The 57,532-nt window shown below is 61.0% G+C and carries 51 protein-coding genes and 1 pseudogene (2 of these 52 cut by a window edge); 24 read left to right on the top strand and 28 right to left on the bottom strand.

The genetic code is table 11. The annotated features are described in order from the left end of the window. Window positions 1-393, top strand: partial view of a DMT family transporter gene (locus AB7M25_RS09965; protein ID WP_454237233.1) — the 3' portion only. Its footprint begins 519 nt before the window's first position; 393 of the gene's 912 nt are visible here — the last part of the coding sequence; its start codon lies beyond the left edge, outside the window; it ends in the stop codon at window positions 391-393. 114 nt (window positions 394-507) lie between these two features. Here the strand turns inward: AB7M25_RS09965 and AB7M25_RS09960 are convergent, their stop codons facing one another. Then, complete coding sequence (locus AB7M25_RS09960) at window positions 508-1,218, bottom strand: FadR/GntR family transcriptional regulator (protein WP_454237232.1); 711 nt, start codon at window positions 1,216-1,218, stop codon at window positions 508-510. Between the two features lie 280 nt (window positions 1,219-1,498). Here AB7M25_RS09960 and AB7M25_RS09955 point away from each other — a divergent pair, with 280 nt between their 5' ends. From AB7M25_RS09955 to ampC, 3 genes are all read left to right on the top strand, one after another. Further along, a complete protein-coding gene (locus AB7M25_RS09955; RefSeq protein ID WP_429389961.1) occupies window positions 1,499-2,845 on the top strand; it encodes an MFS transporter in 1,347 nt (448 codons plus the stop codon). Between the two features lie 25 nt (window positions 2,846-2,870). Next, window positions 2,871-4,214 (top strand): glucarate dehydratase, encoded by a 1,344-nt coding sequence (gene gudD, locus AB7M25_RS09950; RefSeq protein ID WP_454237231.1) that lies wholly within the window; start codon window positions 2,871-2,873, stop codon window positions 4,212-4,214. A 159-nt stretch (window positions 4,215-4,373) separates the two neighbouring features. Further along, the gene (ampC, locus tag AB7M25_RS09945; RefSeq protein ID WP_454238342.1) at window positions 4,374-5,483 is read left to right on the top strand and encodes a class C beta-lactamase; all 1,110 of its coding nucleotides are present in this window, start codon (window positions 4,374-4,376) and stop codon (window positions 5,481-5,483) included. A 194-nt stretch (window positions 5,484-5,677) separates the two neighbouring features. On the opposite strand, the gene AB7M25_RS09940 is transcribed toward ampC, so the two are convergent. The 3 genes from AB7M25_RS09940 to AB7M25_RS09930 form a co-directional block, all read right to left on the bottom strand. Continuing rightward, window positions 5,678-6,229 (bottom strand): DUF4174 domain-containing protein, encoded by a 552-nt coding sequence (locus AB7M25_RS09940; RefSeq protein WP_429519446.1) that lies wholly within the window; start codon window positions 6,227-6,229, stop codon window positions 5,678-5,680. Between the two features lie 247 nt (window positions 6,230-6,476). Continuing rightward, window positions 6,477-7,262 (bottom strand): sulfite exporter TauE/SafE family protein, encoded by a 786-nt coding sequence (locus tag AB7M25_RS09935; RefSeq protein WP_218479234.1) that lies wholly within the window; start codon window positions 7,260-7,262, stop codon window positions 6,477-6,479. Between the two features lie 217 nt (window positions 7,263-7,479). Next, the gene (locus AB7M25_RS09930) at window positions 7,480-8,229 is read right to left on the bottom strand and encodes a hypothetical protein (RefSeq protein ID WP_429389955.1); all 750 of its coding nucleotides are present in this window, start codon (window positions 8,227-8,229) and stop codon (window positions 7,480-7,482) included. 219 nt (window positions 8,230-8,448) lie between these two features. Here AB7M25_RS09930 and AB7M25_RS09925 point away from each other — a divergent pair, with 219 nt between their 5' ends. Next, window positions 8,449-9,270 carry an aldo/keto reductase gene (locus tag AB7M25_RS09925; protein ID WP_429389953.1) on the top strand — a complete coding sequence of 274 codons (822 nt, stop codon included), beginning with the start codon at window positions 8,449-8,451 and terminating at the stop codon, window positions 9,268-9,270. A gap of 25 nt (window positions 9,271-9,295) precedes the next feature. Next, window positions 9,296-9,766, top strand: a complete 471-nt coding sequence (locus AB7M25_RS09920; RefSeq protein ID WP_429392889.1) for a DUF1810 domain-containing protein — start codon at window positions 9,296-9,298, stop codon at window positions 9,764-9,766. Here AB7M25_RS09920 and AB7M25_RS09915 read toward each other — a convergent pair. Beyond that, the gene (locus tag AB7M25_RS09915) at window positions 9,731-12,091 is read right to left on the bottom strand and encodes a DNA polymerase II (protein ID WP_429389949.1); all 2,361 of its coding nucleotides are present in this window, start codon (window positions 12,089-12,091) and stop codon (window positions 9,731-9,733) included. The two genes, AB7M25_RS09920 and AB7M25_RS09915, sit on opposite strands and share 36 nt — an antisense overlap. A gap of 331 nt (window positions 12,092-12,422) precedes the next feature. On the opposite strand from AB7M25_RS09915, the gene AB7M25_RS09910 reads away from it, so the two are divergent. Further along, window positions 12,423-12,863, top strand: coding sequence for a CBS domain-containing protein (locus AB7M25_RS09910; protein ID WP_007976812.1), 441 nt, complete (start codon window positions 12,423-12,425; stop codon window positions 12,861-12,863). 125 nt (window positions 12,864-12,988) lie between these two features. Here AB7M25_RS09910 and AB7M25_RS09905 read toward each other — a convergent pair whose 3' ends face one another. Next, on the bottom strand, window positions 12,989-13,612 hold the full coding sequence (locus AB7M25_RS09905) for a glutathione S-transferase family protein (protein ID WP_429389947.1): 624 nt from the start codon (window positions 13,610-13,612) through the stop codon (window positions 12,989-12,991). 261 nt (window positions 13,613-13,873) lie between these two features. On the opposite strand from AB7M25_RS09905, the gene AB7M25_RS09900 reads away from it, so the two are divergent. Next, complete coding sequence (locus tag AB7M25_RS09900; RefSeq protein WP_007996958.1) at window positions 13,874-14,275, top strand: hypothetical protein; 402 nt, start codon at window positions 13,874-13,876, stop codon at window positions 14,273-14,275. 978 nt (window positions 14,276-15,253) lie between these two features. On the opposite strand, the gene AB7M25_RS09895 is transcribed toward AB7M25_RS09900, so the two are convergent. After that, entirely contained in the window at window positions 15,254-16,348 is a 1,095-nt protein-coding gene (locus tag AB7M25_RS09895; RefSeq protein WP_429383362.1) for a DUF1615 domain-containing protein, read from the bottom strand. Window positions 16,349-16,629: 281 nt separating this feature from the next. Here AB7M25_RS09895 and AB7M25_RS09890 point away from each other — a divergent pair, with 281 nt between their 5' ends. From AB7M25_RS09890 to AB7M25_RS09875, 4 genes are all read left to right on the top strand, one after another. Continuing rightward, window positions 16,630-18,840 carry a TonB-dependent receptor gene (locus AB7M25_RS09890; RefSeq protein WP_454237230.1) on the top strand — a complete coding sequence of 737 codons (2,211 nt, stop codon included), beginning with the start codon at window positions 16,630-16,632 and terminating at the stop codon, window positions 18,838-18,840. Between the two features lie 556 nt (window positions 18,841-19,396). Continuing rightward, window positions 19,397-19,705, top strand: a complete 309-nt coding sequence (locus AB7M25_RS09885; RefSeq protein WP_007981026.1) for a transposase — start codon at window positions 19,397-19,399, stop codon at window positions 19,703-19,705. Further along, a complete protein-coding gene (locus tag AB7M25_RS09880; RefSeq protein WP_429561740.1) occupies window positions 19,702-20,544 on the top strand; it encodes an IS3 family transposase in 843 nt (280 codons plus the stop codon). Before AB7M25_RS09885 ends, AB7M25_RS09880 begins: the two co-directional genes overlap by 4 nt. A gap of 226 nt (window positions 20,545-20,770) precedes the next feature. Next, window positions 20,771-22,306, top strand: coding sequence for an FAD-dependent oxidoreductase (locus AB7M25_RS09875; protein ID WP_429383366.1), 1,536 nt, complete (start codon window positions 20,771-20,773; stop codon window positions 22,304-22,306). A gap of 125 nt (window positions 22,307-22,431) precedes the next feature. Here the strand turns inward: AB7M25_RS09875 and hemB are convergent, their stop codons facing one another. Both hemB and AB7M25_RS09865 read right to left on the bottom strand, forming a co-directional pair. Continuing rightward, entirely contained in the window at window positions 22,432-23,406 is a 975-nt protein-coding gene (gene hemB / locus AB7M25_RS09870; RefSeq protein ID WP_454237229.1) for a porphobilinogen synthase, read from the bottom strand. 127 nt (window positions 23,407-23,533) lie between these two features. Further along, entirely contained in the window at window positions 23,534-24,244 is a 711-nt protein-coding gene (locus AB7M25_RS09865) for a glutathione S-transferase family protein (protein ID WP_429383368.1), read from the bottom strand. 368 nt (window positions 24,245-24,612) lie between these two features. Here AB7M25_RS09865 and AB7M25_RS09860 point away from each other — a divergent pair, with 368 nt between their 5' ends. Further along, window positions 24,613-25,284, top strand: coding sequence for a histidine phosphatase family protein (locus AB7M25_RS09860; RefSeq protein WP_429383370.1), 672 nt, complete (start codon window positions 24,613-24,615; stop codon window positions 25,282-25,284). A gap of 138 nt (window positions 25,285-25,422) precedes the next feature. Here AB7M25_RS09860 and mnmH read toward each other — a convergent pair whose 3' ends face one another. The 5 genes from mnmH to AB7M25_RS09835 form a co-directional block, all read right to left on the bottom strand. After that, window positions 25,423-26,526 (bottom strand): tRNA 2-selenouridine(34) synthase MnmH, encoded by a 1,104-nt coding sequence (gene mnmH / locus AB7M25_RS09855; protein ID WP_454237228.1) that lies wholly within the window; start codon window positions 26,524-26,526, stop codon window positions 25,423-25,425. After that, window positions 26,526-27,560, bottom strand: a complete 1,035-nt coding sequence (gene selD / locus AB7M25_RS09850; RefSeq protein WP_007979269.1) for a selenide, water dikinase SelD — start codon at window positions 27,558-27,560, stop codon at window positions 26,526-26,528. The genes mnmH and selD overlap by 1 nt, the downstream gene beginning before the upstream one ends. 188 nt (window positions 27,561-27,748) lie before the next feature. Further along, the gene (locus tag AB7M25_RS09845; protein WP_429383381.1) at window positions 27,749-28,705 is read right to left on the bottom strand and encodes a quinone oxidoreductase family protein; all 957 of its coding nucleotides are present in this window, start codon (window positions 28,703-28,705) and stop codon (window positions 27,749-27,751) included. 27 nt (window positions 28,706-28,732) lie between these two features. After that, the gene (locus AB7M25_RS09840) at window positions 28,733-28,906 is read right to left on the bottom strand and encodes a DUF1427 family protein (RefSeq protein WP_429383385.1); all 174 of its coding nucleotides are present in this window, start codon (window positions 28,904-28,906) and stop codon (window positions 28,733-28,735) included. 105 nt (window positions 28,907-29,011) lie between these two features. Continuing rightward, a complete protein-coding gene (locus AB7M25_RS09835) occupies window positions 29,012-29,791 on the bottom strand; it encodes an AraC family transcriptional regulator (RefSeq protein ID WP_429383389.1) in 780 nt (259 codons plus the stop codon). 146 nt (window positions 29,792-29,937) lie between these two features. On the opposite strand from AB7M25_RS09835, the gene AB7M25_RS09830 reads away from it, so the two are divergent. Both AB7M25_RS09830 and AB7M25_RS09825 read left to right on the top strand, forming a co-directional pair. Beyond that, on the top strand, window positions 29,938-30,165 hold the full coding sequence (locus AB7M25_RS09830; RefSeq protein WP_007971981.1) for a DUF6555 family protein: 228 nt from the start codon (window positions 29,938-29,940) through the stop codon (window positions 30,163-30,165). A 33-nt stretch (window positions 30,166-30,198) separates the two neighbouring features. Continuing rightward, a complete protein-coding gene (locus AB7M25_RS09825) occupies window positions 30,199-30,477 on the top strand; it encodes a hypothetical protein (RefSeq protein ID WP_429519042.1) in 279 nt (92 codons plus the stop codon). 32 nt (window positions 30,478-30,509) lie between these two features. Here AB7M25_RS09825 and AB7M25_RS09820 read toward each other — a convergent pair whose 3' ends face one another. From AB7M25_RS09820 to AB7M25_RS09805, 4 genes are all read right to left on the bottom strand, one after another. Next, window positions 30,510-30,674 (bottom strand): metallothionein, encoded by a 165-nt coding sequence (locus AB7M25_RS09820; RefSeq protein WP_015094211.1) that lies wholly within the window; start codon window positions 30,672-30,674, stop codon window positions 30,510-30,512. 188 nt (window positions 30,675-30,862) lie between these two features. Next, complete coding sequence (locus AB7M25_RS09815) at window positions 30,863-31,609, bottom strand: C1 family peptidase (RefSeq protein WP_429561408.1); 747 nt, start codon at window positions 31,607-31,609, stop codon at window positions 30,863-30,865. Window positions 31,610-31,970: 361 nt separating this feature from the next. Beyond that, a complete protein-coding gene (locus tag AB7M25_RS09810; RefSeq protein ID WP_429519046.1) occupies window positions 31,971-33,287 on the bottom strand; it encodes a Na+/H+ antiporter family protein in 1,317 nt (438 codons plus the stop codon). Continuing rightward, window positions 33,284-33,469, bottom strand: coding sequence for a hypothetical protein (locus tag AB7M25_RS09805; RefSeq protein ID WP_429383410.1), 186 nt, complete (start codon window positions 33,467-33,469; stop codon window positions 33,284-33,286). Before AB7M25_RS09805 ends, AB7M25_RS09810 begins: the two co-directional genes overlap by 4 nt. 128 nt (window positions 33,470-33,597) lie before the next feature. Here AB7M25_RS09805 and AB7M25_RS09800 point away from each other — a divergent pair. From AB7M25_RS09800 to AB7M25_RS09790, 3 genes and pseudogenes are all read left to right on the top strand, one after another. Beyond that, window positions 33,598-34,887: pseudogene (locus AB7M25_RS09800) on the top strand (HAMP domain-containing protein); the annotation flags it as partial. 102 nt (window positions 34,888-34,989) lie between these two features. After that, a complete protein-coding gene (locus AB7M25_RS09795; protein WP_454238341.1) occupies window positions 34,990-35,745 on the top strand; it encodes a methyl-accepting chemotaxis protein in 756 nt (251 codons plus the stop codon). A 321-nt stretch (window positions 35,746-36,066) separates the two neighbouring features. Then, entirely contained in the window at window positions 36,067-37,743 is a 1,677-nt protein-coding gene (locus AB7M25_RS09790) for an MFS transporter (RefSeq protein WP_429383414.1), read from the top strand. A gap of 134 nt (window positions 37,744-37,877) precedes the next feature. Here the strand turns inward: AB7M25_RS09790 and AB7M25_RS09785 are convergent, their stop codons facing one another. The 3 genes from AB7M25_RS09785 to AB7M25_RS09775 are packed head-to-tail and all read right to left on the bottom strand — an operon-like array spanning window position 37,878 to window position 40,183. Next, the gene (locus tag AB7M25_RS09785; protein ID WP_429383418.1) at window positions 37,878-39,194 is read right to left on the bottom strand and encodes a sensor histidine kinase; all 1,317 of its coding nucleotides are present in this window, start codon (window positions 39,192-39,194) and stop codon (window positions 37,878-37,880) included. Next, window positions 39,191-39,859, bottom strand: coding sequence for a response regulator transcription factor (locus tag AB7M25_RS09780; RefSeq protein ID WP_429383423.1), 669 nt, complete (start codon window positions 39,857-39,859; stop codon window positions 39,191-39,193). Before AB7M25_RS09780 ends, AB7M25_RS09785 begins: the two co-directional genes overlap by 4 nt. A gap of 3 nt (window positions 39,860-39,862) precedes the next feature. Then, window positions 39,863-40,183 (bottom strand): PepSY domain-containing protein, encoded by a 321-nt coding sequence (locus AB7M25_RS09775; RefSeq protein WP_429383427.1) that lies wholly within the window; start codon window positions 40,181-40,183, stop codon window positions 39,863-39,865. 371 nt (window positions 40,184-40,554) lie between these two features. Between AB7M25_RS09775 and AB7M25_RS09770 the strand changes: the two genes are divergently transcribed. The 4 genes from AB7M25_RS09770 to codA all read left to right on the top strand — a co-directional run bounded on the left by AB7M25_RS09770 (window position 40,555) and on the right by codA (window position 44,539). Next, the gene (locus AB7M25_RS09770; protein ID WP_454237227.1) at window positions 40,555-41,634 is read left to right on the top strand and encodes a patatin-like phospholipase family protein; all 1,080 of its coding nucleotides are present in this window, start codon (window positions 40,555-40,557) and stop codon (window positions 41,632-41,634) included. 75 nt (window positions 41,635-41,709) lie between these two features. Beyond that, on the top strand, window positions 41,710-42,066 hold the full coding sequence (gene queD / locus AB7M25_RS09765; RefSeq protein WP_003223505.1) for a 6-carboxytetrahydropterin synthase QueD: 357 nt from the start codon (window positions 41,710-41,712) through the stop codon (window positions 42,064-42,066). A 214-nt stretch (window positions 42,067-42,280) separates the two neighbouring features. Beyond that, the gene (locus tag AB7M25_RS09760; protein ID WP_454237226.1) at window positions 42,281-43,111 is read left to right on the top strand and encodes an alpha/beta fold hydrolase; all 831 of its coding nucleotides are present in this window, start codon (window positions 42,281-42,283) and stop codon (window positions 43,109-43,111) included. Window positions 43,112-43,294: 183 nt separating this feature from the next. Next, the gene (gene codA / locus AB7M25_RS09755) at window positions 43,295-44,539 is read left to right on the top strand and encodes a cytosine deaminase (RefSeq protein WP_454237225.1); all 1,245 of its coding nucleotides are present in this window, start codon (window positions 43,295-43,297) and stop codon (window positions 44,537-44,539) included. 108 nt (window positions 44,540-44,647) lie between these two features. Here codA and AB7M25_RS09750 read toward each other — a convergent pair whose 3' ends face one another. Further along, complete coding sequence (locus tag AB7M25_RS09750; protein WP_429383441.1) at window positions 44,648-45,640, bottom strand: diaminopimelate epimerase; 993 nt, start codon at window positions 45,638-45,640, stop codon at window positions 44,648-44,650. A 165-nt stretch (window positions 45,641-45,805) separates the two neighbouring features. Between AB7M25_RS09750 and AB7M25_RS09745 the strand changes: the two genes are divergently transcribed. Further along, window positions 45,806-46,957 carry an MFS transporter gene (locus AB7M25_RS09745; RefSeq protein ID WP_454237224.1) on the top strand — a complete coding sequence of 384 codons (1,152 nt, stop codon included), beginning with the start codon at window positions 45,806-45,808 and terminating at the stop codon, window positions 46,955-46,957. 113 nt (window positions 46,958-47,070) lie between these two features. Here AB7M25_RS09745 and AB7M25_RS09740 read toward each other — a convergent pair whose 3' ends face one another. The 4 genes from AB7M25_RS09740 to AB7M25_RS09725 form a co-directional block, all read right to left on the bottom strand. Next, window positions 47,071-49,494 (bottom strand): TonB-dependent siderophore receptor, encoded by a 2,424-nt coding sequence (locus AB7M25_RS09740; RefSeq protein WP_429561418.1) that lies wholly within the window; start codon window positions 49,492-49,494, stop codon window positions 47,071-47,073. Window positions 49,495-49,592: 98 nt separating this feature from the next. Next, on the bottom strand, window positions 49,593-50,576 hold the full coding sequence (locus tag AB7M25_RS09735; protein WP_454237223.1) for a FecR family protein: 984 nt from the start codon (window positions 50,574-50,576) through the stop codon (window positions 49,593-49,595). A gap of 40 nt (window positions 50,577-50,616) precedes the next feature. Continuing rightward, window positions 50,617-51,117 carry a sigma-70 family RNA polymerase sigma factor gene (locus tag AB7M25_RS09730; protein WP_413423013.1) on the bottom strand — a complete coding sequence of 167 codons (501 nt, stop codon included), beginning with the start codon at window positions 51,115-51,117 and terminating at the stop codon, window positions 50,617-50,619. A 179-nt stretch (window positions 51,118-51,296) separates the two neighbouring features. After that, window positions 51,297-52,691: an MFS transporter gene (locus AB7M25_RS09725; protein WP_429392322.1), complete on the bottom strand. Its 1,395-nt coding sequence runs from the start codon at window positions 52,689-52,691 to the stop codon at window positions 51,297-51,299. Between the two features lie 719 nt (window positions 52,692-53,410). Between AB7M25_RS09725 and tynA the strand changes: the two genes are divergently transcribed. Further along, a complete protein-coding gene (gene tynA, locus AB7M25_RS09720) occupies window positions 53,411-55,699 on the top strand; it encodes a primary-amine oxidase (protein ID WP_454237222.1) in 2,289 nt (762 codons plus the stop codon). 167 nt (window positions 55,700-55,866) lie between these two features. Here the strand turns inward: tynA and AB7M25_RS09715 are convergent, their stop codons facing one another. Together AB7M25_RS09715 and feaR are read right to left on the bottom strand one after the other, a co-directional pair. Further along, window positions 55,867-56,178, bottom strand: coding sequence for a DUF6124 family protein (locus AB7M25_RS09715; protein WP_454237221.1), 312 nt, complete (start codon window positions 56,176-56,178; stop codon window positions 55,867-55,869). A gap of 522 nt (window positions 56,179-56,700) precedes the next feature. Continuing rightward, window positions 56,701-57,532, bottom strand: the 3' portion of a protein-coding gene (gene feaR / locus AB7M25_RS09710) for a transcriptional regulator FeaR (protein WP_429519057.1). The gene runs 83 nt beyond the window's last position; the window shows 832 of its 915 coding nt (coding positions 84-915); the start codon falls outside the window, past its right edge; its stop codon occupies window positions 56,701-56,703.

The raw sequence follows: 57,532 nt of genomic DNA, 5'->3' as shown, positions 1-57,532 counted from the left end.
CTGCAAAAACATCACACCGGGCGTTACGACGGGCTGACGCTGGTGTGCTACACGGTGTGGTCCGGTACGGTGCTGCTGTTGATTTTTCTGCCCGGCCTTGTGGATCAAGTCGTCCAGGCGCCGATGCGCGTGCAGTGGGCGGTGATTGCCTTGGGGATATTCCCCAGTGCCCTGGCGTACCTGGCCTGGGCCTATGTGCTGGCGCATGTCGATTTGAGCCGGGCGACCATGACGCTGTATTTGACGCCGCCGACGGCGATGGTGATGGCTTCCTATGCGCTCGGCGAACGGCCGACGTTGATGATCGTGGTCGGCGGGCTGGTGGTGTTGGCGAGTGTGCTGGCGTTGAATCTGGAGCGGCGAGCTGTGGTTGTTCAGGTTGCTCGGGTCTGATCCATGCTTTTTGCTGTCTTGACTGGCGCCTTCGCGAGCAAGCCCGCTCCCACAGGGCAAAACCTGTGGGAGCGGGCTTGCTCGCGAAGAACGATGACGCGGTGTCACTGACTATCAGCTAGCCGAAAACCGGTCACGACTGTTGGTCAGGTGCAACCACATCGCCGCCCGCGCCGCGTCCGGGTCCTGGCGCTTGATGGCATTGAGGATCGCCTCGTGCTCAAGATTGGCCAGCTCGCCGAGCTTGCTCAAGTCCACCGCCCCCCGCTCGGCGGCATTGACCCGGGTGCGCGGGATCATGGCGCTGCCCAGGTGCTGCATGATTTCGGTGAAGCAGAGGTTGCCGGTGGCTTCGGCGATCAGCAGATGAAAACGCCGGTCCGCTTCGACACAGCTGTCGTTGTTGGCCAGCAGGTTTTGATAGTCGTCCAGCGCTTCACGCATCTTCACCAGTTGCAGATCGGTGCGGCGAGTTGCCGCCAGCGCCGCCGCCTGGGTTTCCAGGCCCATGCGCAACTCCAGAATGCTGCGCACCCCCAACGCCGTGTCGACATTCAGCCGCAGCCCCTGCTCCGGCGCGCGCTCGATCACGAACGTGCCAATGCCATGCCGGGTCTCCACCAGCCCCGAGGCCTGCAACTTCGAGATCGCCTCGCGCACCACCGTGCGACTGACCCCGTGCTCCTGAACGATGGTGTTTTCCGACGGCAGCTTGTCGCCGGGCAACATCTGGCCGAGCAGGATGCGCTGGGTCAGTTTCTCCACCAGGTCATGGGCCAGGTTGTGGCTGCGCTTGCGGGCGGGTGCTTCGAGGTCTTCTTGCATGAAGGTGTCCGGAAATCAGGGCTATCGAATCGTAGCACCGCGACGGGCGGGAATCCTGAAAAATCTCGATCAACTTGTATGACAACACTCAACAACCCACTCATATTGATTCGTTTTGAAGCCCACCCGTCACCACCAATAGAATAAAAAATCTTCTGAACTGCACCATTTCATTGGGAAAAGGCGGTTGCAAGATCAAAAAACCTAGTTGTATGATGTCTATCAACAACGCAGCACCCAGCTTCACCCCGCATAAAAATAACGAGTGGGAGAAAACGCAGTGAATACATCCATCTCCGGGATGCACGACGACGCCAATTCAGCGCTGAAGTCCGCCATCGCCAAAGTCAAACGTCACGTCTTGCCGCTGTTCGTCATCATGTTCATCGTCAATTACATTGATCGAGTGAACATCGGCTTCGTCCGCGCCCACATGGAACACGACCTGGGCATTGGCGCGGCCGCCTACGGCCTCGGCGCCGGTCTGTTCTTCATCGGTTATGCGCTGTTCGAAGTGCCCTCCAACATCCTTCTGCAAAAAGTCGGCGCCCGCATCTGGCTGACTCGCATCATGCTGACCTGGGGCCTGGTCGCCGCGGGCATGGCGTTCATCCAGAACGAAACCCACTTCTACATCCTGCGTTTTCTGCTGGGCGTGGCCGAAGCCGGGTTCTTCCCCGGGGTGATCTACTACTTCACCCGCTGGTTGCCTGGCGTTGAGCGTGGCAAGGCGATTGCGATTTTCCTCAGCGGCTCGGCGATCGCCTCGCTGATCTCCGGTCCACTGTCCGGTTTGCTGCTGCAAATCAGTGGATTCGGGATGCATGGCTGGCAATGGATGTACTTCATCGAAGGCATGTTCTCGGTAGGGCTGTGTGTTTTTGTCTGGTTCTGGCTCGATTCCAAACCCCACGACGCCAAATGGCTGAGCCGCGACGAGCAGGACGCGCTGGTCAAGGCCATCGACGACGAACAACTGGCCCGCGAAGCCGCCACACCGATCAAGCCGTCACTGGGCAAGCTGCTCAAGGACCGACAGATCATCCTGTTCTGCGTGATCTACTTCTTTATCCAACTGACCATCTACGCTGCGACCTTCTGGCTGCCGAGCATCATCAAGAAGATGGGCGACCTCAGCGACTTCCAGGTCGGGATGTTCAACTCGATTCCGTGGCTGCTGTCGATTGTCGGCATGTATGCCTTCGCCTCGTTGTCGGCCAAGTGGAAGCATCAGCAAGCCTGGGTCGCCGCGGCCCTGCTGATCGCCGCTGCCGGGATGTTCATGTCCACCACCGGCGGGCCGGTCTTCGCCTTTGTTGCGATCTGCTTTGCGGCGCTGGGTTTCAAATCGGCCTCGTCGCTGTTCTGGCCGATTCCCCAGGCTTATCTGGACGCACGCATCGCCGCCGGTGTCATCGCGCTGATCAACTCGGTGGGCAACCTCGGCGGTTTCGTCGCGCCGACCACCTTCGGTCTGCTGGAGGAACGCACCGGCTCCATCCAGGGCGGACTCTACGGCTTGGCCGCGACCTCGATCATCGCCGCGATCATCGTCTTTGCCGCACGCAACAAACCCAAGGTCGCCCCCGTCACCGCAGCGGGCAAACCAGCGCCCCACCACGCCTGAATCATTGGTTTAAAAGGATAACAACATGACCGCACACGACATCGCCAAAGCCCCGATCATCACCAGCATGCAGGTTGTTCCGGTGGCCGGCCACGACGGCATGCTGCTCAACCTCAGCGGCGCCCACGGCCCGTTTTTCACCCGTAATATCGTGATCCTCAAGGACAACGCCGGCCACACCGGCGTCGGCGAAGTGCCGGGTGGCGAGCGCATTCGCCAGACCCTGGAAGACGCACGCAGCCTGGTGGTCGGAAGCCCGATCGGCACTTACCAGAAGATTCTCAACCAGGTACGCCAGACCTTCGCCGACCGCGATGCTGGCGGTCGCGGATTGCAGACCTTCGACCTGCGCATCACCATCCACGCCGTCACTGGCCTCGAAGCCGCGCTGCTCGATCTGCTCGGCCAGCACCTGGACGTGCCGGTCGCCGCCCTGCTTGGCGAAGGCCAGCAGCGCGATGAAGTGAAGATGCTTGGCTATCTGTTTTATGTCGGTGATCGCAACGAAACAGACCTCGCCTACCGCAGCGAGCCAGACGCCGACAACGACTGGTTCCGCGTACGTCACGAAAAAGCCATGACCGCCGATGCGGTGGTCCGCCTGGCCGAGGCGGCGCACGCGCGTTATGGCTTCAAGGACTTCAAGCTCAAGGGCGGCGTGCTCAGCGGCGACGCCGAAATCGAAGCGGTCACGGCCCTCGCCGAACGTTTCCCCGATGCGCGCATCACCCTTGACCCGAATGGTGCCTGGTCACTGAAAGAAGCCATCCGCCTGTGCCGCGATCAGCACCGCGTGCTCGCCTACGCCGAAGACCCGTGCGGGGCAGAAAACGGTTACTCGGGACGCGAAGTCATGGCTGAATTCCGCCGGGCCACGGGGCTGAAAACCGCAACCAACATGATCGCCACCGACTGGCGGGAGATGGGCCACGCGATCCAGTTGCAGTCGGTCGACATTCCCCTGGCCGATCCGCACTTCTGGACCATGCAGGGCTCGGTGCGCGTGGCGCAGATGTGCAACGAATGGGGCCTGACCTGGGGTTCGCACTCCAACAACCACTTCGACATTTCCCTGGCGATGTTCACCCATGTCGCAGCAGCCGCGCCGGGCGAGATCACCGCCATCGACACCCACTGGATCTGGCAGGACGGCCAGCGCCTGACCAAGGCCCCGCTGCAAATCGTCGACGGCTGCGTGCAGGTGCCGCAGAAACCTGGGCTGGGGGTCGAGCTCGATATGGATCAGGTCGCCAAAGCTCATGAACTGTACAAAGGCATGGGCCTGGGTGCGCGGGATGACAGTGTGGCCATGCAGTTTTTGATCCCGGGCTGGACGTTCGATAACAAGCGGCCGTGCCTGGTGCGTTGAAACGCCAAGTGAGTTGAATCAAGGGTTGCGCGTGGTCGCCTGTTGGCGGCCGGTTTAAAAAGCGCTCGGAGCCTGGCGCTTAACCCCCTAAAATGGCGCGCAACTGAATCAACGACGGATGAATCCAACATGGACAGGCTGAAAACCATCGCCGCCGGCATGGCGATATTTGCCGCAGGCCAGTGCGTGGCACAGGATCAAATCGAGACGCTGGTGAACGCCGCTGTACAACCGGTGATGCAGGCCGAGGGCATTCAGGGCATGGCCGTGGCGGTCACCGTCAACGGCCAAGCGCACTACTTCAACTATGGCGTCGCCTCGCAAGAAACCGGCAGCCCCGTCACAAAGGACACCCTGTTCGAAATCGGCTCGGTCAGCAAAACCTTCACCGCCACCCTCGCCGCCTACGCCCAGGCCACCGGCAAACTGTCACTGTCGGACAAGGCCAGCCAGGTCCTGCCGGCCTTGCGCGGCAGCGCTTTCGACCACATCAGCGTGCTGCAACTGGGCACCTACAGCGCCGGCGGCCTGCCGCTGCAATTTCCTGCCGAATCTGATTCGGCCGACAAAATGCTCGGCTACTACAAACAATGGAAACCGCTCTACGCCCCCGGCAGCCACCGACTGTATTCGAACCCCAGCCTCGGCCTGTTCGGCTACCTCGCCGCCCACAGCATGGGCCAGCCTTTTGATGACCTGATGGAGAACACCCTGCTGCCGAAACTGGGCCTCAAGCACACCTATGTGCATGTGCCGCAGGACCAGATGGCGCTGTACGCCCAGGGCTACAACAAGGACGACAAGCCGGTGCGGGTCACTCCGGGCGCGCTGGATTCCGAGGCGTACGGGGTGAAAACCAGCGCCTCTGACTTGCTGGCCTACGTCAATGCAAACATGAAGCCGGCGTCTCTGGACAAGCCGTTGCAGCAAGCCATCGCCTTGACTCATAGCGCGTACTACAGCGTTGGCGACATGACCCAGGGCCTGGGCTGGGAGATGTATCGCTACCCGATCACTCTGGATCGCTTGCTGGACGGCAACTCCACGCCGATGGCCATGCAGGCGCACAAAGTCCAGTGGCTGCACCCGCCGCAAGCGCAGCCGCAGAACGTGTTGATCAACAAGACAGGTTCAACCGGTGGCTTTGGCGCTTACGTGGTGTACGTGCCATCGAAGGAGATCGGCATTGTGATGCTGGCCAACAAAAACTTCCCGAATGCGCAGCGGGTCAGGATTGCGCATCAGATTCTCAGCGCCCTTGCCCGGTAAGCCTGGTTTGCGCTCCCAGAGAAAAAGACGACCTCTGGAGGTTAATACTGATCAGTTAACACACGAAACCTGTGGGAGCGAGCTTGCTCGCGATGGCGTCGCAACAGTCAATATAAATGTTGAATGTCAGGTCCCCATCGCGAGCAAGCTCGCTCCCACAGGTTAATTGCTTACCAACAGAATTCAGAGCCGGATCAATCATCCGGCATTTCTGGCGGCTTGGCGGGCTTGGCCGGTTTGCTGTTTTTCCCGGGCTTTGCGCCTTTGGCAGCCGGCTCGGCTTCAACGACGGGAACGGCCACTGTCGGGGTAAATTCTTTCTCGGCCGCCGGCAACTGATCGACTGCGCTGAAAATCTCGTCCAGCTTGATGGCCTCCGTTTGTTCAAGTTTCTTTTCGCCATCCTTGCCGACCAGAATCACCTTGGTCTTGGCGCCAGCACCCAGCTTGAGCGAGCGGATCAGCGCCGCTGTGTCCTGGGGCCCGAGGTCTTTACCGTCGCGCTGGCCCATCAGGTTGAGCACGGTGTAGAGCACCATGTTGCGGTCGGTGAACCCCTTGCGGTTGGCCGGTTCATCCAGCGACTTTTTCAGGCTGACCCAGGTTGGATCCACAGTGCTTGGAGCGATGACAATCAGTGGCCGGGCCCTGCCCTTGTCCATGTCCAGCGGTGAGCCGTCATCAGCGGCGAACGAGGTGCCGGCAATCGCCAGCAAGATAGCCATGGTCAGTGACCTGATGAGCATGCGCATCTCCTTTTTGATATCCACGCTCTAATGATTGCGCATCGCGGCGATCGTTCCGGGTGACGTACCGCAATTTTTTCGCCTTGTCCCAAGCTTAGGTCAGGGCGGTCATTGCGCAACAGCTCGGGGTCATCTCAGGACTTACAAAGTTCAAGGCAGATCAAGGATCAAGCGGGTCCCAAGGGGTGCCCGGACAGGCACCGACTGGGCATGCACCCGCGAAGGAGGCTGGCGTAAACCAATTGAATCAGAACGCCAGCTTGTAGCCGATCAGCAACAGCATGGTCGCCAGGCAAGGGCGCAGCAGTTCGTCGGAGATGCGCCCGGTCAGGTGGCTGCCCAGGTAAATCCCCGGCAACGAACCCACCAGCAAGTAACCCAGGACGTGCCAGTCCATGTTGCCCATGCTGGCATGGCCGAGACCGGCGACCAGGGTCAGCGGCACGGCGTGGGCGATTTCAGTGCCGACCAGGCGGCGGGTCGGCAGCATCGGATAGAGAATGAACAGGGCCACGGTGCCCAGTGCACCGGCGCCGATGGACGTCAGCGCGACCATGGTGCCGAGGACCAGGCCAGTGATGACCGTCAGGACATTGAGGCGCGACCCGCTGGGGTTGTAGTGGCCGCCAGCACGTTTGTGGGCAAAATCCAGCAGACGCTTCTTGAACAGGATCGCCAGCGCCGTGGCGAACAACACAAAGCCGAGGGCCTGCTTGATGATCGCGTTCATCGCATCGGGGCTGGAGTGCAAAGTGCTCAGGAACCACAACGTCAGTGCCACCGCCGGCACGCTGCCAAGGGTCAGCCAACCGGTAATCGCCCAGTCGATGTTGTTGTTCTTTCGGTGAACCAGTACACCGCTGGACTTGGTGATCGCCGCATAGAGCAGATCGGTACCGACCGCCGTTGCCGGGTTGATACCGAACCACAGCAGGATCGGAGTCATGAGCGACCCGCCACCGACGCCAGTCATGCCGACAATGAAGCCAACCACCAACCCGGCCACGACCAACCCGATGTTCACTAAATCCATTGATACGTCCACAAAGATCGCAGGGGAAATCTGGCCCGCAGCATAGCGATATTTCTTATAACCAGTTATATCGATGCGATCTATCTTTATATCCTGAACTCAATTCCCCCTGTGGGAGCGGGCTTGCTCGCGAAGGCGTAGTGTCAGGCAGCATTAATATTGACTGACCCACCGCCTTCGCGAGCAAGCCCGCTCCCACAAGGAATATGTGTTGTGCTCACTGCACCGGCAGGAAATTCAGGAACAACAGGCTCTGGGCATAGTTCAGGCCGATGCGCCGGTAGCGCTCGTCGAGCATCTGGGTCAGCAGGTCCAGGCGGGCGACGATCTTGCCGAACTCGACGGCAAAGCTCAGGTTGCTGCCCTCCTCCGAGATCTCGTTGGAAAACAGCAGGGGTTGGCCTTCCTTGTCTTGTCGCTGGCTGAGGATCCAGGTGGCAATCTCGATGTTGCGTGCGGCATTGCTGACGAACACCGGGTTGATCGTATCGGTCATGTAGAACTCGGTGCGATTGCCATGGGCGGTCACCAGCATGCTGCCGATGGCATAGATGAACGCTCCGACCCGATCGCCGAGAAATTCCGGGCTCATGGCAAAACGCAGGGCCGCCAGGTCCTTTTTGCCGCCCAGGGTCGGTAATGGCTGCTGCTGTTCAATGGCCATGCGCACTTGCTTGCCAGCCGTACGGGCATCGAGGAAACCGGACTTTTTCAGCTCATCGGGGTTGCGCAGGTAGAGCTTGCCCATGAGCAGGTAAAGGCTGTCGAGGTTGTCGCGCATGGTCAGGGTGGCCATGCGGTCGACACTGGTCTGCAGGAACTCCTGGGGTTGGCCTTCGCGCATCTGGGTGAAGATGTCGCCGCCCTGCTGCTGGCTGCAACCGGTGACGAAGAACATCGACAGACCTGCCAGCAGCAGGCAATGACGGCGGATTTTTGTACTGATCGCGGGTGAAACTCGAGCCATGGGTTGTTGAACTTGGGCATGGGCCGACGGTGGGGATCGCCGCAGGCTGCCATGGATAGAGCCGGACATTTCGAAAAAGTGCAGTATCGGAGCGCACCAATCGATCACCGGCGCGGTACAGCTCAATAGATCGCAGCCTGCGGCAACCCCGGCGAGGGAACCGATGGACTATTCTGGTGCCCACTGAAATAACCATCGGCATTCATAAAGGAGGTTTGCATGCGCACGCTTCAATTGGCTGGCGCCCAGGTGCCCGTCATTGGCCAGGGCACCTGGCAGATGGGCGAGGACCACTCACGGCACAGGGAAGAAGTCGCGGCACTGCGCCTGGGCATCGAACTGGGCATGACCCTGATCGACACCGCTGAAATGTACGCCGAAGGCGGCGCCGAGGAAGTGGTCCGCGATGCCATCGCCGGCCAGCGCGACAGCGTCTTTGTGGTCAGCAAGGTGTACCCGCACAACGCCAGCCGCCATGGCATTCCCCAGGCATGCGAGCGCAGCCTGCGCAGGCTCGGTACCGATTACATTGACCTGTATCTGTTGCACTGGCGCGGCCAGTATCCGCTGGAGGAAACCGTCGACGCTTTCGAGCGCCTGCGCGAAGCCGGCAAGATCGGTCGTTGGGGCGTGTCCAATTTCGATCTCGACGACTTGCAGGAACTGGAGGCCCCGGTCTGCGCCACCAATCAGGTGCTCTATAATCTGGAGCAGCGCGGCATAGAATTTGACTTGTTACCCTGGAGCCAACAGCAGCGGCTGCCGGTCATGGCTTACTGCCCGATCGGCCAGGGTGGAAAAATGCTCGCCAATGCCACGCTCAAGCAGGTGGCCGCCCGGCACGGCGTGACGCCAGCACAGGTGGCGCTGGCATGGATAATGCGCCAGGACGGCGTGATCGCCATCCCCAAAGCGGTCCGGCCCGAGCACGTGCGACTCAATGCCCAGGCCGCCACGCTGCAACTTGAACCCGGGGATCTGGAGGCGCTGGACCACGCGTTTCATGCGCCACAACGCAAACAGCGACTGGCCATGGTCTGAGCCAACGCAGTCAGAGAGCTTCGCCATGAGAAGCACCGACCACCTGGACCCGTTCAATCTGCAACGCTTTCTCCAGGCTCAGGACCCGGTATTCGACCGGGTTCAAAACGAGCTGAACAACGGACACAAGCGCAGTCACTGGATGTGGTTCATTTTTCCGCAGTTTGCCGGGCTCGGCGACAGCGAGATGTCGCGCCGCTTTGCCATCCGTTCGCGAGAGGAGGCCCTGGCCTACCTTGAGCATCCGTTGCTCGGCGCCCGCCTGCGCACCTGCACCCAGGAAGTGCTGAACATCCGGGAGCGCTCGGTGGCCGGAATTTTCGGTCATCCCGACGACCTGAAGTTTCATTCCTCGATGACCCTGTTCGCCCAGGTCGATGCCGCCGACAGCCTTTTCCAGCAAGCCTTGAACCAGTACTTCCACGGCATCCTGGATGACTGGACCTTGTCGCTGATGGATTCAAAACAGGCCCAGTTGCCCCCCAATCAGGGTTGAGAAGTCGTCGTCGACGAACGGCAGTATCGCGTCCGCCACCGGTTGCAGTTGCCGGGTGATGTAGTGGTCGTAGTCAATGGGCGCGCTGCGCACTTCCAGCGGTTCGGGGCCGGCAACGGTGATCACGTAGCTGATCCAGCCGCCGTTCTGGTATTGCCGTGGGCGACCCTGGCTGTCGTTGTACTCATCGGCCAGGCGCGCCGCACGTACGTGGGGCGGGACGTTACGCTGGTAGTCATCGAGGGTGCGGCGCAGGCGTTTGCGATAAACCAGGCGGTCATCGAACTCACCGGCCAGGGTCTTGCGCACGTAGTCACGCACGTAATCCTGATAGGGCTTGCGCAGGAAGATCCGCGAATACAGCTCTTGCTGGAATTGCCGGGCCAGCGGCGACCAGTCGGTGCGCACGGTTTCCAGGCCTTTGTAGACCATTTCGTCGCTGCCATCGGCGCGGGTCACCAGTCCGGCGTAGCGCTTTTTGCTGCCTTCTTCGGCACCGCGAATGGTCGGCATCAGGAAGCGCTTGTAGTGGGTTTCGAACTGCAGTTCGAGAACGCTTTGCAAGCCGTACTCCTGCTGCACATGCTCGCGCCACCACTGATTGACGTGCGCCACCAGCGCCTGGCCGATCTGTGCCGCCTCCTGCTGGCCGTGGGCGCGACGCAGCCAGACGAACGTCGAGTCGGTGTCGCCGTAGATCACCGCATGCCCCTGGGCCTCGATCAACTGGCGGGTGCGCAGCATGATCTCGTGCCCGCGCAGGGTGATGGACGACGCCAGGCGCGTGTCGAAGAAGCGACAACCGCTGGAGCCGAGCACCCCATAGAACGCGTTCATGATGATTTTCAGCGCCTGGGACAGCGGTGCGTTGTGTTCGCGCTTGGCGGTTTCCCGGCCTTCGGCGACCCGGGCGACGATGGAGGGCAGGCAATGCCGGGTGCGGGAAAAGCGTGCGCCGCGAAAGCCCGGCACCGACTCGCTGTCGTCCGGGTGCCTGAGCCCTTCAATCAGTCCCACGGGGTCGATCAGGAAGGTGCGGATGATCGACGGATAGAGGCTCTTGTAGTCGAGCACCAGCACCGATTCGTACAGTCCCGGTTGCGAATCCATGACGAAACCGCCCGGGCTGGCTTCAGGTGGCTTGCCACCGAGGTTCGGCGCGACGAAACCCTGACGGTGCATCAGCGGCATGTACAGGTGGGTGAACGCCGCCACCGAACCGCCCATGCGATCGGCCGGCAGTCCCGTGACGCTGGCCCGCTCCAGCAGGAAGGTGAGCAACTCGGTCTTGGCGAAAATCCGCGTGACCAGTTCGCAATCCTTGAGGTTGTATGTGGCCAGCGCCGGTTTGTCCTCGGCGAACATGCGATTGATTTCGTCCATGCGCTGGTACGGGTTGTCGATGGCCTTGCCCTCGCCGAGCAGGGTTTGCGCGACGTTTTCCAGGCTGAACGAGGGAAAGCTCCAGGTCGCCGAACGCAGGGCCTCGATACCGTCGATGATCAGGCGGCCGGCGGCTGAAGCGAAGTAATGGTTGCCGTTGCCATGTTCGCGCCACTGCATTTCCTCGCCGCCACGCCCCAGTTTCAACGGCACCGCCAGACGCCGGGCGTGTTCGTGAAGCACCCGCAAGTCGAACTGCACGACGTTCCAGCCAATGATCGCGTCGGGGTCGAACCGGGCAAACCAGTCGTTGAGTTTTTTCAGCAGCAGGGTCCGCGACTCGCAGTACTCGAGCTGGAAATCCACCAGGCTATCGTCGCCATTGGGCGCGCCGAGCATGTACACCTGACGCTCGCCGCAGCCTTCCAGGGCAATCGAGTACAACTCGCCCTGGGCCGTGGTCTCGATGTCCAGAGACACCAGCTTCAAGCTCGGCCGATAGTCGGGATCGGGCTTCATCTGAGCGTCGAGCAGCAGGCCCTCGGCATTCGGCGTGCCACTGAAGCGCACCGGCGCGGTGATGAAGCGTTCCATCATGTAGCGTTCCGGCGGGCGCACGTCGGCTTCGAACACTTCGACGCCGGCCCGGCGCAACGCGGTTTCCAGGCGCATCAACTGGCCATGTTGCTGGCAGTAGAGCCCGAGGACCGGGCGGTGGTCGAAATCCTGCAGGGCCAGGGGCCTGAGTTCGACGTTCTTCTCGTCATGCAAAACGCTTTCGGCCTGCAGACGCTGCGCAGCAGGGATGAACGCCACCGAGGGCTGGCAAGGCAGGCGGATGCGCCGGGGACCGCTGTCGGTCGCCAGCCAGAACTCGACTTCCGTACCGGCCGGGGTGTCGCGCCAATGCCGGGTCAGGACGAAGCCCTGCTGTAGATCCACCACTGCAAACCTCGAAACTGATTCAGAGGGTGATTCTACCCGGCATCGGCAGGGATAGCGCGTTTGCCGCAGGCCTATCAGGCAGACACCGATCCTGTGGGAGCGGGCTTGCTCGCGAAGGGGCCAGCACAGTCAACATCTTTGCTGGCTGACAGTCCGCTTTCGCGAGCAAGCCCGCTCCCACAGGTGGTTCGTTGGCCTGAAATAAGGGGTTTACCGAAGAAAAACCGCCGAATGACGTTTTTTGCGTGTTATCTGCCGCTTTCGCCCTTGCCCTGAGCGCTTGCGTCTACGATTCTTCAAGGACAACGACAACACCCGAGTAACCACCATGAAAACCGTCGCCCAACTGCTCAAGCTCAAAGATCAGAAGAATCAGGAAGTGCACCAGATCAAACCCGATCACATGGTGCTCGAAGCGCTGATGAAGATGGCCGAGAAAAACGTCGGCGCCTTGCTGGTGGTGGAGAACGATGAAGTGCTGGGCATCATCAGCGAACGGGACTATGCGCGCAAACTGGTGCTGCACGGCCGCTCCTCGGTGGGCACGCCCGTGCGCGACATCATGGTGTCACCGGTGATTACCGTCGACACCCATCAAACCGTGGATACCTGCCTGGGCATCATGTCCGATAGACGCCTGCGTCACTTGCCGGTGGTCGAAGGCGGCAAATTGATCGGCCTGCTGTCGATCGGTGACCTGGTCAAGGAAGCGATTGCCGAACAGGCGGAGCTGATTCGCCAGCTGGAGCAGTACATTCGCGGGGAGTGAGCCGACACACCAAAGCCCCTTGTGGGAGCGGGCTTGCTCGCGAAAGCGGTGGGTCAGTCAACATTAATGCTGCCTGACACTACGCCTTCGCGAGCAATCCCGCTCCCACATTTGGTATTCGGTGTTCAGGCTGGCCAATGCCGGGCGAACACCGGTGCCAGTGCCGGGTGGCGGTCGATTCGTTCCAGCCAGGCGAAAAACCCGGGCCGCGCAGTGCGCAAATGCTCCCGACTTCCCGCCCATCGCGAGATCACCGCCGTCAGCACATCCAGGGCCCCTGGCTTCTCGCTGCCCAGATACAGCTCGCCCGAAAACTGGTCGGCAAACACCTCCCAACTCCAGTGCAGGCGCCGGCGGGTTCCCTCCATGAGGTTCTGCCTGGACGACTCATCCACCTCGGCCAGCCAGCGTTCGGGGTAATCGATCATGCCGATGGCCGCATAGCAATTGCTGACGATGTACGCCATGGCGCGAATGGCCTGGTCCCGCTCGGCCGGGTCCCGGGGCAACAACCCCGACGCGGGAAAGCTCAGCCCGAGGTGAATCAGGATCGCCACGCTCTCGGTCAGGACACTGCCATCGGGGAGTTGCAGGGTCGGAATCTGTTTGAGCGGATTGAGTTTTTCCAGCGCATGGGCCGCCTCCGCGGACGCCTCGACATCGATGAAGCGATAAGGAACATCACAGAGTTCAAGGGCGGCTTCGATGGCCGCGGCCCCGGAGTTCTGATGGCCGTAGAGCTGGTACATAATCGTCTCCTTGCACCCCGCGATGTCTGCAGTGCCTCATCAAGCGTCCCGGCAGAGGAACACGCCAGCTATCCAGTGTAGAAGCCGCCACCTGCCACACAGCGACCATCCGACGATCGCACCATCAAGCTCACAAGAGGTAAGGCGCAGGTCCTATCACTGCCATCGATGTTCATCATCACCTCAATGAAGTTCTCTTAAAAAATCCGCGGCGTAACATCTGCTCCATACCCACCCATCAGCACCCCGGAGCACATCCTCATGAAACGCCAAACCCTCCTCAGCATCGCTTTCTCGGTTTTCGCCGTTAACGCTTTCGCCGCAACTTCTGCTCAACCTGTGGTCGCTGAAGGCGGCTCGGATCGTCTGATTGAAAGCCGTGTGGCCGAAGGTGGTTCCGATCGCCTGATCGAGAATCGTGTGGCCGAAGGTGGTTCGGATCGCCTGCTGGAAAAACGTGTGGCCGAAGGTGGTTCCGACAAACTGCTGCAAAACCGCGTCGCTGAAGGCGGTTCCGACAAGCTGCTGCAGAACCGCGTCGCTGAAGGCGGTTCCGACAAGCTGCTGCAAAACCGCGTTGCCGAAGGCGGTTCCGACAAGCTGCTACAGAACCGCGTCGCTGAAGGCGGTTCGGATCGTCTGATCGAAAGCCGCGCTGTTTGAATGCAGGGCTTTACCGCAGGACTCGACGAAAACCCGGCCTCTCCCGCCGGGTTTTTTATGCTTGGAGCTTTCACTGTTTTGGAGGTCGCTTCATTTCCAGCGTGGGCATGGCCCCTTGTAGGAGCTGGCTTGCCAGCGATGGTCGTCAACGATTACGCGTGTGAACCGGATGAACGCGGCGAACTGGAGTCCATCGCCAGCAGGCTGGCTCCTACAGTTTCAGCGTGGGCACGTTCCTTGTGGGAGCTGGCTTGCCAGCGATGGTCGTTAACGATAACGCGTGTGATCTGGATAAACGCGGCGCACTTGAGTCCATCGCCAGCAAGCTGGCTCCTACAGTTTCAGCGTGGGCACACCCCTTGTAGGAGCTGGCTTGCCAGCGATGGTCGTTAACGATAACGCGTGCGAACTGGATAACGCGGCGCACTGGAGTCCATCGCCAGCAGGCTGGCTCCTACAGTTTCAGCGTGGGCATGGCCCCTTGTAGGAGCTGGCTTGCCAGCGATGGTCGCTAACGATAACGCGTACGAACTGGATGAACGCGGCGCACTGGAGTCCATCGCCAGCAAGCTGGCTCCTACAGTTTCAGCCTGGGCATGGCCCCTTGTAGGAGCTGGCTTGCCAGCGATGGTCGCTAACGATAACGCGTACGAACTGGATGAACGCGGCGTACTGGAGTCCATCGCCAGCAAGCTGGCTCCTACAGTTTCAGCCTGGGCATGGCCCCTTGTAGGAGCTGGCTTGCCAGCGATGGTCGTTAACGATTACGCGTGTGAACTGGATGACCGCGGCGCACTGGAGTCCATCGCCAGCAGGCTGGCTCCTACAGTTTCAGTGTGGGCATGGCCCCTTGTAGGAGCTGGCTTGCCAGCGATGGTCGTTAACGATTACGCGTGTGAACTGGATGACCGCGGCGCACTGGAGTCCATCGCCAGCAAGCTGGCTCCTACAGTTGCCCGGGATTGCGTGAAGAACCGATTACTTCCCTGCCCGCGCCATGCAGCGCTGGTAACGTTCATCGACCCGTTTGGCGAACCACGCGGTGGTCAGTTTGCGCGTGATTTTCGGGCTTTGCAGCACGATCCCCGGCAACACTTCACGGGGTAACGGCCGGCCCTCGGCCCGTTCGGCCAGTTCGAAAACCCGTCGATAGAGTTTGCTGTCTTCGAACGCCAGGGTATTGCCCTCTTCCAGTTGCTCGCGGATCGTCGGATTGCGCATATCCAGTTGCTTGCCGAGGGTGCGCACGGCCAGTTCCGTGGTGCCGGGCATGATCGAACCGTAACGCACCAGATCGCCATCCAGCGCCAACGGGATACCGGAAGCACGGCTCACCGCGTTCTGAAACGCGGCATTACGGCTGGCGTACCAACCCGCGTTGAAGTCCGCAAAGCGGTACAGCGGCTGTGGGTAGCTCGCCGGATACCCCAGCAGGTGCGCGATGCCGAAATACATGCCGCCGCGCCGGGTGAACACTTCGTGGCGGATCGAGCCCTGCACCGGGTACGGGTAGCCCTTGGCCTGCTGCTCGGCAAAATCGATGCTGACCTGCATCGGTCCGCCGGTATGCACCGGGTTGAAACCACCGAACAGGGTTTTACCCATCGGTACCATGCCGATGAAGTCGTCGAAAATGCCACTCAGCTCCTTTTCACTGCGCGCGGCATTCAGGCGGGCGCTGTAACTTTTGCCGTTGGGCGAGTCGAGCTTCAACGCACCGCTCACCAGCAGGCCGGGAATGTGTGCCTTGGCGGCACGACGGTCGATTTCGTCGCGGGCGATCTTGCCCAGGCCCGGTACGTTCGGATCGACCTGAAAGGTCGATTCCTGTTCGGTCACGGCCAGCACCGAGCACAGGTTTTGCGTGGTCGGCGAGATGCCTTGCGCGGTAAATGCCACCTGGATATCCGTGGCCCAACCCTGGGGATCGGCGGCGTTGGCCGGCAGCAATCGCACAATCTCAGCCTTCACCTGGGCCGGACTACGCGCCGCCGGTTCATGGGTCCGTTGGCTGCCGCAACCGGCCAGTATCAACAAAGCGGCGATGCTGAAGATCAATCGATTGGCTTGCATGTCGTTCCATCTAATCCTTGGGTCCGGCTTAACCATACGAGCAATGGCAGGGCAACGGCTATGACCGTTGTCCACCACGTGCCTTTATTTGCCACTGAAACGGCCCTGAAGCTCCGTTATCCGAAATCTGCATGTGCAGAAAATGCCTGTGTGTCTTGCAGAAAACGCATTGCACAACGTTACTGAGAACAACTACCATTTGCATCAGGAGTCGCATTTGCGCATGGAGTTCCCGCGCCGCCCCTTTTTCCAATCGGCCGCGCGCCGCCCAGGAACCCATCATGACCACTCCAGCACGACTGCGCGTGCCTTTTCGCCCGACGCTACTGGCCCTGTTTTGCTCCTTGTCCCTGACGGCCCATGCCGCAACGCCCGAAACAACCGAGGCCCAGGGAAAACCGCTGGTGCTGGGCGACGTCAATGTCAACGCCCAGGCCCCGGCAACGTCCGACCTGCCCCCGGTTTACGCCGGAGGTCAGGTCGCACGCGGCGCTCAACTGGGTATCTTGGGCAACCAGGACATCATGGACGTTCCGTTTACCATGACGTCCTACACCGAAACGTTGATCCGCGACCAGCAGGCCGAAACTGTCGGCGACGTGCTGCTCAACGATGCCTCGGTGCGTCAGGCTTCCGGTTTTTCCAACCAGGCCCAGACCTTCATGATTCGCGGCCTGCCCCTGAACGGCGATGATATTTCCTTCAACGGCCTGTACGGCATCCTGCCGCGGCAGATCATTTCCACCGATGCCCTGGAGCGTGTGGAAGTGTTCAAGGGGCCGAACGCCTTCATCAACGGTGTCACCCCGACCGGTTCCGGCATCGGTGGCGGCGTCAACCTGCAACCCAAGCGCGCCAGTGACGTGCCGCTGCGACGGTTCACCACGGACATCAGCGACGACGGGCGCATCGGCGAACACCTGGACATCGGTCAGCGCTTCGGCGAGGACAACCGCTTCGGTGCCCGCCTGAACCTGTCCCAACGTGAAGGTGACACCGCCATCGACGACGAGAACCAGCGCTCCAAACTGTTCGCCCTGGGCCTCGACTACCGCGGCGATGCGCTACGCCTGTCCGGCGATTTCGTCTATTCGAAGGAACGCGTCAACGGCGGCCGCAGCTCGGTCAACCTTGGCGACGCCACGCACATCCCGGATGCGCCCTCCGCCGACACCAACTACGCGCAGAAGTGGGGATTCAGCGAGATCGAGGACACCTTCGGCATGCTGCGCGCCGAATACGACCTGAACGACAGCTGGACCGCCTACGCCGCCGGCGGCGCCAAGCACACCCGTGAAGTCGGCAACTACGACTCCACCACACTGGTGGGCAACGATGGCAGCACGGTGACCAGCGGTTCGTTCATTCCCCACGAAGAAGACAACACCAGTGCCATGGCCGGCCTCAATGGCCGTTTCGCCACGGGTCCGGTGACCCATAAACTGAACTTCGGCCTGGCCGGGATCTGGACCCAACAGCGCAACGCCTTCGATTTCGATCTGACCCAATACCCGAACAACATCTACCACCCGATTGACGTTCCGGCGCCAGCGGGCGGCTTCTCCGGCGGTGACCTGGGCGATCCGGGCATCACCGGCAAAACCTTCATGCGCAGCGCCGCCGCGTCCGACACCCTGGGCTTTATCGATGATCGCCTGCTGGTCACCCTGGGTGTGCGCCGTCAACAACTGGTCGTTCAAGGCTATGACTACGACACGCAAAACCGCACGTCCAACTACGACAAGTCGATCACCACGCCGGTGTACGGCATCGTGTTCAAGCCGTGGGACCACGTTTCGTTCTACGCCAACCGTATCGAGGGCCTGGCCCAGGGGCCGACAGCTCCGACGACCTCCGGCTCCAGGGTCGTGGTCAACGGCAATGAAGTGTTTGCACCCTCGCGCTCCAAACAGGTTGAAGCCGGTGTCAAAGTCGACATGGGCACCTATGGTGCGACACTCGGTGTGTACCGCATCGAACAACCGGCTGATGGTTACACCCAGGTTATCGACGACACCACCGCCGTGTTCATTCATGACGGTGAACAGATCAACAAGGGCGTGGAACTCAATGTCTTCGGCGAACCCATCGACGGCCTGCGCCTGCTCAGCGGCGTGACCGTGATGGACACCGAACTGAAGAACACCCAGGACGGCCTCAACGATGGCAACCGGGCCATCGGCGTGCCGAGCTTCCAGTTCAATGCCAGTGTCGATTGGGATGTGCCGGGCCTGCCGGGCGCAGCCCTGAACGGACGCATGTTGCGCACCGGCGGCCAATACGCCGACGCGGCGAACAACCTCAGCCTGCCGTCCTGGAACCGCTTCGATGCCGGCGCCCGCTACGCGTTCAAGGTCCAGGAAAAGGACGTGACCGTACGCCTGGGCGTGGAAAACGTCGCCAACAAGAGCTACTGGGAATCGGCCCAGGGTGGCTACCTGACCCAGGGCGAACCGCGCACGGCGAAGTTGTCGGGGACTATCGACTTCTGATTGAGGTGCCCCCTGCCCTGTATTTGTAGGAGCGAGCTTGCTCGCGATGGACATTAACGATAATGCGTACTTTCAGGATTAACGCGGCGCTCTTTCGTTCATCGCGAGCAAGCTCGCTCCTACAGGGGACCGAGTGCCTGTATCTGTACCTGTAGGAGCGAGCTTGCTCGCGATGGACATTAACGATAATGCGTACTTTCAGGATTAACGCGGCGCTCTTTCGTTCATCGCGAGCAAGCTCGCTCCTACAGGGGGCCGAGTGCCTGTATCTGTACCTGTAGGAGCGAGCCTGCTCGCGATGGACATTAACGATAATGCGTACTTTCAGGATTAACGCGGCGCTCTTTCGTTCATCGCGAGCAAGCTCGCTCCTACAGGGGACCGAGTGCCTGTATCTGTACCTGTAGGAGCGAGCTTGCTCGCGATGGACATTAACGATAATGCGTACTTTCAGGATTAACGCGGCGCTCTTTCGTTCATCGCGAGCAAGCTGAACTGGCCTAATGATCCCGGACACCTCTTAAGGGCGATATGATTCGTCCAATCAGGAGGTTCCATGCAAGAACGAAAGACCTACACCCGCGAGTTCAAGCAACGTGCTGCGAGCATGGTTCTTGATGACAACTGCTCAATTACTGATGTCTGTGCGTCGATGGATGTCGGCCCTACGGCTCTGCGCCGCTGGGTTGATCAGGTTCGCAAAGAGCGTCAGAAAGGCCAGCCACTAGCCGGTACCAAGGCCATCAGCGACGAACAGCGAGAGCTCCAACAGCTGCGAGCCAAGGTCAAGCGTCTGGAGACCGAGGCTGAAATCTTAAAAAAGGCTACTGCTCTCTTGATGTCGGATCCCGATCGTTTTTCCTGATCGAGGAGCTGAGGGAGTCAGGCTCGTATCCGACTAGCCTGCTTTGCAGTGCGCTGAACGTATCCCGTAGCGCGTTTTACGACTGGCTTCGCCGCCGTTCAGCGCCGAATACCAAGCGTGACGTGCTCAGAGCCAAAGTCGTGCAATTGCATATTGAAAGCCGGGGAAGCGTAGGCGCGAGAATGCTCTCTGAGCATTTGAAGGCCCAGCAGCTCAAGGTAGGACGGTATCTGGCCGGAAAACTCATGGAGGAGGCAAATCTGGCCAGCCGACAGCGCCGCAGGCATCAGTATCGCTCCAGAGGCGTCGAAGCTTTTGTGGTCAAGAACCTGCTCGAGCGCAACTTCGAGCCGACCTCAATAAACCAGGTCTGGTGCGGCGACGTTACCAGCTTGTTGGTCGCAAAGCGCTGGTACCACCTGGCAGTCGTGATTGATCTGTTCGCCCGCCGGATCGTTGGTTGGGCGTTTTCTCTGATCAATGACGCCAACCTGGTTAGCAGGGCGTTGAGAATGGCGGTGGGGGTTCGAGGCAAGCATACGGGCTTGATGTTTCATTCAGATCAAGGCTGCCAATACACCAGCCAGCGCTTCCAGTCCGAGCTGCTTGAGCACGGGATAACGCAAAGCATGAGCCGCAGAGGGCAATGCTGGGACAACGCTCCAACGGAGCGATTCTTTGGGACACTCAAGTCAGAGTGGGTACCCACCAAGGGCTACAAGGAAATTGAAGAAGCCAGGCGAGATATGACCAGCTTCTTCATGCGATACAACCGAATTAGGCTCCATAGCTACAACAAATACCTGTCGCCGATAGCCATGGAGCAGCAGGCGGCTTGATCACCGTAAATGGTGTCCGGCAAAACTTGACCAGAACAAGCTCGCTCCTACAGGGGGCCGAGTGCCTGTATCTGTACCTGTAGGAGCGAGCCTGCTCGCGATGGACATTAACGATAATGCGTACTTTCAGGATTAACGCGGCGCTCTTTCGTTCATCGCGAGCAAGCTCGCTCCTACAAAGGCCGGGTCGTCCATACTTGTTCTACCCAGCGAGGAGGATGAGTTCATGCACAGAAGCGATGTGTTGATCATCGGCGCCGGCCCGACCGGGCTGGTCCTGGCGTTGTGGCTGAGCAAACTGGGCGTGCGCGTGCGGATTGTCGACAAGGCCTCGGCCCCTGGCACCACGTCCCGGGCGCTGGCTGTCCAGGCGCGGACGCTGGAACTGTATCGACAACTCGGGCTGGCCGACGCGGTTGTGCAATACGGCCATCGGGTGGCGGCCGCCAACTTCTGGGTCAAGGGTGAACCCGTGGCGCACTTGCCACTGACCCAGGTCGGCGCGGGACTGACACCCTACGCATTCCTGGAGATTTTCCCGCAGGACGAGCACGAACGGCTGCTGATCGATCGCCTGCAAGCCTTCGGCATCTCGGTGGAACGCAACACCGAATTGGCTAGCTTCGAACAAACCGCCGACGGCATCACCGCCACGCTGCATCTGCCCGACGGCCAGCAGGAAATCTGTCAGGCCTGTTTCCTGGCCGGCTGCGACGGCGCCCGATCGATTGTGCGCAAGACCCTGGATACCGGGTTTCCCGGCGGTACTTACCAGCAGATTTTCTACGTCGCCGACGTACAGGGCAGCGGCCCGACATTCAACGGTGAACTGCACGTGGACCTCGATGAGGCGGACTTCCTTGCCGTGTTCCCGCTGGCGGGCAGCGGCCGCGCGCGCTTGATCGGCACCGTACGCGACGAACGTGCCGACCACGCCGAAACCCTGTGCTTCGAGGACGTCAGCAGCCGGGCCATCGAGCACATGAAGGTGCAGATCGAGCAACTGAACTGGTTCTCGACCTACCGCGTCCATCACCGGGTGGCGGATCACTTTCGCAATGGTCGGGCGTTTCTGCTCGGCGATGCGGCCCATGTGCACAGCCCGGCGGGCGGCCAGGGCATGAACACCGGGATTGGCGATGCCATCAACCTGGCCTGGAAACTGGCGGCCGTGCTGAGCGGCGGTGCCGAGGCCGGATTGCTCGACACCTATGAAACCGAGCGCATTGCCTTTGCGCGCAAACTGGTGGCGACCACTGACCGGGTCTTCACCTTCGTCACCGCCGACGGGCCGATGGCCGATTTGCTGCGTACGCGCCTGGCGCCGTTCTTGATCCCGAAAATAACCTCGTTCGAAACCTCCCGCCAATTCCTGTTTCGCACGGTGTCGCAGATCACCCTGAATTATCGGGGCATGCCTTTGAGCACAGGCGTTGCCGGGCACGTGCATGGCGGTGATCGCCTGCCCTGGGCCCATGACGGTGAGGGGGACAACTTTGAATCGCTCAAATGCATGACCTGGCAGGTGCATGTCTACGGCGACACCAGCGACGAGATGATCGCCTGGTGCCACGAGCACCATCTGCCGTTGCATGTGTTCGACTGGCGACCGGCGTTCGAAACGGCGGGGCTGGGGCGCAACGGCTTTTATCTGCTGCGGCCCGACACCTATGTAGCGATTGCCGAGACGTGCGCGGACCCGAAAGTGATCGAACGGTATTTCCGTGACCACGGGATCCGCTCGTTTTTTGGCACGCCCTGAGTCAACACAGATCAAAATGTGGGAGCGGGCTTGCTCGCGAAGGCTGAGTGTCAGTCAATACATCTGTCACTGACACTCCGCATTCGCGAGCAAGCTCGCTCCTACAAGGGGATATGCGCTGGTGCCTAGATCCCCGCCAGCGCCAGGTCCATCGCAAAGTAGGTAAAAATCAGGTCTGCCCCGGCACGCTTGATCGCCCCCAGGCTCTCGCGCACCACGCGGTCTTCATCGATGGCTCCGGCCTGGGCGGCAAACTTGATCATCGCGTATTCACCGCTCACCTGATACGCCGACAGCGGCAGGCGCGAGGCTTCGCGGATGTCGCGGATGATGTCCAGGTACGCACCGGCCGGCTTGACCATCAGCGCATCGGCGCCTTCCAGTTCGTCGAGCAACGACTCGCGCACCGCTTCGCGGCGGTTCATCGGGTTCATCTGGTAGCTTTTGCGGTCGCCCTTGAGCGCACTGCCGCCCGCCTCGCGGAACGGACCATAGAGTGCCGAGGCGAACTTGGTCGAATAGGCCATGATCGCCGTCTGGGTAAACCCGGCGTCATCGAGGGCCCGGCGGATCGCCTGGACCTGGCCGTCCATGGCCGCCGACGGGGCGATCACATCGGCACCGGCGCGGGCCGCCGCGACGGCTTGCCTGCCGAGGTTGATCAGGGTCTGGTCGTTGTCGACTTCATGGTTGTGCAGCACGCCACAATGGCCGTGGTCGGTGTACTCGCAAAAACAGGTGTCGGACATCACGATCATTTCCGGCACCGCGTCCTTGGCGATGCGCGACATGCGCGAAACCAGGCCGTCGTCGCGCCAGGTGTCGCTGCCGCTGCTGTCCAGATGATGGGACACACCGAAGGTCATCACCGACTTGATCCCGGCGCGGGCGTAGCGCTCGATCTCGCCGGCCAGCTTCGACTCGGGAATACGCATCACGCCGGGCATGCTTTTGATCGGCACAAAGTCGTCGATTTCTTCTTCGACGAAAATCGGCAACACCAGGTCGTTCAGGCTGAACTCGGTCTCCTGGAACAGGCTGCGCAGGCTCGCATTGCGGCGCAGACGGCGTGGGCGTGCTTCGGGGAACTGGCTGGACATGGGGATTCCTGGATATCAGAGGACAGAATGTAGGAGCTGGCTTGCCAGCGATGGCGGTGGGTCAGTCATACCAATACTGCCTGACACTACGCCTTCGCTGGCAAGCCAGCTCCTACAGGGGATGATTTCAACCCGCGACCGGGTTTGGAATCTGCAACCCGCGCACCACCGCCGGCCGTGCCAGGAAGCGCTCCAGCACCCGGGTGACGTTAGGGAAGTTCTGAATGCCCACCAGGTCACCGGCTTCGTAGAACCCGATCAGGTTGCGCACCCACGGGAAGGTGGCGATGTCGGCGATGGTGTAGCGCTCGCCCATGATCCAGTCGCGCCCTTGCAGCCGGCCGTCGAGCACCTTGAGCAGGCGTTTGCTCTCCTCGACATAGCGATCACGGGGACGCTTGTCTTCGTAGTCCTTGCCGGCGAATTTGTTGAAGAACCCGAGCTGGCCGAACATCGGGCCAATGCCGCCCATCTGGAACATCAGCCATTGAATCGTTTCGTAGCGCGCGGCCGATTCCTGGGCCAGCAGTTGCCCGCTCTTGTCGGCCAGGTAGATCAGAATCGCTCCCGACTCGAACAGCGCCAGCGGCTTGTCGTCCGGACCGTGGGGGTCGAGGATGGCCGGGATTTTGTTGTTGGGGTTCAACGACAGGAATTCCGGGGACATCTGGTCATTGGTGTCGAAACCTACCCGGTGAGGTTCATACGGCAGGCCGATCTCTTCGAGCATGATCGAAACCTTGACGCCATTGGGGGTTGGCAACGAGTACAGCTGAATCCACTCCGGATATTGGGCAGGCCATTTACGGGTGATGGGGAATGCGGACAATTCGGTCATGGGCAGGATCCACGAAGACAGTGAGAGTGACGATCATAATGGAGATATCGGCTCAGCGATCCCCTGGAGCCATCAATCTCGCTGATAGAGGAGATCAAAAGAGATCACGACGGTTTCACCACCATCAGGTGTAGCCTGTCCATAAATCCGCAACATCCTGTCGATAACCTTCACTGCAATCCGCTAAAGGTTACCGGTACATTGCTGCGCTCTTGGCCGGAATCGAACCAAACGGGTTCAGGGGACTCTGAGCACCACCCCTTTGAAAACGGACCGGCTTCAACGACATGGAAATCACCCGACGCTGGAAAGTCGTGGTGTAAAGGTTTGTCAGCCTTAACCGAATTGCGCTGAAGAACCTTTTATTCATGAATCTGTTCAATTTTACCAAACGCTTCAAACATCGCGCCTACGTGCTGTTACCCGTCTTGCTGGCGGTCAGCGCGGTGTTCCTGTTGCTGGAATCCAGCCTGAGTCGCGCCCAGCCGATGGATGGCACCCAGACGCTGGTGTTCCTGCGCCACGGGGAAAAACCCGACGGCGGCCTCGGCCAGCTCAATTGCCAGGGGCTGAACCGCGCCATCGACCTGTCCACGTTGCTGCCGGAAAAGTTCGGCAAGGCCGACTACGTGTTTGCGGCGAATCCGACCCGTAACGTCGAGGAAGGCGAGTTCGACAATTCCTACAGCTACATCCGCCCCCTGATGACCATCAGCCCCAGCGCCATCAAGCTGGGCCTGCCGGTGAACATCAATTTCTCCGCCAATGACACCAGCGACCTGGCCGATGAACTGCTTCACGACAAGTATCACAACTCGGTGATCTACACCGCCTGGTCGCACGGCTACCTGCCGGAGCTGATCAACAAGGTGGCCGGCGACGCCACCGGCAAGAAAACGACCATCACCGAAGACTGGGAATCCAGCGACTACGACTCGCTGTATGTGCTCACCCTGACCTGGCACAACGGCAAGGCCAGCCTGCAGAGCCATGTATACAAGCAAGGTCTGGATAACGGTGCTGAAGCCTGCCCGACCTGAGGTTGTGCATGGCTTGATCGGGCCTCTTCGCGAGCAAGCCCGCTCCCACATTGGATTTGCAGTGTGATCACGAAGGCATGAACACCACTGAACCCTGTGGGAGCGGGCTTGCCCGCGAAGGGGCCGGCAAAAACACCCTCAACCTTTCTGGCTGCCCCGCTCGCGCAAATACTCGAGAACCGCCCCCCGCTCCCCGGCGAACTCGATCCGCGCACCTTTCTTCTCCCGCTGGAACGCGTACATCGGATCGTAATACTCGCTCAGCAACCCTTCGATCCAGCCCCGGTGCAGATCCACCGCGCCACTGCGGGCCTGCTCCGCCAACGCCTCTTCCATCAAAACCAGCATGCGCCGATGACGTTCGCCGCCCAGGCGCTTCTGCACATTGTTCAGGCTCTCCAGCAACCGTTCGGAAAACAGTGCGAAGCCATCATCGCCATGCACGTCGATGAATTCGGCGCACAGATCCACCACGTAATCGCGCAGGATCCGCTCGACCCGACCTTCCAGGCTGTCTTCCAGCCAGACCATCGGGAACTGCTGCATGCCCTGGTACAGCGGCAACGGCAACGCGCAACTGCCCACCGAACGACTTTCGTCTTCCAGTACGAACTGCTCAATACCCCGGGCGCGTTTTTTCAGCACATCCACGGCCAGGCGATTTTCGAAGTCGATGTTCGAAGGCTGGCCGGTGGCGCGCTTGCCGAAACTGGAGCCGCGGTGGTTGGCATGGCCTTCAAGGTCCACGCTGTTGCCCAGTTGCATGAGCACCTCGGTTTTGCCGGTACCGGTCATTCCGCCCAGCAGGACGAAATCGCACTGGGCAACCGCTTGATCGAGGGTGTCCAGCAGGAAGGTACGCATGGCCTTGTAGCCGCCGCCCACCCGTGGATAGTCGATGCCGGCCTCGTCCTTGAGCCATTGCTGGACAATCTGCGAGCGCAGGCCGCCGCGAAAGCAATACAGATAGCCGTCGGGGTGCGCCCGGGCAAAGTCGGCCCAGGCCTGGATGCGTTCAGCCTTGACCGCGCCCGATACCAGTTGATGCCCGAGCACGATGGCCGCCTGCTGGCCGTGCTGCTTGTAGCACGTGCCGACCCGTTGGCGTTCATGGTCATTCATCAACGGCAGGTTGATCACACCGGGAAACGCGCCCTTGTTGAATTCAACCGGCGCGCGCGCGTCCATCATGGGCCGGTCGTTGAGGAAGATGTCGCGGTAATCGGTGCAGTCGACGAACATCAAAACACCTCGACTGCGTTGCTCTGTCGCTCGACCAGCTCACCGATCGGTTCCAGACTCAGGCCCAGTTCGGCGGCCACGGCAAGAAACTGCTCGTTGCCTTGCGGCGTTACGGCGATCAGCAGGCCGCCGCTGGTCTGCGGGTCGCAGAGCACACGTTTGTGCAGCTCCTGAAGACGTCCGAGCTTGCTGGCGTAGCTGTCGAAATTGCGCAACGTACCGCCCGGTACGCAACCCTGTTCGAGGTAATACTCGACACCCGGCAGACGCGGTACCCGGTCATATTCAATGCGCGCCGTGAGCTGGCTGCCGTCGGCCATTTCCACCAGGTGCCCGAGCAGGCCGAAACCGGTGACGTCGGTCATCGCGGTCACGCCATCGAGCTTGCCGAAACGGCTGCCCGGCTTGTTCAGGGTGCACATCCAGTCCCGGGCCAGGCCGATGTCGGCATGGCGCAACTTGCCCTTTTTCTCGGCCGTCGTAAGGATGCCGATCCCCAGGGGCTTGGTGAGATAGAGCAGGCAACCGGCGGTGGCGGTGTCGTTGCGCTTCATGTGGCGCTTTTCCACCAGGCCGGTGACGGCCAGGCCAAAGATCGGCTCGGGTGCGTCGATGGAGTGTCCGCCTGCCAGCGGGATGCCCGCTGCGTCGCACACCGAACGCCCACCGCGGATCACTTCCCGGGCGATTTCCGGCGCCAGCACGTTCACCGGCCAGCCCAGGATCGCAATCGCCATCAAGGGATCGCCACCCATGGCGTAGATGTCGCTGATGGCATTGGTGGCGGCAATTCGGCCGAAATCGAAGGGATCATCGACGATCGGCATGAAAAAGTCGGTGGTCGAGACCACGCCGCGTTCTTCATCGATGGCATACACCGCCGCGTCGTCACGCGAGGCGTTGCCGACCCAGAGTTTCGGGTCGAGATTCTGCGCCCCGCTGCCGGCCAGGATCACTTCCAGCACCTGGGGGGAAATTTTGCAACCGCATCCGGCGCCATGACTGTATTGGGTCAGGCGAATCGGCTCGCTCATAAGGTCACCTCTTGGAGTCTAGGTAACTAATCCTACAGCAAACGCGCCTTTTTCTTTGCAGGAGATGCGGTGGCGGATACTACCCCCCTGTGGGAGCGGGCTTGCTCGCGAAGGCGTCGTATCAGTCGCCAAACATGTTGGCTGACACACCGCCTTCGCGAGCAAGCCCGCTCCCACAGGAGGTTGGGTTATGGCAGCAGGATCACCTTGTCGCCACTGCCCTGATTCACCTCGGCATAGCGCTCCAGCCCTTCGGCCAGTGGCGACTCGAACAAGCCCTGCGGCAACGGCAACAGGTCCTGATCAAAGAACCGGCCGAACTGCTCGAGCATCGCCGCACAGGCCTGTACACCGTACAGCAGCGAGTTGATCCCCACGACAGAGCCACCCTTGCGATACAACGCCAGGGCCGGCAGTTGCACGTGACCGTCCACGGGTGCGGCGATGATCGCTATGCGGCCGAACGCGGCCAGGGCTGGCACCGAGGCCGGCAACCAGAATCCGGTGGTGTCGAAAATCACCTCGGCACCGCCGGCATAGACCGCGTTGACCTGGGCCGCGAGATCCTCGGGTTTATCCAGTTGCAGGGTTTGATAGCCCTGGTCCTGCAAGTCCTTGACCTGCTCCGGACGCCGCGCGGCCGCCAGTACCCGGGCTCCGCGCACCTTGGCCAAGGCCAGCGCGGCACTGCCGACCGCCCCGCCACCGATGACCAGCAACCGGGTTTGGGCCGTCACCAGGCTGCGTTCCAGCGCATCCCACGCCGTGGTGTACGGCACACCGAGGCTGGCAGCCTGGGCGAAGCTCAGGTGTGTGGGTTTGAGCGCCACGCCATTGGCCGGCAGCTTGACGAACTGGGCATGGGAACCGTCGGCGAAAAAACCCAGTTCGCGGCCCGTGCCCCAGACTTCCTGCCCCATCAGTGCCTGCGGGCCGGCCACGACCACCCCGGCAAAATCCCGACCGGGAATCCGCGGCAAGGTGGTGTAGGGAAACCGTCCCAGCACGTTCTTCACATCGCTGGGGTTGAGGCCCGCGGCCTTGATTTCGACCAGCACTTCATCGGCGCCGGGAACAGGCGTAGGCACCTCCACGTAGCGCAGGGCCGAGAGATCACCGGTTTTATCGAATTGCAGAGCTTTCATGGGCGTATCCATCGAGTCGAAAAGGGTTCAGGAGATCCAGCCAGCCACCAGCTCACGCCCCATCGGCCAGAGCTTTTCGCCGGCGAGCATGCCGAGCAGGCCCACCAGCGCGATGGCCGGGGGGGCGGGGGAACGAAAATCCAGGGCGCCGTAGAGCAGACCGACACCCAGACCAATCGTCAGTGACAGGAGGTAGTTCATGGCAGATTCCGCAGCAATTGAGGTATGCGCCGAGTCTAGAGGGCGACGCCTTTGAGCATCGGCCAAGTGCTTCTGAATGTCGGCCAAAGCATGGCGTCGGCGAATTCAGTCCTGGCGTTGCGCCACAGGAAACTGCGAAGGGGCAACCCCCAGTTCACGCCGGAACATGTCACTGAAGCTGCTCGGCGAATAGCCCAGCTCCCGGGCAATCGCGCTGACCGCAACGCCCTGGATCAACCCGGCCACCGCCGTCGCCAGTTGCACCTGACGCCGCCACTCGGCGAAGCCCATGCCCAGACCGTCCTTGAACAGCCGCGCCAGGGTGCGCACGCTGGCACCGGCGTTATCGGCATGGTGTTCGAAAGGAATATCCAGTGAAGGCGAGGCCATGACCGCCTGACACACATTCATCAATCGGCGGTCGGAATCGTCCGGCAGCGGGATTTTCAGCAGCGAGCGCCTGGCCCGCCTGAGTTCCAGCAGCGCCAGGCCCACCAGCGCGTCATAATACTCGGGCGCTCCGTCGTTCCCCTGCTCCACCAGACCGACGATCAGCTCGCGCAGCAAACCGCCGACTTCGATGACTTGCACACTGTCATCCAGGGTCGCTGCCAGGGACGGCCGCAGGTAGATATTGCGCATTTGCAGGTCAGACACCACGCGAATCCCATGGGGCACACCGGGCGGCAGCCACACCGCCCGCTGCGGCGGCACCACCAGCGCCTCATGCGGCGTCTCGACCCACATCACCCCGCTCATCGCATACAGCAACTGGCCCCAGACGTGCTCATGAGGCTCGATGTACAACCCGCGCGGATAGGTGCGAGCCAGCGGTTGCACCGGCACATCGGTGTCACTCAGGTCAGGCGGTGCAGCGAGGGCCATGGTCTATGTTCATTGGGGTTCGGGAAGATTCCATGGTAACGGGGCACCGAACTTGTCGCCAGCAACCGCCGGCATCCGACAATCCGAGTGAATTTTCCTGATGGCACGCGATCCTTTTATGTACAACAGGGAGGAATCGGGGCTTTATGAACAGTGCAAAATTATTCGTCATCGAGTACACACTCCATGGCACTCCGAAATCATTCATTATCCGACTGGAAAAAATGGATAACGCAGAAGCCTGGCATTGGGCGAGCTGTGACGCGGGAGTGGGGCGAATTCCCCGGTTTGGACGCGAGAAGGTGCAAAAGACCAGCAAGCCGATGGCTGAAAAATTCGGCGTGGAAAACGTCAAGTGGCGGCCGGCGAACTGATCACTGGCAACCGTCAGGTCCGGGGGAAGCGATATGAGTGCGACATCCGTCAACAGCCCTGCGCAACTGGACTATAGCCTGGACACGGAGTCAGGCCGCATCACCAAAAGCGCCGAGTGCCAAATCGGACTGGAAGCGGTCGAAAATGACCCGTTTTGCTTCGCCGTACGCATCCCGGCGCCACTGCCCGAAGATTTGGAGCAAGCAAGGACCCTGGCGCTGCGGGTCGAAGGGCGGCGCTTGCAGGGCACCGTTCGCCGCAGCGAACGCCTGGAGGATGACAGCCTCAGGCTGGAAGTGGAGCCGGACTAGGCTCCACTTTTTATAGCTTGTCGCGAATGCCGTCAGCCATGGGAGCATTTGCAACCTTTATGAGCGCACTCCTCGCCGTGCTCATGGTGTTTGGCGCAGGCTTCACAGCAGTAATGCTTGCCGTGACGGGCAATCGGATGTTCACCGAGTTTGCAGGAACATTTCGGACAATCGCAGATACTTTCACGGTCAATCATGGGTCTGACTCCTGTGGGTGGTCGTCGTCGGGGGAGATGAAATACAACCCGTGCTGTTCAGTGTAGGGCTCGACTGCCACAGCGCAATCGACACCGCTCAATGCAAGCGCAGCGCCGTTGCAGGAACCGATGGGTTACTTATTGGGGGAGAGGTGTTGCCGTTGACGCTTTATTGAGCGATCGATCGCTCACTTGAGTCCTTGATAAATTATCCGCTTGTTAACCACAGGGAATGACGCGTAAGAAGCAATTCCACACTGATTATCTTTATTCCTGGACATCTTTATATAACCCCCCTCTCCCCACTCTGCCCCCCGGCTATTTTTTACCAGCCAATAATCCTCGCCATCTTCGGTGCCATAACCAACAATAAGCACGGCGTAATTCAAGTCGTCCTCATTGCAACTGTCATCGTTCAATACCCCGCCAGCGTAATTTTGAAAGTTGTCAGAGGCGTCAATCGCCGCCGATACAGGCCCCTTGGCAACGGCCTGACGCAGTGCCTCCTCATCGCCCGCAGGTATATTCGTATAGGTCACGGTATTGGCCGCGACAGCCCTGATTACGCCAACATCACAGCGCCCACCGCCGCCCGTGTAAGGGTAATACTCTTCTGACTGAATACCGTTCTGCTTGACATAGTCATAGGTGTAATCCATCAGCCCGCCATCACAACCTTGATTACCTTGCTCACTACTGCAATCGAGGATTTGTTGCGCGGAAAGATCAACCAGTCTTTCAGTTTCCAAAAACAATGCGCCCTCCAGGGCACCCACGGCTGAAAAAGCATAACCGGAACCACAAGTCCCCAATTGCTTCACGCTGGTAACCGCTCCCCTGGTACGCCAGTCCACTGAGCTGGGTATGTCCAGAGCCTGTGCCGAAACAACACAGCCGCCAACCAGGATGAAACATGAGAGTCGCGAAAACCTCATACTTGGCCCCGTTTTTTACAAAGCTTTTCAGTTACTCGCTACCTCAGTGAAATAAAAGGCCAATAAGCCAAACCCGACAACTGTCAAACCTGACAGTCATTCAAGACTGTTTAGCGATAAAAACCAGAGCACTTCGCATTGAAAAACATAGCCAGGAACAGGCTCGCTCCAGCCGTTGGGAGGACGGCAAGGGACAGGGTTTTGGCCTTGAGGCTCATGCGCATGACGTTCACTCTTTTGGTTTTTGTTGGCGTGGTTAAAAGCGTAAACGGCACCCAAAACCAAAACTGTAGGCGCTGGCTTGCCGGCGATGGCGCCCTTGAAATCGCCATCGCCGGCAAGCCGGCTCCTACAAGTGAAGTCAAAGCACCATCGCCGCCACCCAGCCAAACGCCAGCAGCGGCAGGTTGTAGTGCAGGAAGGTCGGGACCACGGTGTCCCAGATGTGATGGTGCTGGCCATCGATGTTCAGACCGGAGGTCGGGCCGAGGGTCGAGTCCGAGGCCGGCGAACCGGCATCGCCCAGGGCACCGGCCGTGCCGACGATGCACACGATCGCCAACGGGCTGAAACCCAGTTGCACGCACAGCGGCACGAAGATCGCCGCCAGAATCGGCACGGTGGAGAACGACGAGCCGATGCCCATGGTCACCAACAACCCCACCAGCAACATCAGCAAGGCGCCAATGCCTTTGCTGTGATCGATGTACGACGCCGACGACTCGACCAGCGTCTGCACTTCACCGGTGGCCTTCATCACTTCGGCAAAGCCCGAGGCGGCGATCATGATGAAACCGATCATCGCCATCATTTTCATGCCTTCGGTGAACAGGTCATCGGTGTCACGCCATTTGACGATGCCCGACACCGAGAAAATCAGGAAGCCGACCAGTGCACCGATAATCATCGAATCGAGCAACAACTGAATGATGAACGCCGCGGCGATGGCCACGCCGGCCACCATCAGGCTCAGCGGGTTGTACTGCACCGCCACTTGCTCGACTTGCTCGATCCTTGCCAGGTCGTAGACCCGCTTCTTGCGGTAGCTGACAAGCGCGATCAGCAGGCCCGCCACCATGCCCAGCGCCGGAATGCCCATGGCGTGGGTCACGTTGATGCCGCTGATGTCCACACCGCTGCGGGCGACGTTGGCCAGCAGGATCTCATTGAGGAAGATATTGCCGAAGCCCACCGGCAGGAACATGTAGGGCGTGATCAGGCCGAAGGTCATGACACAGGCGATCAGTCGACGGTCCAGTTGCAGCTTGGTCAGCACATAAAGAAGCGGCGGCACCAGCAACGGAATGAACGCGATATGGATCGGCAGGATGTTCTGCGAGGCGATGGCCACGACCCAGAGCAGGCCGATCAGCAGCCATTTGACCTGGCCGCCGCCGCTCGCGTGCTGGCGATCGACCATCGCCAGCGCTTTGTCGGCCAGCGCATGGGCCATGCCGGATTTGGCAATGGCCACGGCAAAGGCACCGAGCAAGGCATAGGACAACGCCACCGTCGCCCCGCCACCCAGGCCGCTGTTGAAAGCCTTGAGCGTCGCCTCGATGCCCAGGCCACCGGTCAGGCCACCTACCAGCGCACCGACGATCAGGGCGATCACCACATGCACGCGGGACAGGCTGAGCACCAGCATGATGCCGACCGCGGCAATGACTGCATTCATTTCGAAACCTCGTGACAAACGGAAAGAGTCCGGCCGGCAGTCTGCGTGAGCCGCCAGCGGATAACAGGAATGGGTTTTATTAGAGGGCGCGCACTTTGCCGGACCGCTGCCGCCTTGTCAAAGCCGATCCCTGTAGGAGCCGGCTTGCCGGCGATGGCGGCCGTGAGCATTGCTTCGATCATTCAGCCGCCATCGCTGGCAAGCCAGCTCCTACAGGGGGGAGACGAAACTCAAGGGGCGGCATAAAGAAAGCCGGATCGCGGCCGCTACAGTGCAAAGTCTCAGATATTTATCGAATAAGGACGCCTCCATGTCGCTCAGACAACTTTCCATTCAATGGAAAATCACCCTGCTGGCCGGGCTGTGCCTGGCGGGCATCGTGACCCTGCTGGTGGGTCTTTCGCTCTACCGCATGGAGCACAGCTCCGAGCTGGTGAAAGCCTCGAGCATGGAAATGCTGACCGAATCGGCCCAGGCCCGGATCGAGTCCCAGGGCGAGAACCAGGCACTGGGGATTCGCCAGCAGTTCATGGACGCCTATCAGTACGGCCACGGTTTCTCCCGGCAGGTGCTGTTTTTGCGCGAGCAGGCCGAAAAGCGCTTCCTCGATGCCTTCGACCTGCGCGAAGACCTGACCCGCCAGGTCAAGTCGGCCCTGCAGGCCAATCCGGACCTGCTCGGCCTGTCCCTGGTGTTCGAACCCAACGGGCTGGACGGCAAGGACGATCTGTTCGCCGGCCAGGCGGAACTGGGCAGCAACGACAAGGGCCGTTTCGCCCTCTACTGGTCGCAGCCGACGCCGGGCAAGCTGACGTCCATGGCGCTGCCGGAAAAAGATATGGCCGACACCAGCACCGGCCCCAGCGGCGAAGCGGCCAACGCCTGGTTCACCTGCCCGCGCACCACGCTCAAGCCGTGCGTGATCGAACCCTACTTCTATGAGATCGACGGCCAGAACGTGCTGATGACCAGCATCGTTTTTCCGCTGATGGTCAACGGCAAGGTGATCGCCTCGCTGTCGGTGGACATCAACCTCAACAGCCTGCAAGCGGTCAGCCTGGGGGCCAGCAAGAAACTCTACGACGGCCAGACCAGTGTCAGCATCATCAGCCCGGCGGGCCTGCTCGCCGGCTACAGCCCGGACGCCAGCAAACTCAGCCAGCGCCTGGATGCCGTGGACAAGGACAGCGGTACCGAACTGCTGCGCATGCTCGCCGCCAGCAGCAAAACCGCCAGCCTGCACAGCCATCAGCAATTGAAAGTGCTGGCACCCTTTCAGCCAATTCCCGGTGGCAAGTCCTGGGGCGTACTGCTCGACGTGCCGGAGAGCGTCCTGGTCGGCCCCGCCGAAACCCTGAAAAAGCAGCTGGACGACAGCAACACCGCCGGCACACTGGTCGAGCTCGGCCTGGGCGTGCTCGCCGCGCTGCTGGGCCTGGTGCTGGTGTGGCTGATGGCCCGCAGCGTGACCAGACCGATTCTCGGCGTGGCGCACATGCTCGAAGACATCGCCAGCGGCGAAGGTGACCTGACCCGCCGTTTGGCCTACGACAAAAAGGATGAACTGGGCCAGTTGGCCGGCTGGTTCAACCGCTTCCTCGACAAGCTGCAACCGATCATTGCCGAAGTGAAACGCTCGGTGCAGGACGCTCGCAGCACGGCGGACCAGTCGTCCGCCATCGCCACCCAGACCAGCGCCGGCATGGAGCAGCAGTACCGCCAGGTGGATCAGGTCGCGACCGCCTCCCATGAGATGAGCGCCACCGCCCAGGACGTCGCCCGCAGCGCCGCGCAAGCGGCACACGCCGCCCGCGATGCCGATCAGGCGACCCGTCAGGGCCTGACCGTGATCGACCGTACCACCACCAGCATCGACAACCTCGCCGCCGACATGAGCGCGGCCATGGTTCAGGTCGAAGGCCTGGCAGCCAACAGCGAGAAGATCGGCACGGTGCTGGAAGTGATCCGCGCGATTGCCGAGCAGACCAACCTGCTGGCTCTCAACGCGGCGATCGAAGCGGCCCGTGCCGGTGAGGCCGGACGCGGTTTTGCCGTGGTCGCCGATGAGGTGCGCAACCTGGCGCGGCGTACTCAGGAGTCGGTGGAGGAAACCCGTCTGGTGATCGAACAACTGCAAAGCGGCACGCAGGAAGTGGTGGGTTCGATGAACAACAGCCATCGCCAGGCCCAGGGCAGTGTCGAGCAGGTTGGCCAGGCCGTGACCGCACTGCGCCAGATCGGCGACGCGGTGACCGTGATCAACGACATGAACATGCAGATCGCCAGCGCTGCCGAAGAGCAAAGCGCGGTGGCCGAGGAGATCAACAACAACGTGGCGACCATTCGCGACGTGACCGAGTCGCTGTCGGGCCAGGCCAATGAGTCGGCACGGGTCAGCCAGTCGCTCAACAGCCTGGCGAACCAGCAGCAGAGTCTGATGGACCAGTTCCGCGTCTGAGCCTTGCAAAATCCCCATGTGGGAGCGGGCTTGCTCGCGAAAGCGGTGGGTCAATCAACAAAGATGTTGCCTGATCCACCGCATTCGCGAGCAAGCCCGCTCCCACATTTGTTTTCCACATTTTTTCTGCGCACGGCTCAATCAAATGGTGGCCAGTGGATATCTGCCACAAGCCGATTATGCTTCAAGGAACCTTGCAGCTTTTTCTGGCGTCAACTTGAATGCAAGCCACGTAATCCGATGACTTCAGCCCCAGGGCCTGGGTACGGCAAGTGTTGGTGAGAACTCCGGCCTACAACAAGAGCAAAACGGAGAAGACTCATGGCAGCAATCGACAATACAACCACGGGCAGCGCGCCCCACCACGGGATCACCAAGGAGGAGCGCAAGGTCATCTTCGCGTCGTCCCTGGGCACCGTATTCGAATGGTACGACTTCTACCTGTACGGCTCCCTCGCGGCGATTATCGCCAAGCACTTCTTTGCCGGCGTCAACGAAACGACTTCCTTCATCTTCGCCCTGCTCGCCTTCGCCGCCGGCTTCGCCGTCCGGCCGTTCGGCGCCATTGTGTTCGGCCGCTTGGGCGACATGATCGGACGCAAGCACACCTTCCTCATCACCATCGTGATCATGGGTGTCTCGACGGCCGTGGTGGGGCTGCTGCCCGGCTACGCGAGCATAGGCGTGGCCGCGCCGATCATCCTGATCAGCCTGCGTTTGCTGCAAGGCCTGGCGCTGGGCGGTGAGTACGGCGGCGCAGCCACCTACGTGGCCGAACATGCCCCCAAGGGCAGGCGCGGCTATTTCACCTCGTGGATTCAGACGACAGCCACCCTTGGCCTGTTTCTTTCACTGCTGGTGATCCTCGCCTGCCGTACCGCGCTGGGCACGGAAGCCTTCGAAGCATGGGGCTGGCGGATTCCGTTCCTGCTTTCGATCCTGTTGTTGATTGTCTCGGTGTACATCCGTCTGCAATTGAGCGAATCACCGGTGTTCTTGAAAATGAAGGCTGAAGGCAAGGCGTCCAAGGCACCGCTGACCGAATCCTTCGCCCGCTGGGAAAACCTCAAGATCGTGATCATGGCCCTGCTCGGCGGCACCGCCGGCCAGGCCGTGGTCTGGTACACCGGGCAATTCTATGCGCTGTTCTTCCTGTTGCAGACGCTGAAGATCGACCCGCAGACCGCCAACTTGCTGATTGCCGGCTCGCTGCTGATCGGCACACCGTTCTTCGTCATATTCGGCAGCCTGTCCGACCGCATCGGCCGCAAGGGCATCATCATGGCCGGCTGCATCATCGCGGCACTGACATACTTCCCGATCTTCCATGCGTTGACCCAATACGGTAACCCCGACGTGTTCGTTGCCCAGGAGAAGAACCCGGTCACGGTGGTCGCCAATCCCGACCAGTGCTCGTTCCAGTTCGACCCGGTAGGCAAGGCCAAATTCACCAGTTCCTGCGACCTGGCCAAGACCGTGCTGGCCAAACGGGCTATCCCCTACAAGAACGTCAACGCCGAGCCGGGCGCCGTTGCGCAGGTGCGCATCGGCGAGAAAGTGATCGAAAGCTTCGAGGGCACCGGCATGCCGGCTGCAGACTTCAAGGCCAGGAACGACGCCTTCACCGCCTCCCTCGCCACCGCCCTCAAGGACGCCGGCTACCCCGAGAAGGCCGACCCGGCCAAGACCAACTACCCGATGATGCTATTGCTCCTGACGATCCTGGTGATCTACGTGACCATGGTCTACGGGCCGATCGCCGCCTGGCTGGTGGAACTGTTCCCGGCGCGCATCCGCTACACCTCGATGTCGCTGCCCTATCACATCGGCAACGGCTGGTTCGGTGGCTTCCTGCCGACGGTGGCGTTCGCCATGGTGGCGGCCACGGGGGATATCTATTACGGGCTGTGGTATCCGATCGTCATCGCGGTGATGACGGCTGTGCTGGGTATTTTCTTCATGCCGGAAACCAAGGATCGGGAGATTCATCACACCTGAGGTCTGTCAGCCAATCAATGAAATCCATGTGGGAGCGGGCTTGCCCGCGATGAGGCCAGCACATTCAAAATCATCATTGACTGTGCCACCGCTATCGCGGGCAAGCCCGCTCCCACAGGGTTCCCGGTATGGCTTCAAGTGTGTCTGGGCAACTTGATGACGACCTTCAGCCCGCCCCACTCGCTTTCCAGCAACGACAGTGTCCCGCCCCAGCTATCGACGATGTCGCGCACGATGCCAAGTCCCAGGCCATGCCCATGGGTCTGCTCATCCAGCCGCGTTCCCCGGCTGAACACCTGATCGCGACGCTCTTCGGGTATGCCCGGGCCGTCATCTTCCACACTGAGTTCAAACCCGTTCGCCAACTCGGTGACACTCAGGCGAACCTCGGCATCCGCCCATTTGCAGGCGTTATCCAGCAGGTTGCCCAACAGTTCCAGCAGGTCTTCACGATCCCAGGGCAATTGCAGGCCGGCCGGAGCGCGGTAGCTCAGCGCCAGGTGTTCGCCATGGATCATGTTCAGGGTTGCCAGCAACCCGGGGAGTTCGGCATCGCAATCAAACAGTGCGCCCGGCAGCGCATCACCGGACAACCGTGCACGATTGAGCTCCCGATTGAGCCGTTGCTCGACCTGTTGCAGTTGTTCCTTGAAGGTCTTGCGCAGCTGCGGGTGCGCCTCAAGCTGCTCGCTCGAGGCCAGGCTCAACAGCACCGCCAGCGGTGTTTTCAACGCGTGGCCGAGGTTGCCCAGGGCATTGCGTGAACGCTTGAGGCTGTCCTCGGTGTGAGCCAGCAAGTGGTTGATCTGCGCCACCAGTGGCTCCAGCTCCAGCGGTACCTGATCATCGAGTTGCGAGCGCTGGCCCTGTTGCAACTGCGCGATCTGCTCGCGGGCCTGCTCCAGCGGACGCAAGGCGCGGCGCACGGTAATCCGTTGCAGCAACAGAATCAGCAACAGCCCGGTCAAACCCAGGCCCAACCCGAGCTGTTGCACGCGCCGGAAGCTTTCGCGTATCGGCGTGTAATCCTCGGCGACGCTGATGGAGATCGGCAACCCCAGGCGTCGATAGTCCGTACGCAACACCAGCAGCTGTTGCCCTTCCGGCCCCAGTTGCAGATCGTCGTGCAGGCCGGGGTGATCGAGCACCGGCAGCTCCTGATCCCATAACGAACGGGAACGCCAATGGCCATCGGTGAAATCGATGCGGAAATAATGCCCGGAAAACGGCCGCTGATAGGCCGGCGACAGACGTCGCTCATCCAGTTGCAAGCCTTGCGGCCCGCGCACCAGCGCCGCCAGCAGGCTCTCGCTGTCATTGCGCAACCCGGCTTCGAGGTAGCGCTGCAAACCCATTTCGAACAGCCACAGGCTGGTTTGCGCCAGCACCAGGCCAACGACCACCATCACGCTGACCAGGCCCAGGCTCAAGCGACGCTGGATCGATCTCACCGGGCTTGCCCGCCGAACAGGTAGCCCTGGCCACGACGGGTTTCGATCACGCTTTTGCCGAGCTTGCGGCGCAAATGGTTGACGTGGACCTCCAGCACATTGGAATCGCGCTCGGTTTCACCATCGTAGAGGTGTTCGGCGAGGTGGCTTTTGGAGAGGATCTGTTCGGGGTGCAGCATGAAATAACGCAACAGGCGAAACTCCGCGGCGGTCAGCTGAATGTCCGCACCGTCGCGGACAACGCACTGGCGCCCCTCGTCCAGGTGCAGCCCGGCGGCCTGGAGCGTCGGCTGGTTGACCTGGCCATGGGAGCGGCGCAGCAATGCCTGGATACGCAGAAACAGCTCTTCGGGATGAAAGGGTTTGGTCAGGTAATCGTCGGCGCCGGCCTTGAGGCCTTCGATGCGTTCGGCCCAGGAATCCCGGGCCGTGAGGATCAGCACCGGCGTGGCCAGCCCCGCCGCGCGCCATTGCACCAGTACCTCAAGCCCCGGCACGCCCGGCAAGCCGAGGTCGAGGATGATCAGATCGTAAGGTTCAGTGCCGCCCTGATGCACCGCGTCGCGACCGTCGGCCAGCCAATCCACCGCATATCCCTGGCGGTTGAGACCGGCCAGCAGTTCGTCGGCCAGGGGCACATGGTCTTCCACCAGAAGCAAACGCATGGATCAGTCTTCCTTGTCTTTGAGTAAACGGCCGGTACTGGCATTGATGTCCAGTTCGCGGACCACGCCTTCAGGGGTCAGCAGCTCGACTTCATAAATGTAGACGTCGTGTTTTTCTTCGAGCTCGGCCTCCAGCAGTTTCGCGCCGGGGTAGCGACCCATTGCCTGCTGCAGCAATTGCTCCAGCGGCAGGATCACGCCCTGCTGACGCAGGCGCAGGGCTTCGTCCTGGTCCAGGTCGCGCGCCATCACTGCCGAGCAAAATGCCAGAAGCAGCAGCGCCATCCGGCGTGCGAAACATCGATTGAGTAGAAACACCTTCATTACGAATCCTGATGATCCTTGAGTCACTGCCCGCTGACCGGGTCTAATTCCAGAACCCGGTCGATACCTTGCTGCCGATTAGCGGGATACCTGGCCAGTGCAAGTGGTGTGAGCCTCTCGAAAGCCACAATGGTACCAGCGTTGGTCGGGGGTCCAGGCGAGCCACCTTAACCCGCTGAACTTAATTGAAACTGAATGGCCATCATTGGCCACACCGCATCCCCTGTAGGAGCGAGCCTGCTCGCGATGGACCTTGGAACGCCGCGGGGTGTCAGGTTACCAGCGTAATCGTTGACGACCATCGCGAGCAGGCTCGCTCCTACAGGGATGTCGTGTTTATATTTCCCCGCTTGCCCACATTCGAGACCGGTATGACCACCATCCACATCAAGTTTCCTTCCCTGACCCTCAAGGCCGGTCCGCGCGCTTTTGCGCGCATCCGTGAAAGCGGCTTGAATGCCGCCGAGGTCGGCACCTTGCCCGGTGCGGCGGGCGGTCCGAAGGCGCTGGGGATTCAGGGGCTGGACCTGGCGCTGTTCGGCGAGTGGCTGCCGGCGGCACCGCGGGAGCGCTCGCTGATTGGTGCATCGGTGGGTTCCTGGCGCTTCGCCAGCGCCTGCCTGCCGGACGCCGCCGAGGGCATCCGGCGTCTCGGGCAGTTGTACACCGAGCAAAACTTTGCCAAGGGCGTGACCATGGCGCAAATCAGCCAGAGCTCGCGGCGCATGCTCGATGACCTGCTCGACGGTCGTGATGCCTCGATCCTCGACAACAGCGCCTACCGCCTGAACATCATGGTGGTCAAAAGCCACGGCCTGCTCGCCGACGACCATCGCGGTCGCCTGGGGCTGGGCCTGTCTTCGGTCATCGCCGACAACCTGCGCGGCCGGGCGCGGCTGGCCCGGCACTTCGAACGCCTGATCATCCACGACCCGCGCCTGGCGCCGCCGGTCAATGCCTTGAACGACTTCCCGTCGCGCTTCATCGCCCTCGATGCCGGCAATTTGCGCCAGGCCCTGCTGGCTTCCGGCTCGATCCCGATGGTCATGGAAGGCGTGCGCGACCTGCCGGGCGCCGGCGCCGGCACCTTCCGCGACGGCGGTCTGCTGGACTATCACCTGGACCTGCCCTACAGCGGCAATGACATCGTGCTCTACCCGCATTTCACCGACCGGGTGATTCCCGGCTGGTTCGACAAGACCCTGCCATGGCGCCGCGCCTGCCCGACCCGCTTGCAAAACGTACTGCTGCTGGCCCCGTCGAAGGAATACCTGGCGCGCCTGCCCTACGGCAAACTGCCGGACCGCAACGACTTCAAGCGCTTCATGGGCGATGCCCCGAGCCGGCAGAAATACTGGCGCACCACCATGGAAGAAAGCCGCCGCATGGGCGACGAATTCCTCGAACTGGCCGCCAACGGTCGCCTCGGCGAGCGCTTGCTGACCCTTTAGTCAGGACAAACTGGTAAACTCGCCGCCTGCCCGAATCGCTGCGGCGAACGCCACCTGAACAGAGCTGAAAACACTGTGGAAATCTTCAAGGAATTTACTTTCGAATCCGCCCACCGCCTGCCCCACGTACCGGACGGCCACAAGTGCGGGCGCCTGCACGGTCACTCGTTCAAAGTGGCGATCCACCTGAGCGGCGACCTCGACCCGCACACCGGCTGGATCCGTGACTTCTCCGAGATCAAGGCGATCTTCAAGCCGCTGTACGAGCGTCTGGACCATAACTACCTGAACGACATTCCCGGCCTGGAAAACCCGACCAGCGAAGTGCTGGCCAAGTTTATCTGGAACGAAATGAAACCGTTGCTGCCGGAGCTCAGTGCGATTCGTATCCACGAAACCTGCACCAGCGGTTGCATCTATCGCGGCGAATAAAGACACCGCCCCCTTGTAGGAGCGAGCTTGCTCGCGATGGACGCCAGAGCACCGCGGGCTGCCAGATACCACGCGTAATCGTTGACGTTCTTCGCGAGCAAGCTCGCTCCTACAGGAGAACAGCGTTTTGTCAGTGAAATAAAAAAACAGCCTTCATCGGCTGTTTTTTTATGCCTATGCTTTTTGCCTCTTCCCCCGCCAAGAGGACAAACCCATGACTGACTGGCCCCTGCCCCAGACCTTTCGCTTCAAAGGGCACTCCGTGCGTTACGCCGTGCGCGGCGATGGCCCGCCACTGGTGTTCGTGCATGGCACGCCCTTCTCCTCCCATGTCTGGCACCGGATTGCCCCGCATTTCATCACCACGCACCGAGTGCACTATTTCGATTTGCTGGGCTACGGGCAGTCCGAGAAAGTCGATGGCGACGTGTCCCTGGGTGTGCAGAACGAATTGCTGGCACAGTTGCTGGAGCATTGGGGCCTGGATCGCCCCGACGTGGTGGCCCACGACTTCGGCGGTGCCACCGCCCTGCGCACGCACCTGCTCAACGGCAAGGATTACCGCAGCCTGACACTGATCGATCCGGTGGCGCTGACGCCCTGGGGCTCGCCATTCGTGCAGCATGTACGCCAACATGAAGCGGCGTTCAGCGGACTGCCCGATTACATCCAGCGGGCCATCGTGCCGACCTACATTCGCGGGGCCATCCAGCGCGACATCCCCGACGCCGAACTCGCCCCCTACGTTCAGCCGTGGCTGGGGGAGCCGGGGCAAGCGGCGTTCTACCGGCAGATCGCGCAGATGGACGAGCGTTATACCCGTGAGGCCGAAGGCTTGTACCCGACGATGCGCTGCCCGGTGCAGATTCTCTGGGGTGAAGACGATCAGTGGATTCCCGTCGAACGCGGGCGGGCCTTGCAGCAGATGATTCCCGGCGCGCAGTTCCATCCGATACCCAACGCCGGTCATCTGGTTCAGGAAGATGCGCCCGAAGCCATAGTCGCAGCGCTGATGCGTTTTCTGCCCCTGAACCAATCTTCCTGACGGAACCAAAACCACTGTGGGAGCGGGCTTGCTCGCGAAAGCGGAGTATCAGTCGATGCATATGTCGAATGTACAGCCGCCTTCGCGAGCAAGCCCGCTCCCACATTTGGAACTGGCGGGGATCGCCACCACCGAGCTAACGTAGAGATATTGCCTACACGAATCGCTAAAAGGACTCGCCCGATGCACATCATCAACGCCCGTCTGCGCAACCAGGAAGGCCTGCATGAGTTGAACCTGGAAAACGGCCTGATCAGCAGCATCGCCCGCCAGATCGAGGCCCCGACCCTGGGCCCTGGCGACCTGGATGCCGGCGGCAACCTGGTGGTGCCGCCCTTTGTCGAGCCGCACATCCACCTCGACGCCACCCTGACCGCCGGCGAGCCGCGCTGGAACATGAGCGGTACGCTGTTCGAAGGCATCGAGTGCTGGGGCGAACGCAAGGCGACCATCACCCACGAAGACACCAAGACCCGCGCCAAAAAAACCATCCAGGCCCTCGCCGCCCACGGCATCCAGCATGTGCGCACCCACGTCGACGTCACCGACCCGCAACTGACCGCGCTCAAGGCGATGCTCGAAGTGCGCGAGGAAAGCCGGCATCTGGTCGACCTGCAAATCGTCGCGTTCCCTCAGGAAGGCATCGAGTCGTACCGCAATGGTCGCGAGTTGATGGAAGAGGCGATCCGCATGGGCGCGGACGTGGTCGGTGGCATTCCGCATTTCGAGTACACCCGCGACCAGGGTGTCAGCTCGGTGAAGTTCCTCATGGACCTGGCCGAACGCAGCGGTTGCCTGGTCGACGTGCATTGCGACGAAACCGACGACCCGCATTCACGTTTTCTCGAAGTGCTCGCCGAAGAGGCCCGCAGCCGTGACATGGGTTCGCGGGTCACGGCCAGCCACACCACGGCCATGGGCTCCTACGACAACGCCTACTGCGCCAAGCTGTTTCGCCTGCTCGGGCATTCGGGGATCAGCTTTGTCTCCTGCCCCACCGAAAGCATCCACCTGCAAGGTCGCTTCGACAGCTTCCCGAAACGCCGGGGCGTGACCCGGGTCAACGAGTTGCTGGAAGCGGGCATGAACGTATGCTTCGGCCAGGACTCCATCGTCGATCCGTGGTACCCGCTGGGCAATGGCAACATTCTGCGGGTACTCGAGGCCGGGCTGCACATCTGCCACATGCTCGGTTATCGCAACCTGCAAAGCGCGCTGGACCTGGTGACGGACAACAGCGCCAGGGCCATGAACCTCGGCGAGCGCTATGGCCTGGAACGCGGGCGGCCGGCGAACCTGCTGATTCTGTCGGCGGAGAGTGATTACGAGGTGATCCGCAGCCAGGGGTCGCCGCTGTACTCGGTGCGCGAGGGCAAGGTGTTGATGAAGCGGACGATGCCGGTGGTGGAGTTCAGTGAGCTGAGCTGAGGTGTTGACTGATCTGGCCTCTTCGCGAGCAAGCCCGCTCCCACAGTAGATTTGTGTCGTTCACAAAACCCTGTGGGAGCGGGCTTGCTCGCGAAGGCTATTTTGAAGTCAATCGATTAACCGAGCCGTACCAAACAGCCTGACCCGACTCAACTCCCCCCGCGCCTCTTCCAGCAAGATCGGCGCCGTGCCACCCGGCATCGTCACCTTCACTTCCCCGGCCCTGACCCAACCCACGCGCCAGGCCGCACAGGCCACCGCACTGGCGCTGGTCCCCGAAGACGCCGTCGGCCCCTCGCCGCGCTCGAATACCCGCGCGGCGATGTGTCCTTCGGACAAGCGCATCGCCCATTGCAGATTGATCCCCGCCGGACAGGGTTTGCCTGCACCGACCGGCATGGCGTAGGCAATTTGCATCAACCCGTCACCCAGCGCCGGTTCTCGCATCTGCTCGTTGCTCGGCAAGTCGTCGGCGTTTTCGACCAGCGTCACGCAATGCGGATTACCAACCCGCGCGAACTGGCTGCGCGACCATGCGCCATTGAGTGCCGACAGCTGTTTGACGTGGCTGAGTTCGCGGCCATTCAACAGCGCCGTTCCGACGCCCTCGGCACTGACCGCCGACGGCCCGAAACCAGGCTGGCCAAGGTCAAGCCAGAAACCCTGCACGTCCTCGACTTCAGCGGCTTTCACCGAAGTCTGCCCCGGTGAAGGCGTGTCGGACTTGTCGTGGTGAACCCTGAGCAGACAGGCTTCGTCGCGAGGTAAAAGCCCTTGGTCGCTCAACGCCTGGGAAAAAATCGTCAGCCCGTTGCCACTGCGCTCGGCCAGGGTGCCGTCGGTGTTGACGATCAACAGGTCAAAGGGTGGCGAGGACTGGAACGGTCCGACCAGCAATCCGTCGCTGCGATGATCCTTGCTGCCGGCCGGTTGGGTGCCGGGTGCCCAGTTGCAGCAGGCTTCGATGGCCGCCCCAGCCCATGCCTGACGAGTTTGCGCTGCCAGGCTCGCCTGATCGGGCAAGTCGATGCCCTGACGGCGCAACTCTTCGGGCGCTACCACGATGTAAATATTGCCCCGTGCATCGTACCTCTGCGCCATGGCGCCCTCCGTGTGTCATTGGAATGGCTCAACATATCGCGAAAAACAGCGACGCTGTGCAAGGATGTCGCCCTGTTTGACCTTAAAACTTTCCGGGCACTGATCGAACCCTCCTCGGTCGATCACTGTCCGTTGAGGACGCGACGTTTTTTGCCAGGGATTGATATGACCAGCCTCAACAAACAAACCCCCTTCGTTCCCGGCCGCCTGGAACAGATGTCCACGCGCATCGCCTTTTTCATCGCCGGGTTCGGCATCGCCGCGTGGGCGCCGCTGGTGCCCTATGCCAAGGCCCGGGCCGGGCTGGATGAAGGCACCCTGGGTCTGTTGCTGCTGTGTCTGGGGGTCGGTTCGATCCTGGCGATGCCGATGGCCGGGATCCTGGCCACGCGTTTCGGCTGCCGGCGGGTGACGACCGGCGGGACTTTGCTGATCTGTGCCGCCCTGCCGCTGCTGGCCACGGTGTCATCGATTCCGGCCTTGATCGCGGCGCTGTTCATGTTCGGCGCGGGCCTCGGCACGGTGGATTCGACGGTCAACCTGCAAGCGGTGATCGTCGAGCGCGCCAGCGGCAAAAACATGATGTCGGGTTTCCACGGCCTGTTCAGCCTCGGCGGGATCGTCGGTGCGGCAGGCGTCAGCGGCTTGCTGGGCCTGGGGATTTCGCCGCTGGGGGCCACGCTGGTGGTGATCGTGATGCTGCTGATCGCCTTGGCCAGGGCCGTGCCGCACCTGTTGCCCTACGGCAGCGAGAGCTCGGGACCGGCGTTCGCGGTGCCCCATGGCATCGTCCTGTTCATCGGTGGCATGTGCTTCATCGTGTTCCTCGCCGAAGGCGCGGCGCTGGACTGGAGCGCGGTATTCCTGGCACAGGAACGTGGCATCGACACGGCGTACGCGGGCCTCGGCTATGCGGCGTTTGCCTTGACCATGACGGCCGGGCGTTTGACCGGCGACAAAATCGTACGGCGGTTGGGCGCGACACGGGTGATTGTGTTCGGCGGGCTGACGGCGGCCGCAGGCTTGTTTCTGGCGACGTTCGCCTCGAGTTGGGAGGCGGCGCTGGTGGGTTATGCGTTGCTGGGCGCCGGTTGTTCGAACATCGTGCCGGTGTTGTACACCGCTGTAGGCAAGCAGACGGTCATGCCCGAGAGCATCGCCGTGCCGGCCATTACCACCTTGGGTTATGCGGGCATTCTCGCGGGACCGGCCGTCATCGGTTTCATCGCCCATGGCAGCAGCCTGAGTTTCGCCTTTGCCTTGATGGCGGTGCTGCTGGTGGCGGTGGCGATTGGTGGGAAGGTGTTGAAGGTCTGAAAAGCTTCGCTGGCAAGCCAGCTCCTACAGTTGATCAATGTCGTACACAAATAATGTGCTCGCAGGATCCCTTGTAGGAGCTGGCTTGCCAGCGATGAATTCACCCCGATCTATCAGAACCCGACACTGGCCTGCACAAAGAACGTACGCGGCGCGCCGACGTACATGCCCGAGTTGTTGTCGCTGGAGCGGGTGAAGTACTGTTTGTCGAAGATGTTTTTCACCCCGGCACCCAGTTTCAGGTTCGACACCTGCGGGCCGAAGTCATAGCCGCTACGCACGTTCCAGGTCACGTAACCCGGAATATCACCGAACTGACCGTCGGCGGAACCTTCGGTGATGTAGTTGCCGTTGAAGCTGCCGTCGGCGTTCACCCCGGTGCCCGGCGAGCGCTGTTTCGACTGGGCGAACGCATCGAGGTTCCAGGTCCAGCGGTTGATGTCGTAACGCAGGCCGGCGGTGGCCACCTGACGGGAATAGAACGGCAGGTCACGGCCCTTGAAGCCCGGGATTTCACCTTCATACGTGGCACGGGTGTAGGTGAAACCGGCGTTGGCGGTCAGGCCGTCGAGGCGTGGGTCCAGCGCCGCCATATCGTAGTGCACCGACGTTTCGATGCCCTGGTGCTTGGTCGCGCCGAGGTTGGTCCAGCCCACGTCATTGCTGATGTATTGCAGTTCGTCGTCGAAGTCGATGTAGAACAGCGTCACCTCACCGCCCCACACGTCATCGTTGTAGCGCGTACCGATTTCGTAGGTCTTGGCCTTTTCCGGCTGCAGGCCGTTGGCAGGCTCATTACCGATACCGCCCTGCCCCAGCTGGAAATACTGCAGCGCGCCGAACGAGGTTTCGTAGTTGGCGAACAGCTTCCAGGCATCGGACATGTGGTACATCACGCTCAGGGCCGGCAGCGGCTCGTTGCTTTCGATGCTGCGTTTTTTCTCCGGCACCGGTTTACCGGCCGTGTCGAGTACTGGGCGGTCATGCCAGTCGGTGCTGATGTGCTCGAAGCGAATACCCGGGGTGACGGTCCAGTTGCCCACGTCGATCTTGTTGTCGACGTAGACCGAATTGGCTTCGGTTCCACCGGTGCGGTCCTGATAGACATGGCCGTCCGCCCCCGGACGCACGACGGGCTCGTTGTTGACCAGCGCCACTCGACTGGCCTCTTCGTGCATGGCTTCCTTCAGGTAGCGATAACCGACGCTGACTTCCTGGGTGGTCGGGCCCACATCAAACACATGGGACACCCGGGGTTCGATACCGAAGGTGTAGTAGCTGCGCGGATAGGAATTGAGAGTCGTCAGGTCACGAGAGGCGATGGTGCTGCCACGAAAACTGTCGGTGTAGTAAGTCAGCACTTCGGCCTGGGTGCGATCGTCGATCTGCCGCGCCCACTTGAACGACACATCCTTGCGGCGGCCGCTGAAGTTGTCGTAGTCGCGCACCGACTGGAACGGGTCCGCGTCGTACTGCGCCTGGGTCAGGCCGCCGGGCATGTCGGCCTTGGCGTCGTAGTAGTGGAAATTGAGGCTGAAATCGTCGACATCGGTCGGTGCCCAATGGGTCTTGAGGATCACGTCGTCGATGTCGTTGCCGTTGTTGCTTTCACGGTAACCGTTGCCGTTCACGCCGGAGTACAACAGCGCCACGCCCATGCCGTTGTCGGCGGTACCGCCCATGAACGCCGTGTCGATGTGTTTCCAGCCACCGTGCTGCGACGTTTCCAGGGTGGTGCCGATTTCCGCGGAGGCCTGTTCCGGGATCGCGCGGGTCACGAAGTTGATCACACCGCCGACGTTTTGCGGCCCGTAGCGCACGGAGCCGGCGCCGCGTACCACGTCGATGCTGTCGAGGTTGCCGGAGGAAATCGGTGCCATGGACAGTTGTGGCTGACCGTAGGGCGCGAACGCCGCCGGGATGCCGTCGATCAGCACGGTGGAGCGAGGCGACAGGCGCGAAGTCAGGCCACGCACGCCGACGTTGAGGGAAATGTCGCTGCCACCGGTGCCGTTGGCGTCCTGCACTTGCACGCCGGGAACACGTTTCAACACGTCGCCGACGTTCATCGCGCCCTGCTCGACCATGGCTTCGCGGCGCACCACCGTTCGTGCGCCAGGGTGGTTCTGCACCAAGGCGGCATCGGCGTCATCGAGCCAGTCACCCACCACCTTGATGTCGGTCACGCCCAGCTCCAGCGGGCCGTTGGCCGCCGAAGTCGGTGCCGGCATCAGGGTCACCGAACCTTCATCGATCTGGTATTGCAGGCCGCTGCCTTGCAGCAACTGGCGCAGTGCGTCTTCCGGGGAAATATTGCCATCCACCGCCGGAGCCTGTTTGCCGGCGACCAGTTCAGGGCTGAAGAACACCTGAAGCGAGGTTTGCTGGCCCAACTGGCTCAAGGCTTGTCCCAAGGGTTGCGCCGGGATGCGGATGCCGTCGGCCGCAAAGGCCTGGGGCAGTGCAACGTTGACCGCCAGGGCGAGCGCCAGCGGCAACCAGGGGAATTTGTTGTTTTTAGCGGTGGAGTTTTTCACGTCGAACGTAATCCTGTGGATCGCAAAAGTGTGCGCTTGTTAATGCAAACCAGTTGCAGTTGAACAGGAAGACGATGAACTCGAAAAAAACCTGAATTTTATTTTGAAATTATTTCCTGGCTGCCATCGCCAAGGGTGCGCACGGCCACCGGCAGAATGCTCGGCAAGGCCTTGAGCAGTGCGTCGGTGTTGTCGGACTTGAACACGCTGGTCAGGCGCAGATCGCCGACCGCTGCGCTGGCGACCTTGAGCGGTTTCTCCCGATAACGTGAGACCTGCTCGGCGACGTCGGCCAGGCTGGCGTTGTTGAACACCAGTTTGCCGCTGCGCCAGGCGGTCATTTCCGCCGGGTTGACGGCGTAGGCGGCCGCGACCTTGCCCTGGGCATCGACGTGGGTGCCCAGGCCTGCTGTCAGATGGATGAAATCGTGATCGGCAGCCTCGCGCCCCTGGACCTTGACCGTGCCCTGCTCCACCACCACCCGGGTTTCGCTGGCGCCACGGCGTACGTCGAACCGGGTGCCGGTGACCGTGACCTTGCCGCTGCCCGACTCGACCACAAAGGGTCGGCGGGTGTCGTGCTCGACGCTGAACATCGCTTCGCCTTCACTCAGCTCAACGTGGCGTTGACCCTTTTCAAAACGCACCTGAATCCGGCTGCGGCTGTCCAGATCCACCGCCGAACCGTCCGGCAACGTCACATGGCGCCGCTCATTCAGGGCCGTTGAAAACTCGGCCGTGTAAGGCGCCGGATGATTCAGGCTGCTGAACAGGCCCAGGCCGAGCGCCACCGCGAGCACGCTGGCGGCTACCGCGTAACGCAGCACCGGACGAGGTTTTTTCAGGGCTGGCGGGGTGTCACACAAGGCACGCAAACGCGCCGCCGGCAGCAAATCGGCGGCGCGCCACAAGCCCTGAAGCACTTCGAATTCGTTTCGGTGTTGGGGGTGTTCGTCCAGCCAGGCCTGAAACCGGCGACGCACTTCGACATCGACGACAGGCTCCTGCAAACGTACAAACCATAGCGCCGCGTCATCGCGAACCGTTGTTTGCCCGCACGCACAATCACGAGTATCCATCATGGAAGTTCCTGTTGGGCTGGGGAGGAGATGGCGCGACAGATCATGACTGCAACCCGTCCAGGCGATCGCGCAGGTGCCGAAGCGTGCGGATCATATACTTTTCCACCATGTTCTTGGACAGCCCCAGGCGTTCGGCGATTTCGGCCTGGGTCAGGCCCTCGATTTTCTGCCAGACAAACACCTTGCGGCAGTTGACCGGCAACTCGGTAAGCGCCCGCTCGATGGAATCAGCCAGCTGAATCGCGTGCATGAAATGCTCCGGGTCGCCGGTCGGCGACTCACTGAGATCGATCGCCTCTGACTCCATGGCGCCCCGCCGGTCCTCACGCCGATAACCATCCACGGCAATGTTGCGCGCGGTCTGGTGCAAATACGCCCGGGGCTGTTCCACCTGCGCCGAATCGGACTCAAGCACCCGCACGAAGGTATCGTGGGCCAGGTCCTCGGCCTGCTGACGATTCCTCAGGCGACGGGTCCAGGTACCAACCAACTCTTCGTAATGCTCGAAAAAGCCGTGTCTGCGGGGCAGCTTGAGGGTCATTGCGGTGTGCTGTGGAAACGGGGCGTGAATAGTAATGCTTCTTATTAAGCCAAAGCAATCGCTTCCCACCTCAAACACGGCCCCCCGTAACCCGAAACGCAAAAAGGCCGCTGATTGCTCAGCGGCCTTGTTCAATCCGACGGGTTACTCCGCCTTGCAGATGCCATCGAAACCGTCATTCACAGGTCGGTAATTTCCTTGTGGCGAGGCACCAGCATCTTCATCACACTCCACGCCACCAGATAGGCCAGCGCGCAGACGGCGAACATGATCATGTAGCCGGTACGGATTTCACCCACCGATTTGTAGTAGTCGAACACCCAGCCACCGATCTTGGTCAGCAAGACTCCGCCCAACCCACCCGCCATACCGCCAATGCCGACCACGGACGCGACGGTCTTTTGCGGAAACATGTCGGACACCGTGGTGAAGATGTTGGCCGACCAGGCCTGGTGCGCCGACGCGCCCACACCAATGAGCAACACCGGTACCCAGACGCTGATGTGACCCAATGGCTGCGCCAGCAGTACGACCAACGGGAAAACGGCAATCACCAGCATGGCTTTCATGCGGCCGTCATACGGCTTGTCGCCACGTGCCATGAAATAGCTGGGGAACCAGCCGCCGCCGATACTGCCGACCATGGTCATGCTGTACAGCACGGCCAGTGGCACCACGATGGCTGCGCCTTTGAGGCCGTACTGCTCCGACAGGTAGGTCGGAAGCCAGAACAGAAAGAACCACCACACACCATCGGTCATGAACTTGCCGAAAGCGAACGCCCAGGTCTGACGGTATTTCAACAATTGGAACCACGAAACCTTTTTGCCGACGCCCGTCTGCACCGCGGCGCTGGCGGGGGAATCACTGCGGATATGCGCCAGTTCCTGCGCTGACAGGCGCTTCTGCTGCTCCGGCTTGTCGTACAACACCAGCCATACGCCCATCCAGATAAAGCCCAGCATGCCGATCACGATGAACGCTGTCTGCCAGCCCCACAGGCCAGCAATCAGCGGCACCGAAATGGGTGCCAGGATCGCGCCGACGTTGGCCCCGGAGTTGAAGATGCCGGTGGCGAAGGAGCGTTCCTTCTTCGGGAAATACTCAGCGGTGACCTTGATTGCGGTCGGGAAGTTGGCCGATTCACCGACCGCCAGCACGGCGCGCGACAGCATGAAACCGGCGATCGAGACCGGGATGACCGCAATACCGAGCGCGCCACAGATGGCGGCGATCCCCTCGCCCATGGGTTCTGCAAAGGCGTGCATGACGGCGCCGGTCGACCAAATACAAATCGCCACCACAAAAGCGGCCTTGGTGCCGATCTTGTCGACCACACGGCCCGCGAACAGCATGGAAATCGCGTACGTGAACTGGAAGACGGCGGCAATGTTGGCGTAATCGGTGTTGCTCCAGCCAAATTGCCTCGACAGATCCGGCGCCAGCAGGCTGAGCACCTGGCGGTCGAGGTAATTGACGGTGGTTGCAAAAAACAACAATGCACAAATGGTCCATCGGTATTTACCGACAGACTGGCTGACGCGTTGCGCAGTAATGGGCTCGTTCAAGTTCATGGCATCACTTTATTGTAGATTTTGGGTGATGATCTCTCGGTGTAAAACGAGATCGATTGGGCCGCCGGGCTTCACTTCAATGCATCAGTCCACGACGAAACGGGCCATATTCCGCCGAGGGATGGGGCCAACTGATTTCGGACAACTCATCAGACAACCCACTGGGAAACAGGGGCTGATTGCTCAGCCTGCGTTTCTCACGCGAGTCAGTGACGGGTTGTCACGGGTAACCGGCGCAAAGGTGTGTGCACGTAGAAGCCGATGGCTGAACGCGGGAGCTTCAGGGGCGAGAGGGAGGCGATTGGATTCATGTTGAGGTCGACACTCTTTTTATTTTTAGTTTGGATGTGCATGTCATATGTCGTCGTATGACTTAGGAGATTTATAGCCAGTCCCATGGGACACTGTCAACAAGAAAACTCCTTAGACCTGAACGGCCTGACCGCCCTGAAAATGCGACATGTAATCGAATAAACCCGTTAAACAGGCTCTTGGACCCAGGTACCGCGACACGCCGCTAGCTCCGTTGTGAGTATTGAAAGGGGTCATCGCCCCTTCATTGTTGTACGACAACCGATGGCAAACCAGTCAGAATCCGCCCCACTGCGCGCAATCAGGCACAGATCCAAAGGTTTTTGGCAGGATTCCCAATGCAGCCATTCACCAGCTGTAGCAAAGTGCGGGCATGCCTGTTATCGGCTTTTCCGAAGGAACCCAGAATGTTCACCTCCCTTGCAGTGCGAAACAGAAAACCGCTGGCCCGCCTCGCCCTGGCTATCACGCTGGGCACGCTCGGCCTGCCTTACTGGGTGGACAATGCCCAGGCCCACGGCGGTCATGCCGACATGGTGCCGCTGCAAGAGGGTCTGGAGGCCTTTGGTGCCACGGTGAAATGGGACGACTACGCCAACCTGTTCACCATTGCCAAGGACGGGGTCTATCTCAAGGTCAAGCCCGACAGCAAAGTGGCGATGCTCAACGGCAAGCGCATCGAGCTGACGGTGCCGGTGGTGTTCAAGGACCATAAGGCGTTCATGTCCACCGATTTCATCAACCAGGTGTTCCAGTCCGGGCTGGACAAGACCTTCGTCGTCGAGACCCGCCCCAACCCGCTCAATCCCTTGAGCGCCGCCGAAATCACCACGGCCGTGGACATCGTCAAGAAATCGGACAACTACCAGCCCGGTTTCCGTTTCACCGAAGTCTCGGTCAAGGCGCCGCCCAAGGATCAGGTGTGGAACTTCGCCCTCACCGGGCAGAACGTCGCCCAGCCGCGCGAGGCCTCGATCGTGGTGCTCGACGGCAAACACGTGATCGAAGCGCTGGTGGATCTCGACACTCAAACACTCAAGTCCTGGAAGCCGATCGAAGGCGCCCACGGCATGGTCTTGCTGGACGACTTCGCAACGGTACAATCGGCCGTCGAGAGCAGCCCGGAATACGCCCAGGCCCTGGCCAAGCGTGGCATCAACGACGTGAAGAAGGTCGTGGCGACGCCACTGACCGTCGGCTACTTCGACGGCGAGGACGGCCTGGCGCAGGACAAGCGCCTGCTGAAAATCGTCAGTTACCTCAACACCGGTGACGGCAACTACTGGGCGCACCCGATCGAGGGCCTGGTGGCGATTGTCGACCTGGAACAGAAGAAACTGATCAAGATCGAAGACGACGCGCTCATTCCGGTGCCGATGAAACCGACGCCGTATGACGGGCGCGGACGCCAGGGCGTTGAGGTCAAGCCGCTGGAAATCATCGAGCCCGAGGGCAAGAACTACACCATCAGTGGCAACAGCATTCACTGGCAGAACTGGGACTTCCACGTTCGCCTCGATTCGCGGGTCGGGCCGATCCTGTCCACCGTCACCTACGACGACAAAGGCAAGAAACGCAAGATCATGTACGAAGGCTCGCTGGGCGGCATGATCGTGCCTTACGGCGACCCGGATGTGGGCTGGTACTTCAAGGCCTACCTCGACTCCGGCGACTACGGCATGGGCACCCTGACCTCGCCGATCGCCCGTGGCAAGGACGCCCCGCAAAACGCCGTACTGCTGGACGCCACCATCGCCGACTACACCGGTGCACCAACCGCTATCCCCCGAGCCATGGCGGTGTTCGAGCGCTACGCCGGCCCGGAATACAAACACCAGGAAATGGGCCAGCCCAACCTCAGCACCGAGCGTCGTGAACTGGTGGTGCGCTGGATCAGCACCGTCGGCAACTACGACTACATCTTCGACTGGGTCTTCCAGCAGAACGGCACCATCGGCATCGACGCCGGCGCCACCGGCATCGAAGCGGTCAAGGGCGTAAAGTCCAAAACCATGCACGAAGACACCGCCAGGGAAGACACGCGCTACGGCACCCTGCTCGATCACAACATCGTCGGCACCACGCACCAGCACATCTACAACTTCCGCCTCGACATGGACGTGGACGGCGAACAGAACTCACTGGTGGAAGTGAACCCGGTAGTGGTGCCCAACGACCGCGGCGGCCCGCGCACCAGCACCATGCAGACCGAAACCAAGGTTGTCGGCACCGAGCAGCAAGCGGCGCAGAAATTCGACCCGTCGACCGTGCGCCTGCTGACCAACTTCAGCAAAGAGAACAAGGTCGGCAACCCGGTTTCCTATCAGTTGATTCCGTACGCCGGCGGCACCCACCCGGTGGCCAAGGGTGCCAACTTCGGCAAGGACGAATGGCTCTACCACCGCCTGAGTTTCATGGACAAGCAGCTGTGGGTGACCCAATACAACCCCGAGGAAAAATACCCGGAAGGCAAGTACCCGAACCGCTCGGACAAGGACTCGGGCCTGGGGCAGTTCACCCAGGACAACCACTCCATCGAGAACACCGACGACGTGGTCTGGCTGACCACCGGCACCACCCACATCGCCCGCGCCGAAGAATGGCCGATCATGCCGACCGAGTGGGTGCATGTGCTGCTCAAGCCGTGGAACTTCTTTGATGAAACGCCGACGTTGAACCTCAGCGCACCGAAGTAAACACACCCCCCCTTTGTAGGAGCTGGCTTGCCAGCGATGGCGGTATGTCAGACAGCATCATTGCCATCCGACACACCGCCATCGCCGGCAAGCCGGCTCCTACAAGGTTCATCGGTGGTCAGGCGAGTCCATCAGTGTGTCAGGCCTCATCCCGATCGTTGATCCTCTTACCCAAGCGCATCGATCCGGTCCAGCGCCTGGTTCACCGCCAGCTCCCCCAACAGAATGACTTGCGCGATGCCCAGCAGGGTATTGCGTCTTGCCCCCTGCGTTCGATCCGCCAGATCCAGGGTCATGACGTTGGCCGATGCCAGTGACTCGCAGGCATGGGCCAGCAGGGTTGCGGTATCGAGTTCCGGGTTGACGATGAACATCGTGCTGAGTTTGCGCGGGGTGGCCATGATGTGGGCGGCTGAGGGAATGGGGTCGGATGGGGGTGTCGGATCAGTGTCCGGCGGATTCGGTGTCACTTTGAACATATTTGCAAACTCCTGGATGGAGCCGCTACCACCTTGCTACTAAACGAGGGGTGGCGGCTGTACGCAGGTTAGTAGACCGGGGAGTCAGCATTTACCGGCGCGCCGAAGCGCCCTGCGCACAGCCACCATCAAATGCAGGCATATGAATACCTGACTGAAGGGAACGCTATGCACCTTACTAACAACCGCGGGCTACTAAACCCGATCACTGACAATCAGTGACACGAATCAAGTTACCGAGCGGCCCCAAGGCGCACAAGCCGGCGGATTCTGGGGTATGTGTAGGCAACGACGCAAGGCGCTGTGGCTTTCACGAAGTAACCTTGAGAGCTTTTAAACACGAAAAGCAGCTGTGGCACCTGGCGTTAACAAGATTGCGAATCGTCCTACAGGCTGGATGCCGCACACAAACCCCTTTTGTAGGAGCTGGCTTGCCAGCGATGGCGGCGTGTCATGCAGCATCATTGCCATCTGACACACCGCCATCGCCGGCAAGCCGGCTCCTACAGGGTGAATCGGTGTTCAGGCATACCGCTTGCGATACTCCCCCGGCGCAATGCCGAAACGCGACTTGAACGCGGTGGAGAAGTAGCTCGAATCGGAAAACCCCCACGAATACCCCAGCACCGCCAACTTCTGCTCCTTGCCCGATTGGCGCAGGGATTCAGCGCACAGGTCCAGGCGACGGTTCTTGATGTAGCGCGCCACCACCAATCCCTTCTTGGCAAACATCCGGTACAGGCCACGGGTGGACATGCCGACTTCCCGCGCCAGCCATTCCGGGCACAGGTCTTCGGAGCGAATGTTTTCGTCGATGCAGGTGAGCGTCTTGCGGAAGATCCGCTCATGGGCATCGGTGCAGTCGTCGGCCTGGCTGATCGCCGGGCGCAGCAGGCTGACGATCGCCTCCAGGGTCGCTTCGCTTTCCTGGCGGGTCAGGTGCTGCTGGCGGGTGGCATCGAGGATCAGCCGGTGCGAGAGCATGGCGATGGGCGAGGTCGCGGCGATCCGGTGGCCGCACTTGACCGGGTTGAAGCGCAGGGTCTGCTCGACCAGTTGATACGGCAGGATCAGCGACAACTGACGGGAGTTTTCGCCGTAGGTGAAATCGCTGGGGCGGGAGGCATCGATCAGCGTGATATCGCCGGGGGACAGCAAGACCTTGTCGTCGCCCTGGGCCATGCCCGCCGTGCCGTCGAGCTGGAACACCGCGAAATACTTGCCGCCCTCGCCCGCCGCGACTTCCTGGGGCGTGCGGTACAACCGCGCCTGGCACACGTCGACGAAACTGAGTTTGAGCGCATCGCTCTGGTATTCACGGATGCGCCCGGCAAATTCGCTGCCCAGGGGTTGT

The sequence above is a fragment of the Pseudomonas sp. AP3_22 TE3818 genome (assembly GCF_053628995.1).
The sequence above is the reverse complement of the archived record's forward strand: the minus strand, read 5'-3'. Positions and strand labels throughout refer to the sequence as shown.

Bases quoted from the DNA above. Each gene is read 5' to 3' on its own strand.
- AB7M25_RS09960 (WP_454237232.1), bottom strand. From the start codon at position 1,218: ATGCAAGAAGACCTCGAAGCACCCGCCCGCAAGCGCAGCCACAACCTG.
- gudD (WP_454237231.1), top strand. From the start codon at position 2,871: ATGACCGCACACGACATCGCCAAAGCCCCGATCATCACCAGCATGCAG.
- ampC (WP_454238342.1), top strand. From the start codon at position 4,374: ATGGCGATATTTGCCGCAGGCCAGTGCGTGGCACAGGATCAAATCGAG.
- AB7M25_RS09940 (WP_429519446.1), bottom strand. From the start codon at position 6,229: ATGCTCATCAGGTCACTGACCATGGCTATCTTGCTGGCGATTGCCGGC.
- AB7M25_RS09935 (WP_218479234.1), bottom strand. From the start codon at position 7,262: ATGGATTTAGTGAACATCGGGTTGGTCGTGGCCGGGTTGGTGGTTGGC.
- AB7M25_RS09930 (WP_429389955.1), bottom strand. From the start codon at position 8,229: ATGGCTCGAGTTTCACCCGCGATCAGTACAAAAATCCGCCGTCATTGC.
- AB7M25_RS09925 (WP_429389953.1), top strand. From the start codon at position 8,449: ATGCGCACGCTTCAATTGGCTGGCGCCCAGGTGCCCGTCATTGGCCAG.
- AB7M25_RS09920 (WP_429392889.1), top strand. From the start codon at position 9,296: ATGAGAAGCACCGACCACCTGGACCCGTTCAATCTGCAACGCTTTCTC.
- AB7M25_RS09910 (WP_007976812.1), top strand. From the start codon at position 12,423: ATGAAAACCGTCGCCCAACTGCTCAAGCTCAAAGATCAGAAGAATCAG.
- AB7M25_RS09905 (WP_429389947.1), bottom strand. From the start codon at position 13,612: ATGTACCAGCTCTACGGCCATCAGAACTCCGGGGCCGCGGCCATCGAA.
- AB7M25_RS09900 (WP_007996958.1), top strand. From the start codon at position 13,874: ATGAAACGCCAAACCCTCCTCAGCATCGCTTTCTCGGTTTTCGCCGTT.
- AB7M25_RS09895 (WP_429383362.1), bottom strand. From the start codon at position 16,348: ATGCAAGCCAATCGATTGATCTTCAGCATCGCCGCTTTGTTGATACTG.
- AB7M25_RS09890 (WP_454237230.1), top strand. From the start codon at position 16,630: ATGACCACTCCAGCACGACTGCGCGTGCCTTTTCGCCCGACGCTACTG.
- AB7M25_RS09885 (WP_007981026.1), top strand. From the start codon at position 19,397: ATGCAAGAACGAAAGACCTACACCCGCGAGTTCAAGCAACGTGCTGCG.
- AB7M25_RS09875 (WP_429383366.1), top strand. From the start codon at position 20,771: ATGCACAGAAGCGATGTGTTGATCATCGGCGCCGGCCCGACCGGGCTG.
- hemB (WP_454237229.1), bottom strand. From the start codon at position 23,406: ATGTCCAGCCAGTTCCCCGAAGCACGCCCACGCCGTCTGCGCCGCAAT.
- AB7M25_RS09865 (WP_429383368.1), bottom strand. From the start codon at position 24,244: ATGACCGAATTGTCCGCATTCCCCATCACCCGTAAATGGCCTGCCCAA.
- AB7M25_RS09860 (WP_429383370.1), top strand. From the start codon at position 24,613: ATGAATCTGTTCAATTTTACCAAACGCTTCAAACATCGCGCCTACGTG.
- mnmH (WP_454237228.1), bottom strand. From the start codon at position 26,526: ATGTTCGTCGACTGCACCGATTACCGCGACATCTTCCTCAACGACCGG.
- selD (WP_007979269.1), bottom strand. From the start codon at position 27,560: ATGAGCGAGCCGATTCGCCTGACCCAATACAGTCATGGCGCCGGATGC.
- AB7M25_RS09845 (WP_429383381.1), bottom strand. From the start codon at position 28,705: ATGAAAGCTCTGCAATTCGATAAAACCGGTGATCTCTCGGCCCTGCGC.
- AB7M25_RS09840 (WP_429383385.1), bottom strand. From the start codon at position 28,906: ATGAACTACCTCCTGTCACTGACGATTGGTCTGGGTGTCGGTCTGCTC.
- AB7M25_RS09835 (WP_429383389.1), bottom strand. From the start codon at position 29,791: ATGGCCCTCGCTGCACCGCCTGACCTGAGTGACACCGATGTGCCGGTG.
- AB7M25_RS09830 (WP_007971981.1), top strand. From the start codon at position 29,938: ATGAACAGTGCAAAATTATTCGTCATCGAGTACACACTCCATGGCACT.
- AB7M25_RS09825 (WP_429519042.1), top strand. From the start codon at position 30,199: ATGAGTGCGACATCCGTCAACAGCCCTGCGCAACTGGACTATAGCCTG.
- AB7M25_RS09820 (WP_015094211.1), bottom strand. From the start codon at position 30,674: ATGATTGACCGTGAAAGTATCTGCGATTGTCCGAAATGTTCCTGCAAA.
- AB7M25_RS09815 (WP_429561408.1), bottom strand. From the start codon at position 31,609: ATGAGGTTTTCGCGACTCTCATGTTTCATCCTGGTTGGCGGCTGTGTT.
- AB7M25_RS09810 (WP_429519046.1), bottom strand. From the start codon at position 33,287: ATGAATGCAGTCATTGCCGCGGTCGGCATCATGCTGGTGCTCAGCCTG.
- AB7M25_RS09805 (WP_429383410.1), bottom strand. From the start codon at position 33,469: ATGATCGAAGCAATGCTCACGGCCGCCATCGCCGGCAAGCCGGCTCCT.
- AB7M25_RS09795 (WP_454238341.1), top strand. From the start codon at position 34,990: ATGGAGCAGCAGTACCGCCAGGTGGATCAGGTCGCGACCGCCTCCCAT.
- AB7M25_RS09790 (WP_429383414.1), top strand. From the start codon at position 36,067: ATGGCAGCAATCGACAATACAACCACGGGCAGCGCGCCCCACCACGGG.
- AB7M25_RS09780 (WP_429383423.1), bottom strand. From the start codon at position 39,859: ATGCGTTTGCTTCTGGTGGAAGACCATGTGCCCCTGGCCGACGAACTG.
- AB7M25_RS09775 (WP_429383427.1), bottom strand. From the start codon at position 40,183: ATGAAGGTGTTTCTACTCAATCGATGTTTCGCACGCCGGATGGCGCTG.
- AB7M25_RS09770 (WP_454237227.1), top strand. From the start codon at position 40,555: ATGACCACCATCCACATCAAGTTTCCTTCCCTGACCCTCAAGGCCGGT.
- AB7M25_RS09760 (WP_454237226.1), top strand. From the start codon at position 42,281: ATGACTGACTGGCCCCTGCCCCAGACCTTTCGCTTCAAAGGGCACTCC.
- codA (WP_454237225.1), top strand. From the start codon at position 43,295: ATGCACATCATCAACGCCCGTCTGCGCAACCAGGAAGGCCTGCATGAG.
- AB7M25_RS09750 (WP_429383441.1), bottom strand. From the start codon at position 45,640: ATGGCGCAGAGGTACGATGCACGGGGCAATATTTACATCGTGGTAGCG.
- AB7M25_RS09745 (WP_454237224.1), top strand. From the start codon at position 45,806: ATGACCAGCCTCAACAAACAAACCCCCTTCGTTCCCGGCCGCCTGGAA.
- AB7M25_RS09735 (WP_454237223.1), bottom strand. From the start codon at position 50,576: ATGATGGATACTCGTGATTGTGCGTGCGGGCAAACAACGGTTCGCGAT.
- AB7M25_RS09730 (WP_413423013.1), bottom strand. From the start codon at position 51,117: ATGACCCTCAAGCTGCCCCGCAGACACGGCTTTTTCGAGCATTACGAA.
- AB7M25_RS09725 (WP_429392322.1), bottom strand. From the start codon at position 52,691: ATGAACTTGAACGAGCCCATTACTGCGCAACGCGTCAGCCAGTCTGTC.
- tynA (WP_454237222.1), top strand. From the start codon at position 53,411: ATGTTCACCTCCCTTGCAGTGCGAAACAGAAAACCGCTGGCCCGCCTC.
- AB7M25_RS09715 (WP_454237221.1), bottom strand. From the start codon at position 56,178: ATGTTCAAAGTGACACCGAATCCGCCGGACACTGATCCGACACCCCCA.